The sequence below is a fragment of the Streptomyces incarnatus genome, assembly GCF_001027185.1.
Classification (GTDB): domain Bacteria; phylum Actinomycetota; class Actinomycetes; order Streptomycetales; family Streptomycetaceae; genus Streptomyces; species Streptomyces puniciscabiei.
Genome location: NZ_CP011497.1, coordinates 8,302,687 through 8,360,357, shown reverse-complemented (window position 1 = coordinate 8,360,357; position 57,671 = coordinate 8,302,687). Strand labels below are relative to the sequence as shown.

General features: G+C 72.1%; 47 protein-coding genes and 2 pseudogenes (2 of these 49 only partly in view). 19 read left to right on the top strand and 30 right to left on the bottom strand.

Features of this window, described 5'->3' with window-relative positions; translation table 11 throughout:
• Together ABB07_RS38135 and ABB07_RS38130 are read left to right on the top strand one after the other, a co-directional pair.
• On the top strand, positions 1-557 hold the 3' portion of the coding sequence (locus ABB07_RS38135) for an acyl-CoA reductase (protein ID WP_208902997.1). 1,948 nt of this gene lie to the left of the window's left edge; the window shows 557 of its 2,505 coding nt (coding positions 1,949-2,505); the start codon falls outside the window, past its left edge; the stop codon is at positions 555-557.
• 204 nt (positions 558-761) lie between these two features.
• Complete coding sequence (locus ABB07_RS38130; RefSeq protein WP_341845915.1) at positions 762-1,532, top strand: class I SAM-dependent methyltransferase; 771 nt, start codon at positions 762-764, stop codon at positions 1,530-1,532.
• A 111-nt stretch (positions 1,533-1,643) separates the two neighbouring features.
• Here the strand turns inward: ABB07_RS38130 and ABB07_RS38125 are convergent, their stop codons facing one another.
• From ABB07_RS38125 to ABB07_RS38100, 6 genes are all read right to left on the bottom strand, one after another.
• The gene (locus tag ABB07_RS38125; RefSeq protein ID WP_244189672.1) at positions 1,644-2,606 is read right to left on the bottom strand and encodes a phosphotransferase family protein; all 963 of its coding nucleotides are present in this window, start codon (positions 2,604-2,606) and stop codon (positions 1,644-1,646) included.
• Positions 2,607-2,805: 199 nt separating this feature from the next.
• Positions 2,806-3,975, bottom strand: a complete 1,170-nt coding sequence (locus ABB07_RS38120) for a pentapeptide repeat-containing protein (protein WP_425264791.1) — start codon at positions 3,973-3,975, stop codon at positions 2,806-2,808.
• 184 nt (positions 3,976-4,159) lie between these two features.
• Positions 4,160-4,993, bottom strand: coding sequence for a PIG-L family deacetylase (locus tag ABB07_RS38115; protein WP_208902996.1), 834 nt, complete (start codon positions 4,991-4,993; stop codon positions 4,160-4,162).
• 810 nt (positions 4,994-5,803) lie between these two features.
• On the bottom strand, positions 5,804-6,097 hold the full coding sequence (locus tag ABB07_RS38110; RefSeq protein ID WP_208902995.1) for a hypothetical protein: 294 nt from the start codon (positions 6,095-6,097) through the stop codon (positions 5,804-5,806).
• Positions 6,098-6,220: 123 nt separating this feature from the next.
• Complete coding sequence (locus ABB07_RS38105) at positions 6,221-7,384, bottom strand: SpoIIE family protein phosphatase (RefSeq protein ID WP_244189828.1); 1,164 nt, start codon at positions 7,382-7,384, stop codon at positions 6,221-6,223.
• Positions 7,385-8,157: 773 nt separating this feature from the next.
• A complete protein-coding gene (locus ABB07_RS38100) occupies positions 8,158-9,141 on the bottom strand; it encodes a hypothetical protein (RefSeq protein WP_244189671.1) in 984 nt (327 codons plus the stop codon).
• A 315-nt stretch (positions 9,142-9,456) separates the two neighbouring features.
• Between ABB07_RS38100 and ABB07_RS38095 the strand changes: the two genes are divergently transcribed.
• Complete coding sequence (locus tag ABB07_RS38095) at positions 9,457-10,107, top strand: papain-like cysteine protease family protein (RefSeq protein ID WP_208902994.1); 651 nt, start codon at positions 9,457-9,459, stop codon at positions 10,105-10,107.
• A gap of 4 nt (positions 10,108-10,111) precedes the next feature.
• Positions 10,112-10,957, top strand: a complete 846-nt coding sequence (locus ABB07_RS38090; protein ID WP_208902993.1) for a hypothetical protein — start codon at positions 10,112-10,114, stop codon at positions 10,955-10,957.
• A 193-nt stretch (positions 10,958-11,150) separates the two neighbouring features.
• Here ABB07_RS38090 and ABB07_RS38085 read toward each other — a convergent pair whose 3' ends face one another.
• Positions 11,151-11,756 carry a TetR/AcrR family transcriptional regulator gene (locus tag ABB07_RS38085; protein ID WP_208902992.1) on the bottom strand — a complete coding sequence of 202 codons (606 nt, stop codon included), beginning with the start codon at positions 11,754-11,756 and terminating at the stop codon, positions 11,151-11,153.
• Between the two features lie 53 nt (positions 11,757-11,809).
• Between ABB07_RS38085 and ABB07_RS38080 the strand changes: the two genes are divergently transcribed.
• Both ABB07_RS38080 and ABB07_RS38075 read left to right on the top strand, forming a co-directional pair.
• A complete protein-coding gene (locus ABB07_RS38080; protein ID WP_208902991.1) occupies positions 11,810-12,736 on the top strand; it encodes a DUF2867 domain-containing protein in 927 nt (308 codons plus the stop codon).
• 246 nt (positions 12,737-12,982) lie between these two features.
• Entirely contained in the window at positions 12,983-15,142 is a 2,160-nt protein-coding gene (locus ABB07_RS38075; protein WP_208902990.1) for an ATP-binding SpoIIE family protein phosphatase, read from the top strand.
• 175 nt (positions 15,143-15,317) lie between these two features.
• On the opposite strand, the gene ABB07_RS38070 is transcribed toward ABB07_RS38075, so the two are convergent.
• On the bottom strand, positions 15,318-16,502 hold the full coding sequence (locus ABB07_RS38070) for a beta-ketoacyl-[acyl-carrier-protein] synthase family protein (RefSeq protein ID WP_208902989.1): 1,185 nt from the start codon (positions 16,500-16,502) through the stop codon (positions 15,318-15,320).
• A gap of 350 nt (positions 16,503-16,852) precedes the next feature.
• Here ABB07_RS38070 and ABB07_RS41255 point away from each other — a divergent pair.
• Positions 16,853-17,039 (top strand): annotated as a pseudogene (locus ABB07_RS41255) (GNAT family N-acetyltransferase); the annotation flags it as partial.
• 42 nt (positions 17,040-17,081) lie between these two features.
• Here ABB07_RS41255 and ABB07_RS38065 read toward each other — a convergent pair.
• Positions 17,082-18,317, bottom strand: a complete 1,236-nt coding sequence (locus tag ABB07_RS38065) for an MFS transporter (RefSeq protein WP_208902988.1) — start codon at positions 18,315-18,317, stop codon at positions 17,082-17,084.
• A gap of 68 nt (positions 18,318-18,385) precedes the next feature.
• On the opposite strand from ABB07_RS38065, the gene ABB07_RS38060 reads away from it, so the two are divergent.
• Positions 18,386-19,426, top strand: a complete 1,041-nt coding sequence (locus ABB07_RS38060) for an ArsR/SmtB family transcription factor (RefSeq protein WP_208902987.1) — start codon at positions 18,386-18,388, stop codon at positions 19,424-19,426.
• 123 nt (positions 19,427-19,549) lie between these two features.
• Here ABB07_RS38060 and ABB07_RS38055 read toward each other — a convergent pair whose 3' ends face one another.
• Positions 19,550-20,758 carry an MFS transporter gene (locus ABB07_RS38055; RefSeq protein ID WP_244189670.1) on the bottom strand — a complete coding sequence of 403 codons (1,209 nt, stop codon included), beginning with the start codon at positions 20,756-20,758 and terminating at the stop codon, positions 19,550-19,552.
• 74 nt (positions 20,759-20,832) lie between these two features.
• Between ABB07_RS38055 and ABB07_RS38050 the strand changes: the two genes are divergently transcribed.
• Positions 20,833-21,402: a CGNR zinc finger domain-containing protein gene (locus ABB07_RS38050; RefSeq protein WP_244189669.1), complete on the top strand. Its 570-nt coding sequence runs from the start codon at positions 20,833-20,835 to the stop codon at positions 21,400-21,402.
• A 38-nt stretch (positions 21,403-21,440) separates the two neighbouring features.
• Here ABB07_RS38050 and ABB07_RS38045 read toward each other — a convergent pair whose 3' ends face one another.
• Genes ABB07_RS38045 through ABB07_RS38015 form a run of 7 tightly spaced genes read right to left on the bottom strand, consistent with a single transcriptional unit; the run spans position 21,441 to position 30,493 of the window.
• Positions 21,441-22,091, bottom strand: coding sequence for a nitroreductase family protein (locus tag ABB07_RS38045; protein ID WP_208902986.1), 651 nt, complete (start codon positions 22,089-22,091; stop codon positions 21,441-21,443).
• Complete coding sequence (locus ABB07_RS38040; protein ID WP_208902985.1) at positions 22,088-22,987, bottom strand: UbiA prenyltransferase family protein; 900 nt, start codon at positions 22,985-22,987, stop codon at positions 22,088-22,090. Before ABB07_RS38040 ends, ABB07_RS38045 begins: the two co-directional genes overlap by 4 nt.
• A gap of 35 nt (positions 22,988-23,022) precedes the next feature.
• Positions 23,023-24,006, bottom strand: coding sequence for a ScbA/BarX family gamma-butyrolactone biosynthesis protein (locus tag ABB07_RS38035; protein WP_208902984.1), 984 nt, complete (start codon positions 24,004-24,006; stop codon positions 23,023-23,025).
• A 10-nt stretch (positions 24,007-24,016) separates the two neighbouring features.
• Entirely contained in the window at positions 24,017-24,955 is a 939-nt protein-coding gene (locus ABB07_RS38030; protein ID WP_208902983.1) for a nucleoside-diphosphate kinase, read from the bottom strand.
• Positions 24,952-26,043, bottom strand: coding sequence for an SDR family oxidoreductase (locus ABB07_RS38025; RefSeq protein ID WP_208902982.1), 1,092 nt, complete (start codon positions 26,041-26,043; stop codon positions 24,952-24,954). Before ABB07_RS38025 ends, ABB07_RS38030 begins: the two co-directional genes overlap by 4 nt.
• A gap of 38 nt (positions 26,044-26,081) precedes the next feature.
• Entirely contained in the window at positions 26,082-27,734 is a 1,653-nt protein-coding gene (locus tag ABB07_RS38020; RefSeq protein ID WP_208902981.1) for a hypothetical protein, read from the bottom strand.
• The gene (locus ABB07_RS38015; protein ID WP_279617414.1) at positions 27,731-30,493 is read right to left on the bottom strand and encodes a phosphoenolpyruvate synthase; all 2,763 of its coding nucleotides are present in this window, start codon (positions 30,491-30,493) and stop codon (positions 27,731-27,733) included. The genes ABB07_RS38020 and ABB07_RS38015 overlap by 4 nt, the downstream gene beginning before the upstream one ends.
• Positions 30,494-30,855: 362 nt before the next feature.
• On the opposite strand from ABB07_RS38015, the gene ABB07_RS38010 reads away from it, so the two are divergent.
• Positions 30,856-32,601: a TIGR03767 family metallophosphoesterase gene (locus ABB07_RS38010; protein WP_208902980.1), complete on the top strand. Its 1,746-nt coding sequence runs from the start codon at positions 30,856-30,858 to the stop codon at positions 32,599-32,601.
• Positions 32,602-32,783: 182 nt separating this feature from the next.
• On the opposite strand, the gene manD is transcribed toward ABB07_RS38010, so the two are convergent.
• Together manD and ABB07_RS38000 are read right to left on the bottom strand one after the other, a co-directional pair.
• Positions 32,784-34,025 carry a D-mannonate dehydratase ManD gene (manD, locus tag ABB07_RS38005; RefSeq protein WP_208902979.1) on the bottom strand — a complete coding sequence of 414 codons (1,242 nt, stop codon included), beginning with the start codon at positions 34,023-34,025 and terminating at the stop codon, positions 32,784-32,786.
• A 119-nt stretch (positions 34,026-34,144) separates the two neighbouring features.
• A complete protein-coding gene (locus tag ABB07_RS38000; protein WP_208902978.1) occupies positions 34,145-35,581 on the bottom strand; it encodes a gluconokinase, GntK/IdnK-type in 1,437 nt (478 codons plus the stop codon).
• A gap of 323 nt (positions 35,582-35,904) precedes the next feature.
• Between ABB07_RS38000 and ABB07_RS37995 the strand changes: the two genes are divergently transcribed.
• The 4 genes from ABB07_RS37995 (at position 35,905) to ABB07_RS37980 (ending at position 41,508) form a co-directional block, all read left to right on the top strand.
• Positions 35,905-36,102 (top strand): hypothetical protein, encoded by a 198-nt coding sequence (locus ABB07_RS37995; RefSeq protein WP_208902977.1) that lies wholly within the window; start codon positions 35,905-35,907, stop codon positions 36,100-36,102.
• A 290-nt stretch (positions 36,103-36,392) separates the two neighbouring features.
• Positions 36,393-38,900: a SpoIIE family protein phosphatase gene (locus tag ABB07_RS37990; protein ID WP_244189668.1), complete on the top strand. Its 2,508-nt coding sequence runs from the start codon at positions 36,393-36,395 to the stop codon at positions 38,898-38,900.
• A gap of 246 nt (positions 38,901-39,146) precedes the next feature.
• Positions 39,147-39,632: a hypothetical protein gene (locus tag ABB07_RS37985; RefSeq protein WP_208902976.1), complete on the top strand. Its 486-nt coding sequence runs from the start codon at positions 39,147-39,149 to the stop codon at positions 39,630-39,632.
• A gap of 289 nt (positions 39,633-39,921) precedes the next feature.
• The gene (locus ABB07_RS37980) at positions 39,922-41,508 is read left to right on the top strand and encodes a S8 family serine peptidase (protein ID WP_244189667.1); all 1,587 of its coding nucleotides are present in this window, start codon (positions 39,922-39,924) and stop codon (positions 41,506-41,508) included.
• A 95-nt stretch (positions 41,509-41,603) separates the two neighbouring features.
• On the opposite strand, the pseudogene ABB07_RS37975 reads toward ABB07_RS37980, so the two are convergent.
• The 11 genes and pseudogenes from ABB07_RS37975 to ABB07_RS37925 all read right to left on the bottom strand — a co-directional run.
• Positions 41,604-42,122, bottom strand: a pseudogene (locus tag ABB07_RS37975) (nitroreductase); the annotation flags it as partial.
• Between the two features lie 87 nt (positions 42,123-42,209).
• Positions 42,210-42,494 carry a hypothetical protein gene (locus ABB07_RS37970; protein WP_208902974.1) on the bottom strand — a complete coding sequence of 95 codons (285 nt, stop codon included), beginning with the start codon at positions 42,492-42,494 and terminating at the stop codon, positions 42,210-42,212.
• Between the two features lie 50 nt (positions 42,495-42,544).
• The gene (locus ABB07_RS37965) at positions 42,545-43,651 is read right to left on the bottom strand and encodes a hypothetical protein (protein ID WP_208902973.1); all 1,107 of its coding nucleotides are present in this window, start codon (positions 43,649-43,651) and stop codon (positions 42,545-42,547) included.
• A gap of 112 nt (positions 43,652-43,763) precedes the next feature.
• Positions 43,764-44,375: a TetR/AcrR family transcriptional regulator gene (locus ABB07_RS37960; RefSeq protein WP_208902972.1), complete on the bottom strand. Its 612-nt coding sequence runs from the start codon at positions 44,373-44,375 to the stop codon at positions 43,764-43,766.
• A gap of 47 nt (positions 44,376-44,422) precedes the next feature.
• A complete protein-coding gene (locus ABB07_RS37955; RefSeq protein ID WP_208902971.1) occupies positions 44,423-45,325 on the bottom strand; it encodes a 3-hydroxybutyryl-CoA dehydrogenase in 903 nt (300 codons plus the stop codon).
• Positions 45,326-45,360: 35 nt separating this feature from the next.
• Positions 45,361-46,533 carry an acyl-CoA dehydrogenase family protein gene (locus ABB07_RS37950; protein WP_208902970.1) on the bottom strand — a complete coding sequence of 391 codons (1,173 nt, stop codon included), beginning with the start codon at positions 46,531-46,533 and terminating at the stop codon, positions 45,361-45,363.
• A 249-nt stretch (positions 46,534-46,782) separates the two neighbouring features.
• Positions 46,783-47,955 (bottom strand): acyl-CoA dehydrogenase family protein, encoded by a 1,173-nt coding sequence (locus ABB07_RS37945; protein ID WP_208902969.1) that lies wholly within the window; start codon positions 47,953-47,955, stop codon positions 46,783-46,785.
• Between the two features lie 37 nt (positions 47,956-47,992).
• On the bottom strand, positions 47,993-50,047 hold the full coding sequence (locus ABB07_RS37940) for an acetate--CoA ligase family protein (protein ID WP_208902968.1): 2,055 nt from the start codon (positions 50,045-50,047) through the stop codon (positions 47,993-47,995).
• 1 nt (position 50,048) lies between these two features.
• The gene (locus ABB07_RS37935) at positions 50,049-50,240 is read right to left on the bottom strand and encodes a ferredoxin (RefSeq protein WP_208902967.1); all 192 of its coding nucleotides are present in this window, start codon (positions 50,238-50,240) and stop codon (positions 50,049-50,051) included.
• Between the two features lie 61 nt (positions 50,241-50,301).
• Positions 50,302-51,558, bottom strand: coding sequence for an NADH-ubiquinone oxidoreductase-F iron-sulfur binding region domain-containing protein (locus ABB07_RS37930; RefSeq protein ID WP_208902966.1), 1,257 nt, complete (start codon positions 51,556-51,558; stop codon positions 50,302-50,304).
• Positions 51,555-51,980: a hypothetical protein gene (locus ABB07_RS37925; RefSeq protein ID WP_208902965.1), complete on the bottom strand. Its 426-nt coding sequence runs from the start codon at positions 51,978-51,980 to the stop codon at positions 51,555-51,557. Before ABB07_RS37925 ends, ABB07_RS37930 begins: the two co-directional genes overlap by 4 nt.
• A gap of 394 nt (positions 51,981-52,374) precedes the next feature.
• Here ABB07_RS37925 and ABB07_RS37920 point away from each other — a divergent pair, with 394 nt between their 5' ends.
• From ABB07_RS37920 to ABB07_RS37900, 5 genes are all read left to right on the top strand, one after another.
• On the top strand, positions 52,375-53,550 hold the full coding sequence (locus ABB07_RS37920; protein ID WP_208902964.1) for an aromatic ring-hydroxylating oxygenase subunit alpha: 1,176 nt from the start codon (positions 52,375-52,377) through the stop codon (positions 53,548-53,550).
• Positions 53,551-53,709: 159 nt separating this feature from the next.
• Entirely contained in the window at positions 53,710-54,834 is a 1,125-nt protein-coding gene (locus tag ABB07_RS37915; RefSeq protein WP_208902963.1) for a polyamine ABC transporter substrate-binding protein, read from the top strand.
• Between the two features lies 1 nt (position 54,835).
• On the top strand, positions 54,836-55,720 hold the full coding sequence (locus tag ABB07_RS37910) for an ABC transporter permease (protein WP_208902962.1): 885 nt from the start codon (positions 54,836-54,838) through the stop codon (positions 55,718-55,720).
• On the top strand, positions 55,717-56,598 hold the full coding sequence (locus ABB07_RS37905) for an ABC transporter permease (RefSeq protein WP_208902961.1): 882 nt from the start codon (positions 55,717-55,719) through the stop codon (positions 56,596-56,598). Before ABB07_RS37910 ends, ABB07_RS37905 begins: the two co-directional genes overlap by 4 nt.
• 3 nt (positions 56,599-56,601) lie before the next feature.
• Positions 56,602-57,671, top strand: the 5' portion of a protein-coding gene (locus tag ABB07_RS37900) for an ABC transporter ATP-binding protein (protein ID WP_208902960.1). 1 nt of this gene lie beyond the right edge of the window; the window shows 1,070 of its 1,071 coding nt (coding positions 1-1,070); the start codon lies at positions 56,602-56,604; the stop codon is cut by the window's right edge — 2 of its three bases fall inside, at positions 57,670-57,671.

Below are 57,671 nucleotides of genomic sequence, written 5' to 3'. Positions count from 1 at the left end.
CGTCCTCCGACGGCTCGGTCCACCACGTGCTCACCGACCTGCACACGCTGGAGATCCTCGATCCGAGTCAGGACCGGCCGGTGGCTCCGGGTGAACCGGGACGGCTGGTGTTCACCTCCCGGGCCCGGGCCGGTCAGCGTCTGGAGCGCTACGAGATCGGTGATCTGGGACGTGCGCTGGAGGGCACATGCGCGTGCGGCAGCACCGTGCCTCGTCTGGAACTCCTCGGCCGCTACGGCGATGTGGTGCGCGTGGGGACGTACTTCGTCAACTACCGCGGAGTCGTACGGGCGTTGGCGGAGCGGCTCGCGTATCACGGCGAGGTGCAGCTGTCGGTCACACCCGGCACCGACCGTGAGGAGCTGACGGTGCGGCTCGACGAGCAGTACGCCCCCGACCCCGACGTCACACGCGCGGCGGTCACCCACGAGGTCCCGGAGGTGGCCGCGGCGGTGGCGGAGGGCCTGCTGTCCCTCGCCGTGCAGAACGTACGGAGGGAAGCGTTCGAGCGCACCCCGGCCAGTGGCAAGCTGCGCACGGTCGTCGACCTGCGCTGAGACCGAGCGGATCCGCCCCGCGAGGATCCCCGCGGGTGGTCACGGCAGCCAGTACCCCATCCATGCCAGGGCACTCAGCGGGCGACCGCGCCGTGGTTCCGAGATGTACGGTCCGCTCCCGGCCGCCAAGATGGAGGAGTGGCACGCGAAGACAGCAGCCGGATCCCGCGAGGACCGGCCGGGCCGGGACTCTACGGGGAACGTGTGTTCCGCCCCCAGGACGAAGGGGAGGCCGAGCGGATCGACCTCGGGGCACTCGTCTACGACGCCTCGACGTTCGCACGCCTGCGGGAGCTCGGCGCCGGACCGGGGATGCGCTGCCTGGACGTGGGCGCGGGTACGGGAACAGTGGCCCGGCTCCTGTTGCGCGAGGCGGGCGTGGCCGAGGTCGTCGCGGTCGATCGGGACATCCGTTTCCTCGCCGGGGAGCGCGTCGCAGGACTGACCGCGCTGGAGGCCGATGTGACCTCTCCTGGTTTCTCCCCCGGCCTCTTCGACCTCGTCCACGCCCGGTTCGTGCTGATGCACCTGCCGTCCCCCGCCCGGATGGTCGAGCGGCTCGCGGGGCTGCTCGTACCCGGAGGCGTCCTCGTGCTGAGCGATGCGGTCGACCTGACGACCGAGAGCGCACCCCGGACGCCGTACACGACGGCCATGCGGGCGATGTGGCTCGGTCTGCGGGAGACGATCGGCACCGATGTCTCCTGGGTGCCGGGTTGTCCCTGGCTGATGGTGGCCGCGGGGCTGGAGGCAGTGGCCGCCGAGATCCATGTCCCTCCCCTGCTGCCCGGCAGCCCCATCAGCCGGTTCTGGGCCGAGACCTGGGACCGGGCGCGCGCCGCCATGGTGGGCACTGGGCTGGTGGACGACGCCGGGATCGACGAGGCGAAGCGGTGTCTCGAGTCGCCGGAGTACGCCGGGATGTCCCCCGGCATGCTGACCACCTGGGGCCGGAGGCCGGCGACACCGTCGTAACCGAGGTGCCCATACCCGCCGCCGAGCCGGCCCTGCGGCCCGGCTTGCGGGTGTCTGACCGCGTCTGCCGCCGGACGTGGCGGCTGGGCCCGCGCCCAGGGCTGCTTCGGCTCAGCCCAGCGTGTCCAGCAGGGTGGTGACATAGGCATCCAGCCGTTCCTCGACGGCTTGCGTCGTCAGCTCTGTCCTCCCTGCCTCCCGCCATGCCCGCGCCACCGCCTCCACTTCCTCCGAGCACGCCAGTCCGTCCCGTACCCGCCAGTACAGCCGCTCGCTCCCGGCCGCGGCCAGCACCCCGCCGGCCTCCTCGTACGCCTCGGCGAACCGCTGACCCCACGCCGGGCCGTGCAGCAGCGCGAGATTGGTGGAGCAGTGCGCCACATCGAGGTCGGCCGGGCCCCAGGAGGTGGCCGCCCAGTCGATGACGCCGGTGATCCGCGTACCCGCCGGCCCTGAGGGCGGCACGTCGAACAGCACATTGCCGGGCTGGAAGTCGCGGTGCAGGAATCGCCCTGCCCAGGGCGGCGCGGGCTCGCGGATCACGTCGATCGCCGCGGCCCATGCCGCCGCGTCGGCACCCTTCGGAACCACGACGGTGTCGGCGGTCGTCAACGCCACATACTCCGGGGGCCGCTCGGCGGGTCGCAGCGCGTGGACCGCCACGAGTTGACGGGCCAGCAGAGGGACGCGCGTCTCCAGCCCCTCATCGTCGAGGACCGCCCGGCCCGCCAGATGTGTCATGAGGAGCGACGGATACTCGCCATGCGCTGCGGTCGGATCAGCCGCGACCAGTGCAGGAGCCGGCACATCGGTCCCCGCCAGCGCTGCCAGGGCGCCGGCCTCCCTGTTCAGCCAGTCCTGGGCCCACTGCACGTAGAACGGGTCGACGTAGGTCCGCAGCACCAGGTCACGGGTGCCGCCGTCCCGCGTGCCGATGGTCAGCCGCCGCATCTCGGCAGTGATGCCGCCGTGCAGCGCCTCGATCCCGAGGATCCGTTCGCCCACCTCCAGATGCCGGCGCACCCAAGCCAGTGTCATCGGTCGGACGGCCGCCGCCTCATCGCGGTTGATCATCGTGCCACCTCATCATCCGGACGGCAGCACGCGCAAAAGTTCTCATCGGCACGACCGGTGCAGGCGGCGACCGCAGCCTCCGGCACGGTCGGCGTGGGGGCGAAACGACGGGCGGCGGTACGGCATGTCGCAACCGCCGCGGCCGCCGCCCGCGGCCAGGTCCTCCCGCGCGCGGCGGTCCTCGCTTCGGGGGCCTCGGTCACGGCATGGACCGCAGAGGCGGGTGCTCCGTCGTTATCCCCGGGGGCTGGAGCAGTGGTGGAGGTTCGGGGCCAGGGTCCTCGGTGACGACGACGCCGGCGGCCGCGTGGTCGAAGCCGGCCGGCCACCGAGTGTGCTCGCTGGCCAGCGCGCCGGTCAGACGTGCCTGGAGAAGATCGGCCGTGCTCAGGTCGGAGCCACGCAAGTCGGCCAGGCGCAGGTCGGTGCGGTGGAAGACGGCGCCGCCCGCGTCGGCCTTGCGTAGATTCGCCTCGCGCAGATCGGCCTCGGTGAAGTCCGCGTCGCGCAAGTCGGTCTCGACCAGCCGGGCACCCCGCAGGTCGGCCAGAACGCAGCGGGCCCGGCGCAGGATCGCCGTCCTGAGGTCGGCGTGCCGCAGGTTGACCGAGACGAGAGAGGCCTGCGTCAGATTGGCGTGGTACAGGCCCGCCGCCTCCATGCAGGACCGGTCGAAGTTGACCTCGTGCAGCCACAACCCGTCGCAGTCGGCCCGGCGCAGGTCCGTGACGCTGAGGTTGATCCAGGACTGTTCCCGGGGCTGCAGCAACAGCACGCCGAGCCCGGTCAGCGCCACCTGGGCGTCGGCGGCTCGGATCTCCAGCGGCACGACGTCGTTGATGGGCGCGTCCGCCGCTGGAGCTCCCGGTCCCGCAGGCGGCCAGGGCAGGTGTGTACGCAGGTATGCGGCCTGGATGGAGATGACGGCCTCGCGATCGCGGGCGGAATGCTCCGCGATCCGCCACAGCGCGTGGAGCCCTCCGATGCGTGTTTCCAGCTTGTCGCTGCCGAGCTGATCGACGGCCCTGCTGAACCGGTCGGTGACATAGCCCTCCTGGGTGGCGCGCAAGCCGTCCTGGCTGACGCGTAGTTGCCGCCAGGTGGCGTACGCGCCGAACAGCACGACCATGCCGCCCACGGCCTGCAGAAGGGTCGTCCGGACGTCGTTCACCGCTGTCAGCCGGTCCTGCGCGGGAACGCTCGCCCCGGCGAGATCGTGGTCGACCACCACACCCGGCAGGAGGACGAGCACGGCGCCAAGAACCGCCAGCCCTGCCGTCCCGGCCGCCAGCAGGGCCGCGACAGCACGATGCCTGCCCAGCCGGTCGCGCCACGGACGGCGACCGCGGTCCGGCTCCCCCATCTCCATGGCATGGGAGCCTAGTAGGACTTCGTTGGGCCTTCACAGGGGCCTGTTCGGGAAGCGGAGCGTTGGGCAAGCGGGCGCACGGGCAACGGCGGCCTCGGCTACGAGGCACCGCGCGCCCGACGGCCCGGTCACTGCATCGCAACCGGGCCGAGCGGAGGTCCCATGACGTCGGCGAGGGTGATGATCAGCGCAGCCCGGCGAAGAGGTCATTCTCGGGCACGGCCGCGCCGGTGGTGTCCTGGACCCGGACGAAGGTCTCCACGCCCATCAGCTCGGTGAACCTCTCCTTGCCCATCCTCAGGAAGAAGATGTTCTCGCCCTGGCTGGCGTGCGCGGCCAGCGCATCGAACTTCTGACCGCCGAAGTCGGTCGTGTCCACCCAGGTGGTGATCTCCTCGTCCGGGAGTCCGATCTCGGGCATCGCGGCGGCCTCGGCCGGATCCGGCTCCTCCCAGTCCGCTCCGAACTCGCGCATGATCTCCCCGAACCGCTGCATCATCGAGCGCGGCGCCGTCGTCCAGTACACCTTCGGAGTCATCCCGGTCATCGCCAGTGCCGCCATCGTGATGCGATTCGCCTGGATGTGGTCGGGGTGGCCGTAGAACCCGTTCTCGTCGTAGGTCACGACGACATCGGGCTGGTAGTGCCGCAGGAGTTCGGCGAGGCGGGCTGCGCCCTCCTGCACGGGCGTCTGCCAGAAGGCCCCGGGGGCGTCGTTGGCCGGCCAGCCCATCATCCCGGAGTCGGCGTACCCCAACATCTCCAGGTGGCTGACCTTCAGGACTTCGCAGCTCGCTTTGAGCTCTTGACGGCGCATCGCGGCGACGGCCGCCGGATCGTGCCCGGGCTCACCCGGCTTGACACCCCCCGGCCCGTCACCGCAACCGCCGTCGGTACACGTGACGAGCACCGTGCGAATGCCTTCCTCCGCATAGCGCGCGAGGACACCTCCCGTTCCAGTGGCCTCGTCATCGGGGTGGGCGTGCACGGCCATCAGCGTCAAGGGCCGGTCATTCATGAAACAGTCCTCCGGTCGACAAGTGCTCGGTATGAGTCTGCGGTGCCCGGGCAGGCGGTCGCCCGCAATATCGCGGTGACCGCACGTTGGGCAGACAAAACAGGGGCCCAGGAACACGTCCAAGCGGATGACTGTTGATCTCTGCCCCCCCGCCTGCACGGTGCCGGTCCCTCGGTCAGTCCAACAGTCCCGACCGGCCCGGCTGTTCCCGCCCGCGCCGGGGCGAGGCGAACGCCCGCCCTCGAAGTGCCCCTGACCGGACTCGCAACCGACCCGGCCGGACAGGCCCCGGGCCGTTTCGGCTCCGCCGAACCCGAACCCGAACTCGCCCTGCACCAGACCGAGACGCACCGCACGCCGGACCGAACTGACCGGTCCCGCTCCCCGGCCGGGGCCTGGAGCCCACAAGGGCGTGGCGGGTGCGCACCAAAGCCGATCCTGACCTCAGTTCCCGTGACTGGCCTCGATTCGCTGAGCCGGGCGGTGTCTGTCTTCGCCTCGGCGGGAGCACTTGCCGGGGTTCGACGATGACGGTGACGTGCTTGCCGGGCATTCCTCTTGCCAGGCTTCAATCGCTGGGTTACGACCATGAACCTGCCGTCCGCACTCACGGGGACCACGCCCCGCGGTCGGCCGGTGAGCACGTCGGCGATCCGGACGCGGAAGGAGCCCTTGCCAAGCTGCACGACCCGCCCGGACGATCCAAGGATTTCCTGGTGTCCTCGATACGCGCCGGAGAGCGGACCGCGTCCCGGGACATGCCAGGTGATGTCCCCGTCGATCAGTTTCCGGTCGGGCCGGCCTGCGGCGTCACTCTGTGTCGATGTGGGGCTGGATCTCGACCATGAAGGCCGCGTCCTCGGGGCCGGTGCCTTCCGCGTCCTGCCAGACGATGACACGCACGTGCCTCTGGGCGGCGCCCTGGCGGTACCACTCGGACACCAGGTCGGTGACGACGAGGGCGGCGACGTACTCGGCGTCCTCCTTCGGATCGTCGCTGGTGACGGTCCCCCGCCAACGTTCGGGTTGGTCGCCGTAGGGGCGCCAGCCCTCGGAGCCGTGCGGCTCGTCGACCCGGTACACCCAGTCCGTCTCGGTGCTCATGCAGTCGATCCTGTCACCTTCCCCGCGGTGGCCCGGCGGCTGGCCTCCCCGGCTCGGCGCTGTGCACGGCACCGGCGGCCGCCCTACCCGGAGGGTGGGGGAACGAGTCTCCTCACGTCGCGTTCAGGGGGTGTGGCCGAATCCGCTCGAGTGGATGACACGTCCGTGGCCGCGTCGGTGGCTGTCGGGCTCGCGGTGGAGCGCGACGAGAGCCGCGTCGTCGTTGAGGCGTCCGTGGGCGTGGGCGAGCAGATCACGTTGGATGTGGTGGAGCAGCGATTCAGGGCCTGCCTTGTTCCACTGCGCGACCCGGGCCTCGAAGGGGTAGAAGCGGCCGTCGGCGTCGCGGGCTTCGATGACGCCGTCCGTGTAGAGCAGGATGGTGTCGCCCGGCTCGAAGGAAGCGACATCGATGGTGTAGCTGTCCGGTCCCGTCTCCGCGATTCCCAGGGGCGGCGCGGGGTGCAGGCTGGGAACGGTCAGGCCGCTACTGGGGCTGAGCAGCAGGGGTGGGGGGTGCCCGCAGCTGATCACGCGGGTGATGTGGTCGTCGTCGGGGAGTTCCAGCAGCAAGGTGGTGGCAAAGCGTTCGCCGGCCTCTGCGGGCGGCTCGAAGTCGGCCAGGTAGCGGGTCACGCTCTGCTCCAGGGTGGCGGCCAGATCGGGGAGGGTGGCGTGCCGGTGGGCGGCTTCACGGAAGGCCCCGAGCAGGAGGGCGGCTTCCCCGATGGCGGACAGGCCCTTGCCCCGCACATCGCCGATCATGATGCGTACCCCGCCGGTGACGCGGGTGGCCGCGTACAGGTCACCGCCGATCTGTGCCTCGTCCTCGGCGGCCAGATACAGGCAGGCGATCCGGAAGGGGCCCATCCGTTCGGGCAGCGGCCACAGCAGGCCGTGCTGCGCCGCCTCCGCGACCGACCGCACCTGCGCCAGCTGGCGCTGGTGTCTCTCGCGCACCAGGCAGAAGAACACGATCAGGGCTGACAGCACCGCCAGGGCGAGGATCTGCACGAGCACGTTGCGCGAGAACAGCACGCCGAAGTGCCAGCCGATGTATGCCTGCGCCGCCACGCTCAGGAACCCGATCAGCCCGGTCAGCAGGGAACCGGCGAAGGAAGCAGTGATCGCGGGTGCGATGACCAGCAGCGGGCCGAGGTGGATGTCCCCCGGGACCAGTTGGTCCACCGCCGTGATCACCAGGATGAGCGCGATCGGGATCAGCAGCAGCGCGCGGCTCGACTGCCGCAGCTGCCGCACACCGGCCAAGCCGTGCCCGGCGTTCACATCTCCCACATTGCCACCGCCGAGCACGCCTGACGAACAGGGACCGCCGTGACCTTCAGCGTCCGGGGCGCCGGATACGCCGCCGCCTGCCGGCCGCCCCGGACATAACATTGCATGGAGGTCGTGTTCGACGTGCCGCCGTACGACGGTGGCGGAGGACGAGGCACGTATGACGGATGGAGACCGGCGGGGCAGGGACGGGCGACGGGGTCTTGTCGCCCCCACGGTTCTGGCGGGCGGCCGGCTCACCGTGCTGATCGGCGTTGCCTTCGGAGTGCTGTTCTGGTCCGTCGCCGACATACGGGAAAGCCAATCTCGCGGAACGCCATTCCGTGGCGGCGGAGAATCAGGCGAGACTGGTAGGCGCTGCCCGCGACGGGGCGAGGGCAGTGACGGCCGCTGTTCGTCGCTCTGGGTTCCGCGGTGCGCAGGCGTAGCAAGGCCTCCGCACTGCGGTCAGGCTCGTGCGGAGGCGCCGAGGGCAAAAACCAGTCCCCGGTAGTGCTGCGCGTGTCCTGAAGCGTCAGTCGTCACTGCTGCCTCGGTGTCGCACCGGCTTGCCGGGGGCCTGAACCACATCCTGTCCAAGTCACTCCGTCGACTAGACGTCCTGATCGACTTTGTGGCTTATTCGGTGTTGTGGTCTAGTCATCACTCTCCACGCGAAATGCACCATGTCAATAGGTTTTGGGTAAATTTTTCAGCGTCCCATGGGCAGGTGCACCGCGCACCGAAGGTCAGCGGCGAGTCGAAGATCGATTACGGGACAACCCTCAGTCCCACTCCCATGTGATGCCGAGGAGGCCCGGCCGTACCTGCTGCTCCACGAGGTGGACCGAGCCATGGGCGTTCAGTGTCAGGTCGGCGACCGCCTCGTACGGAGCGGTCGCCGAGGGACGGGCGAAGCGGCGGCAGTGGACGGGAAGGGCGGCGCGGTCGAAGCCGACCTGGAGGACATACTGGCCGCCGCCGTAGGTGAAGCCGCGAACGTACTCATGGCTGGGCTCGCCGGTTCCGTCCTCGAAGCGGTACCCGAGGACTGCGGTCTCCCCGGCTCTCAACCGCCCGTCGAGGAGGAGCTCGACGACGATCACCCCCGAAGGGCCGTGGCGCCGGATCCGCCCGACCCGGCAATTGCCGAGACCACGCACCCGCACCCGTTGCGTGTCGCAGCCCGGGTCGCCGTGATGGATGGCGAGGTAGCGGTCGACGCCGTCGCGGTGGGCGCGTACGACATGCTGCGAGTCGCGGGCGGCGAGCTCTCGATGGGCGCCGATGTGAACGTGCTCGTAGTGGATCACGGTGTGCAGCCCGCCGTCCGCCGGCGCGCCCAGAGCCGCCAGCAGCGATTCCACCGCGGCGGCGGGTTCGAGGAGGGTGCGATACGGGCGGGCCGGAGGATGGTCACTGGTGGCACGTGGACCTATCAGGCGGGTGAGGGCGTGCGGGGGAAGCTCCAGGATCTCCTCGAGCGCGGTGACGGCACGAAGCGACTCGGGCCGCTCGGGCCGCCGCACACCGCGCTGCCAGTAGCTGAGGCTGGTCACACCGACGCGAATGCCGCGCTGGGCGAGCCGGTGCTGCACGCGATGCAGAGCCAGCCCACGTACGGCGAGCGCGGCCCGGAGCGCGGCAGAGAACGGGCCCGTACGCAGGGCTTCGGCGAGCTCGGCCTCGGGGGTGGGGCGGCGGGACGAGCCGAGGGTCGGGGCATCGGGGCGCGGGGTGGCGCGGCGACCGGCTCTATGCGCTGCCATGGGGCCCCTCCCCTCCCCTCCCCCCCGTCATGTTTTGCGCGGTCCCGGAAGAGGGCCGCCGGCCTCCGGGCCCGGCATGGCTGGTCCCCCACCCCTCGTTCAACCGTGAACGTTCACTTCCCGTCCTGGAACGGGGCGTTACTCGCGCTGCCACCTGCTGGTACCTGCTGTGGCGTTCACAACCGTACGGGCCGAGTTCACTTCGCCGCCAGCCCTGTGGATAACTTCATTGACCGGGACCCGACAGGAGATCGATGCTGCTGTCGCAGCGTCCGGACGCGCTCCTCCACCCCCACCCTGACTGGGAGGAACGCCATGTTCCGCACCACCCGGGGCCGTAGACGGCTGGCGTCAGCGATCCTCGCGGCCGCTGCCGTCCTGACACCCGCCCTCGTGCCCACCGCCACCGCCCACGCCGCTCCGCACGCGGCTCCGCATTCCGCTCCGCACGCGGCTCCACGGGCCGCCGCTCACCCGGCCGTTCCCGCCGCCAAGCGCCTCGACATCACCATGCAGGCCCAGCAGAACAGCAACTGGTGCTGGGCGGCGAGCGGCAACACCATCGCGTCGTGGTTCGGACGTCACTACACCCAGACCCAGTTCTGCGACGCCGCTTTCAACCGGCCCCAGGGCAGCACCTGCGGCAACTGGCAGGCGGCCCTGGACGACGTGCAGAACGCCCTCGACTGGATGGGCATCAACCCCGGTACATACGTGGGCGGTTATCTGCGCTACAGCACCGTGCAGAACGAGATCAACGCCGGCCGCCCCATCGAAACACGCATCCAGTGGAGCTCCGGGGGCGGGCACATGCACGTGCTGTACGGCTACGACACCTCAGACAACCAGGTCTACTGGGGCGACCCGTGGCCCTCCAACTACCGCTACAACTGGGCGGATTACGACTACTACGTGAGCAACGACTCGTTCACGTGGACGCACTCGCTCTACCGGATCGGAGCGTGACCCCATGACCTCGATCCGCGAACCGGTCCGCGAGCCGGTCCGCAAGAGCGCGGCGATCGCGGTGCTCGCCACCGCCGTGGCCCTCGGCGCACTCGTCCCCACCACCGCCCACGCGGCACCCATCAGCGTCTTCCCCGCGCCCTTCACCGCCGCCGACACCGCTCAAGCGCGCGAGGCGGCGTCAACCCCAGCGGCCCTGCTCACCCTCTCCCGCTTCTTCGCCCGCGACGGCGCGATCGCGCGGAGTGCCACCCGCCCGCACCTGGTCGGGCCGTCGGTCACCGTCTACCTCCTCGACCCGGGGTTCGTCACGGGACGCCCGGACGCCCCTGCCGCCGATCCGCAGTTCGTCGCGAGCAAGGCGGTCTCCGCGAACGGCCAGGTCGCCTCGGTGTGGACCGCACGGACGGCGCAGGGGTGGAAGGTCGTGAACATTGCCACCGGCGGTGACGAGACCGACTACGTCAGCAAGGCGCGCGGCCTCGGAACCGTCTTCCGGGAACCGCAGATCGATGCCTGGTACGTGGTGCGCGACGGCCGTGTCCTGCCGCTCGACCCCGACGCGCGGCGCGCCGTGGGGAAGGGCGGGGTGACTCTGGCCGCCTACCAGCGCCTGGTACACACGAGATACGGCGACAAGCTGCCGGGGTCCGCCTACGACCGGGCAGGCGAGGGCGGCGGATACGGCGGTACGGCCGAGCCCCCGCACGCGTCCTCCGCACCGACGACAACCGCCGGTGCGGCCGTCACCGCGGGCCTCGCCGGCACGGCCGTCGCCGCCTTGCTCGGAGCCCGCCTGAGAGCCCGCTTCGGCGTCCGCCGCGTGCGGCGCTCGCGCCACATCAGCTGAGCCGCTTCCCGGGTCTACCCCGTACCCCTGTGCCCCAGACCCGCCCAGTCCGGGGCACAGGGCTGTCCGCAGCCGGAGGAACCACCAAGCCGCACCGGACCGTTCACGACGACGTACACCCGACCATGACCCACCGCTCCATCACCCCATGACCCCGTCACCCCACCACCCGTGATCATGTGGCGCCGCTGACCTAGGCCTCCGGCGCGGCCGTCATCAGCGTGTCGAGCACCGAGTCCAGATAGCGCCTGCCGTCCTCGCCGGCCGGCAGCGTCTTGGGCACCGCGTGGGTCAGCTGCGTGTGCCCGAGGTATGCGGTGTACGCCAGCAGGGCGCGCCGGCGTGCCTGGTCCGGGGGGAAGCCCAACTCGGCGAACAGCTGCGCCAGGTAGCCCACTCGGCGCTCCGTCACCCGGCGCAGCACGGCGGCGACCCGCGGGTGCCCGGCCGCGGCCGGCAGGGAGACCTCCAGCGGGTCGTGGGCGGCGTGTTCGGAGGCCTCGGAGAAGAGCCTGCGCAGCCGTATCGCCGGATTCGGCTCGGACGCCAGGCCGGCGATGACCGCCTCGGTGGACTTGTCTTCCCAGCGGTCCAGCGCGGCTTCGATCAGCGCCTCACGGTTGGCGAAGTGCCAGTAGAAGCTGCCCTTGGTGGTGCCCAGCCGAGCGGCGAGCGGCTCGACGGCGACCGCCGCAAGGCCGCCCTCGCCCAGGGCCGCCAGGGCCGCGTCCGCCCAGTCCTGCGCCGTCAGCCGCTTCCGCCCGCCTTCGCGGGGTACCCCGTCACGCCGTTGAACCATGACCGTACGCTACCGTATGGTCGACAACATACGGCACCGTATGGAGGGACGTTATGCGTAGGTTCCGCACGATCCGCAATGTCCACGAGCGCACCATCGAGGCCCCCGCCCAGGCCGTCGGGGCCCTACTCGACCGCCTGTCCTCCCCCCAGGACCCGATCTGGCCGGCCCCGGCCTGGCCCCCGATGCGCTTCGACCGGCCCCTGGGCGTCGGCGCGGACGGCGGCCACGGCTTCGTCCGCTACCGCGTCACCGCCCATGAGCCCGGCCGCCGCATCCGCTTCGACTTCAACCCGCCGATGAGCGGCCACCATGAGTTCGTCATCGAGCCCCTGGCCCCGGAACGCTGCCTTCTGCGGCACACCCTTCAGCTGCAACGCCGCGGCCCGATGGCAGTGAGCTGGGCTCTGGCGGTGCGCTGGATGCACGACACGGTGGTCGAGGAGGTCTTCGACAACGCCGCACGGGCCGCCACCGGCACGGCTGTCAGCCCCGTGCGCTGGTCACCGTGGGTCCGGTTGCTCCACCGGGTCACCTGGCCCAGGGCCACCGCCGGCGACCTCCCCACGGGCGCCCGTCTGGTCCGCGCCGCCTTCGCGCGGACCGACTACAGCGACGCTTGGCGGATGCCGATGCGTCCCGGGATGCCGCGGGACCCCGAGTCCTGGCGGGGTGTCCTGCGCGGAGCTCCCTTCCCGGTGGTGGGCCGCGAAGACGGCGAGGTGCTGCTGGGTGAGGACGCCGGCCACCTCGACTTCCGCGCCTCGATCCACGCCGACGACGGTCAGGTCACGCTCAGCACGGTCGTGCGGATCCACAACTGGCGCGGCAGGCTGTACTGGGCCGTGGTCGAGCGCGTCCACCCCTTCATGGCCCGCACCATGCTCCGCCGGATCCACCGGCGGCTCGCCCTGACAGCTCCCAGCGCCGCCGAGCGCGCCCAGCCGGCACCCCTGTCCGCCGCACGGCAAGGAAGGTGAGCGGACTTCCAGGGAGACCACCCGCCGCGCCGGCCGGCCCTGCCGAGGCGAAAGCGTCATGTGCGCGGCCGCCGGCCCGCTTCCATCGGCATTCCCTCACTGTGCGCGTTCATCGCACGGTCCGCTGGTGTGGGCGAAGCGACCCCCGGTGTTATTCAATGAGGTGTGCGATCAGGGACCTCTATGCCCGTCGCACGGGTCCGAGTACGGCCCCGGTGCTGCGCCGGGGATTGCTGAGAGGGCCGCATGGACTCCACACCCTCCCCCTCGTCCTCTTCGGCGTTCGACCTGGTCAGCAGCGCCCTGGGGCGCTACATTCCGCGTGGCGGAGCGGCGGCGGCCGGTTCCGCCGACGCGCAGGGCGAGCGCGCCACCCCTCGGTCCGTACCCGGCGACCCGGCAGCAGGCCGTCAGGACCAGATCCTCGGCGCGGTCAACCTGGACGCGGATCTGATCATCACCCGCTGTAATCTTGAGGCCCCCGTGTTCGCGGGTCTGAACGCCGTGCCCGGGAGTCCCTTCGTCGATCTCCTGCCGCCCGGGGACGTGCCGACGGTCACCCGGCGGTTGCGGCAGGTCCTGGAGACCGGCGAGGCGCACGTCGCCCGGATCCAGAGGCTGCGGCGCGGCGACGGGTCGGAGCTGGTGGTCTCGATGAGCATCCTGCCCGCCGCAGTACCTCAGGAGGGCCTGACCGTCTCGGTGATCGCCATGGCCAGGAGGCTGCACCTGTACGCCGCCGAGACCGCGATCGGCACCTCCCTGGACATCGGCGAGACCGCGCAGTCGCTGGCGCAGTCCCTGCTGGCGTGGGGGGACGTGGCCGCCGTCGACCTCGACTTCGCCGTGTGGACGGGCGAGGTGGTCACCGGGAAGGCGCAGGGGCGCATCCGGCTGCGGCGGGCCGCTCTGGTGCCGGACCGAGCGTGGCCCGAGGGCTACGTGACGCCGGGCGACGATCTTCCCAGCGACGCGAGTCGCCTGCTGGCGCAGGCGGTGCTGCGGGACGACGCCCCGCAGGCCATCGTCATACCCGACCGGGAGGCGGTCGAGCGGGTGCTGGACAACCCGCGCGTGAGGCGCGCCCTGGTGCCCGGCGACCGGTCGGCGGGTGTGGCGTGCATACCGCTGGTCCTGGACGGCCCGCCGCCCGTCGTACTGGGCGTGGCGGAGGTCTGGCGGCGGGCGGACTGCCCCTTCCGCGACAGCGAGCTGTTCGACCTGCAGGAACTGGTGGCCAGGACCGCCCATCACGTCGACCTGGCCCGTCTGCACCAGCGCGAGCACACCCAGGTGCTGGCGTTGCAGCGCCGGCTGCTGCCCCGGACCGGCGGCGACACCATCGAGATCGCCAGCGTCTACCAGCCCACCACGCCCGACAGCGCGGGCGTCGGCGGCGACTGGGTGAACAGTTTCCCGCTGCCGGACGGCCGTACCGCGCTGGTGGTCGGTGACGTCGTCGGGCACGGGCTGGGAGCCGCGGCGACCATGGGCCAGCTGAGCATGGAGGCGCGCGCGCTGCTGTCCGCGGGGCTCGCGCCCGACGAGGTACTGGAGCACCTGGACGAGACCGTGACGCTGCTGGACGACGCGGAGTCCGGGCTGACGGCCGGCTACAGCGCCCTGGGGTCGACCTGCTGCATCGCCCTCTACGACCCGGTCAGCCACCGTGTGGCGCTGTCCAGCGCCGGCCACCTCCCCCCGGTCCTGGTCTCCCCGGACGGGCACGCGGGTCCGCTCGTGATCCGGCCCCACCCGGGCCTGGGTGCCGAGTTCGCGCTGCGGGAGCCGTTCGACGTGCACACGTTTGGCGCACCCCCGGGCTCGCTGCTCGCCCTGTACACCGACGGGCTGGTGGAGGATCCCGCCGTGTCGATCGACGAGGGCATCGGCAGACTCGCGGAGGCCTTGTCCAGGGTGCACCCCTGGGACGCCCTGCAGCAGGCCGCACGGCACGTCGTCGCCGCGCTGGCACCCACGCCCCAGCGCGACGACGTGACTCTGCTCCTCGCGCGGATGATCGGCTACCGCAAGGGGGACACCGCGACCTGGCGGCTGCCCGCCCGCTACGACGCCCCCGCCCGGGCCCGCGGGTACGTGAGCGCGCTGCTGCGGCAATGGAGCACCAGGGACGACACCCGGGACAATGTGCTGCTGCTGGTCAGCGAGCTGGTCACGAACGCGGTGCGCTTCGCCACCGGTCCGATCACGGTACGGCTGATCAGGGCGGGTCACGGCGTGCTGTGCGAGGTGGGCGACACCGGCAGCGGCAGGCCGCGTCTGCGGCCGGGCGGCCTCCTCGACGACGGCGGCCGCGGCCTGCATGTCGTGCACAGGCTCACCACCCGGTGGGGGGTGCGGTGGACGGACACCGGGAAGGTGGTCTGGGCGGAAGTCGCGAGGTGACACGGCTGGGGGCGGGGGCGCGGCGGGCACGGCAGGCGTGTGGGAGCGCGGCAAGGGTACGGGCGTACCCGCACCCGGCGCCCCCCGGCGCTACGGAGGGTGCCCTCAGCGCCACCGGTGGTGTGACCGGCGGTGCGGACGACCCCTGTGCCGGCAGAGTGGCGCGGGCTCGCCGCTACAGCCACTCACCTTCCAGGGCAGTCGCGGTGAGGCCCGGTGCCGCCGCGTACAGGACGGCGCGACTGCCCGGCTTCTGCCCGGCGTCGTACGCCCGCCGCATGATGTCGAACACGGCGGCGCCCCCGCGGTTGCCGGTGGTGTAGCTGTCCCGGCTGTAGTCCAGCAGCCCCGCCGGCCAGGCGTCGGGCATCGTCTGCTCCATGTACTCCAGCACCCGGGTCCCGCCGGGGTGCGCCAGCAGCACGTCGGGGTGCCAGGAGCCGGGGTCGTCCTGGTAGCGGACGCGCAGCCACTCCCACATCGCGGTGACCGTCTCCTGCACGGCACGGGGCCCGCGCCGGTCCATGACGAAGTGGGTGCCGTCCGCCCGCGTCTCCAGGCGGTGCAGGTCCTGGGTGCCGGGCAGGGTGTGGTGCCAGGCGGCGTCCACCCGGAGCACCGACTCGCGCCGCGGGCGGCCCGTGACCACCATGGCGACCGCGGTGTCGGCGAACAGCAGCCGGACGATCAGGGACTCGAGGGTGTCGTCCGCGGGCTGGTAGGTCGTGCTCAGCGCCTCCGCGATCACGACCAGGACCACCCGGTCGGGGTCGGCTGCCACGAGGTCCGCGGCCAGCGCCAGGGAGCGGGTCCCCGCGATACAGGCCCACTGGGTGGCCGGCTGCAGCATCACGTCGTTGCGGAGCTGAAGCTTGTTGGCCAGGGCGATGTCCAGCCCCGGCAGCGCGGGGGTGGTGGAGTTGCTGGTGATCAGGCAGTCGACGTCCGCCGTGTCCAGCCCGGCGATCTGCAGGGCTCCCCGCGCCGCGCGCTCGCCGTAGGACTGCACGGCCTCCCAGGCCGGCGCGGTGCGCTCCTGAACGGTCTGCGGCGTGGGTATCGCCTCGAGCGCGGCGATCGCACGGTCCACGTCCTGCTCGGTGAACCCCTCGCGGGCCAGCGCCTCTTGGGCCCGCCCGGTGCCGACGGTCCGCAGGCCGCCGCCGTTGCCGGGCGCGACGGCGGTCTCCAGCGGCAGCATCCACCCGCGGGTCTCGATGCCGGTGCTGGCCGCGATGCTGTCGATCCGCGGCTCCCACGCCGCGTGCGGATGCCGGTCGCGCACCTCCGCCACGATCTGGCTGGTCTCCACGGCGTGCTCGCCATGTATCACGGCAGGAGGGCAGAGGTAAGCGGACATAAGGGGGCACCTTTCCGAGGGAACAAGCGGGAATGTCATGAGTGCTGTGGCATGAGTCACTTAGGGGCGTTAAGCCCAAGAACTTGCCGTTGCACTCCACTTCGGGAGCCAATATCCGTTTCGAGCATGGACGCCAAATGGACATTTCCGCTGTGATGCAGACAACTTAGGCGGCCTTTGGAGTGCGTGACACGGCACACACCGCTGAAACGAGGGACCTCAGAGCCCTTCCGCAAGCCCTACCTGACTCACCGTCAGCCAACTGCTCCCGGGCAGGTCAGACTGGAGGCCGCGCCTTCTCTTCCGGCCCACTCTCACGGGCCTGCGACTGATTGCCCGCCGTGATTGGACAGAGCGCGGTGCCTGAGGTGCCCGGACGGCGCCCTGGCCGCTTCGTGATCGATCTCGGCGGGGCGTTGATCGGCGTGGTCACCCTCGATCGGCGCGACGCACAGCGCCCGTGTCACATCCGTTCCGGCTGCCGGGGAGGCGTTCGCCGACGCGCTTCCCCGCGAGCCGGTGGCGCCCTGTGTGCGGGTGGACGGTATGGGACGTGGGCACACGTGTCCCACGTGCGCCTCACCCGGTGTGTGGCCGGTCCGTGGCGGTCGGTTCAGGCAGGCCGCCCAGTCGCGTCTCGGGGTCGGCGGATCGTCGTCCCTCGTGCCTCCCCAGCAGTGCCAGGGTCAGGGTCACGGTGACCGAGGTCACAGCCATCAGCGTCATCGCCGTGGCCGGCGAGGCCAGTTGGGCCAGCGTGCCCGCGAGGGCGGCACCGGCTCCCTGCAGGGCGGCCATGCCGGTGGCGTGCAGGCCGAGGGCCTGGCCGGCCAGGTCGTCGGGGGTGAGGGCCATCAGGCGCTCCTGCAGGACCAGGCTCGCGGCGAAGCCGACGGAGGCGACGGTGGCGGCCACGGCAGACAGCGCCACTCCCGGCCGCAGAACGAAGAACAGGTAGGGAACCGCCAGCAGCAGGCGCAGCGGGGTCGCGAGACGGGGGCGCACCCCGGGCGGCACCAGGCGGCCCACGGCCAAGTCGCCCGCGAACATGCCCAGCGCCCCGCACGCGTACAGCGTCCCGGCGGCTTCGGGGGCGTAGGAGACGTAGAGCGAATCGCTGCCGACGATCAGGCCGTTGGGGATCCACAGGCCCAGGTACGTCAGTCGGCGGGGGCGTGCGGACCACAGAAGGGCGTTGGTGCGCCAGGTCGCCGCGAGGGACGGCCGGCCGGAGGAACGCGCCGGCCGGGCGGTGAGGCCGAGGCGGGTGACGAGCGCCGACATCAGGTGCAGCGCCGCCGCGAGGAGCAGGCAGGTGCGCGGGGAGAGCAGCGCCAGCAGTGCGCCGCCCGTCGCGAAGCCGGCCACCTGGACCAGGCCCCAGAGCATGTTGTACACAGAACGGCCCAGCACATAGCCGTCCTTGGGAAGGATCTCGGTCAGCAGCCCCCCGCGCACTCCCCCGCCCAGCGACGCGACCAGGCCCTGCCCCAGGACAACGGCGAAGACCCCCCAGACCGGCAGGCCGGGCAGTGCCGGCACCACCGTCCCGGCCGCGAAGGCGAGGGCGAGGCAGGACAGGATCGCGCGCGGGGGCAGCCGGTCGGCGGCCGAGAGCAGGAACGCGGCCCCCAGCAACTGCGCCAGCTGCGGCCCGAACATGCTCACCGCCGACAGAAACGGGGAGCCGGTGGCCCGGTACACCAGCGTGCCCAGGGCCAGGCCGCCGATCGTCTGGGCCGCCGCGAACGCGGCGAAGGAGAGGAGGAACGAGGCGAACTCCGGGGCGCGGAACACAGAGCGGTAACTGCGCATGCGTCGAAGTCTCGGAGCAGTACGGGGGCCGTGTTTATTGTTTCGGCGACGGGCGAAAGGTCGTAGGCATGGGCCTGTGGCAGATCGACACCGACACCCTCGCCCGCAGCCGGTTCGTGCTCTCGCCGTTCGCCGAGACCTTCGCGAGCCTGAAACTGCTGCACTCGGGAACCGGCGCACATCCGGGTGACGACGCCTGGCTGCGCGCGCACCTGCCCGGCTACCGCGCGCGCCTCGCGGCCGACCCGGTGACCGCGCGGCTCGTACCGGCGGCGCTCGGCAGGTCCTGGATCGCCGACTTCTTCTGCCCCACCTCGTGCGCCGGGGAGAGCTTCGAGGAGACCGTGACCCGGGTGCGGGCGGCCGGTGCCGGGGAGGCACGGGCCAACCTCCGCGTGTCGCTCCGGGGCCCGCTCCCCGCCGTCCTGGAGCGGGACGACCTGCCCGAGCGGGCGGCCGCGCTCCTGACCTACGTCTGGGAGGAGACCGTACGGCCGTACTGGCAGCGCCGGCGGCGCATCCTGGAGGCCGACATGGTCGCGCGGACCGCGCGGGTCAACCAGGGCGGCTGGGCGGCGGTGCTGGACTCCCTGCAGCCCGGGACGACCCAGTGGCTCGGGGACAGCCGCTTCCGGGTCAACCTGAACGCGTATCCGCCGCGGGAGGTCGCCGCCGGGGCCGAGCTGCTGTTCATGCCGGTGACGGCGAGGACCGGGTGGGTGTCGTGGGAGGGACGGGAGCGGTACGCCGTCGTCTACCCGTGTCTCGGGACGCTCGCCGAGGACAGCGACCGGCGCCCCGTCCCGGCGGGGCTGGGTGCGCTCATAGGGACCGCGCGGGCCGGACTGCTGGCGCTGCTCGACACTCCCCTGAGTACGACGCAGCTGGTCGCGGTGACCGGCCAGGCGCTGGGGTCGGTGGGAGGGCATCTGCGGGTGCTGCTGGACGCGGGGCTGGTGGAGCGGCGGCGGGCCGGGCGGTCGGTGCTGTACGTCCGGACGGCGGCCGGTGAGGTCCTGATGGAGGCGTCGGGGGCCGGAGCGGGCGACCAAGAGCCGGAGCGTGGGGATCCACTAGCCGGCCGCCGGCCCCGCGGCCGCCCAGCCTGAGGCGAACCGTCCTGCGAGGGGCCGTCGTCGCCTCCAACTCCTCAGCTGCAACGAGCAGTTGCGCGCCACGCACGGGGTCCGAGGTCCCGCCGGCGCCGGTCGGGCCGAGAGTCGGACGGGCTTCTACGCAGCGTCCGGGATCCGGCGGAGCGTCTTCGGGAGGTTGCGGAGGCGGGGTGTCTCAGGTGTCACGCGGAGGTGCAGGGCGGCGAGCAGCAGGCAGAGCGCGGCCATGGTGGACCACAGAGTGGTCGTCCCGGCGTGGGCGAGCAGTTGGGTGCCGAGGACGGGTGCGAGCGTCGCGGCCACGCCCCAGCTGGTGCCGAAGACGGCGAGGTATCGGCCGCTTCCGCCGGGCGGCGCGAGGTCGGTGACGAGCGCGTAGGCGCGGCCCATCACCAGCAGGTCGCCGAGGCTGCCCACGGCGGCCGAGACGAGCAGTGCCGGCAGGGTGTGGGCGAGGGCGTAGCCGGTCAGCCCCGCCGCCAGGAGGAGATGGGCGAGGGCGAGCGCGACGGGCGTCGTGAGCCGGCTCACCCAGGACAGCCGGACCAGAGGCTGGGCGAGCACGGTGGTGGCCGCGGCGGCGGTGAACAGCAGCCCGGCGTCGGCGGCGGGCAGGCCCCGCCTGGTGAGCGCGAGCGGCAGGGTCATCACGGTCTGCTGGTTGATCAGGGCGTAGGCGGTTCCGGTGGCCAGGACGCTCAGCAGGGCCGGGTCCCGCAGCGGTCGTACGGCGATGTCGTGCTGGATCGTTCCGCGCGGTGCCGGACGGTCGTGGGGCAGGGCCAGCCGGATCAGCAGCGCGCACGCCAGGCAGGTCGCGGCGTCGGCGACGAAGAGCCGGCGCAGGTCCCCACGCCCGAGCAGGGCGGCGAGCAGTCCTGCGCCCATGCCGCCCGCCGCGAGCGCGGCGCTGAACAGGCTGAAGGCACGCACCCGTTGCCGTTCCGGCACCGATTCGCCGATGATCGCCTGGCTCGGCGGCTCGTACAGCTCGAAGGCGAGCCCGAGGAGCACCGCCCCGATGACCGCCCAGGTGAGCGAGGTCGAGGCCGCGATCGCCAGCTGTGCCACGGCGCATCCGCAGAGCCCGAGCACGACGGTCGTGCGCCGGCCGATCCGGTCGGCCAGCCATCCGCCGGCCAGCCGCGAGGGGATCGTCGCGAGCCCGAAGGCGGCGCCGACCAGCCCGGCGGTGGTCAGGCTCGCGCCGTGGCCGGCGCGGATCAGCGCGGTGAGAAAGGGCAGTGAGAAGGCTCCGAGCCGGTTGACGACCCGGGCGAGCAGCAGCAGGCGGACGGTGCGGGGCAGTGGTTCGGAGCGCGGCACAGCACCCTCCCGTCACTGGTCAATCGTCTATTGTCGGTGACGGACACCGTAGACAGCGAAAGGTAACTGGTCAAGTGTTGTTCGACAGTCACATGCGCCGTCTGCTCGATGCCTCGGTGGCGCTCGTCAACGCGCTGACCGACGGTGAGGCGCGCGGCCGTCACTACCGCGCGCCGGCGGGCGCCGAGCGGGTCGCGGCGGTCCGCTCGGCCCTCTCCGCCGGGCCGGACCTGGGTCTCGGCGAGGCCGACCGGCTGGCCGCCACTGCCCGCACCCTGCGCAGCGTGTTCGAGGCCGCGGCCGCCGACCGCCTCGACGACGCGGCGCTCGCCCTGAACGCACTGCTGCGTGAGACCGGCGCCCGCCCCCAGCTCGACCGGGCTGCCGGGGAGCCGTGGCAGGTCCATTTCCACGGCGCCGACGACTCGTACGCCGTCGGTTGGAGCGCCGGCTGTGCCACCGGCCTCGCCATGGCCCTCGGCAGCGACTACGCCGGCCGCCTCGGGGTCTGCGCCGCCCCGCGCTGCGACCGGGTCTACGTGGACACCTCCCGCAACGCCGGGCGCCAGTTCTGCTCGACGGCCTGTCAGAACCGGGTCAAGGCAGCGGCGTTCCGTGCACGGCGCGCGAGCGGCCAGGCCTGAGCCTCGGTCCGTCAACTTCGCGAACCGGGCAGAGGACGTCACCGTCCTGCGGCGTCCCAGCCGTCGTGGTGCAGGACCTGCTCCAGCGGCAGCCGTGGGCCCGGACGGAAGGTGTGGCGCAGCGGGTAGGCGGTCGGCAGCAGGGCGCCCTGGCGGACGGTGGGGGGAAAACCGAGCAGGTCGGCGACCTCGTGTTCGCGGTCCAGATGGACCGCCGTCCAGGCGGTGACCAGACCGCGGTCGCGGGCGGCCAGAGCATAGCTCCAGGCGGCGGGCAGCAACGACGCCCACAGGCCCGCCTGGTTGCCCTCCGGCAGCCGCCCCTCGGGCAGTTCGAGACAGGGGATCACCAGGACGGGCACCTGGTGCAGACGGTCGGCCAGTGCCCGGGCGGCGGTCAGCACGGAGCGTGTCGACGCGGGCAGCCGGGCCGGCCGCTTCAGCGCGGCGGCGTTGCGGTCGTAGAAGGCGGCCCGGTACACCTCGGCTACGCCCGCGCGGATCCGGGCGTCGGTCAGCAGGATCCAGCGCCAGTTCTGCCGGTTGTTGCCGTTGGGGGCCTGCAGGGCGATGCGCAGGCAGCCCTTGACGAGTTCCGGGTCCACCGGGCGGTCCAGGTCCAGGCCGCGCCGCACGCACCGCGTCGTGGTCAGCAACTCCTCGCAGGACAGGGACGGTTCACCGGTCACGGCCCGAGCACCGCCCGGACGGTCAGCACAAGGTACGTGACCGCGACGAAGCCCGTCGCGGCCGGCACCGGCCAGGCGCCGCGGCCCGAGGACACGAACCGCCAGGTGCCCCATGCGGGCAGCACCGCCGCCAGGCAGGGCAGCAGTCCGAGGGGACCATCCGGGGCGAACAGCAGTACCTCGCAGCCGACCGCGCCCGCCGCGAGGGCGGCGGTGACCGTCGCGCTGCCGCGCGGGCCGAGGTCCACCGAGTACAGACGGGCACCGGGCGGCGCCTCCCAGGCGGTCTTCCGGGCGAACTCGACGTGCAGGAGGACGAAGGCGCACAGGGCGAGCAGGACCGCGCCGCGCCAGCCCGCGGTGAGCTCCCCGGCGGCGGCGAGCGACCCGTAGACGTAGACGCCGAGGAGCACCTGCACCGGGTAGGTGACCGCGAGGTTGAGCAGCTGCCGGTCGCGTACCGCGGGTGACCGCCGCTCCAGCGCGGCGAGGAACGTCCCGTAGCCGAGTGCCACGAGGATCAGCAGGACCGCCGTGGCCGAGAGGACGGCGTTCAGGCCCGTCACCGCCACCGCGATCGCCGCCATCGCGGCGCGCAGCTCGGCCCCGGTGACCGCACCGGTGACCAGCGGCCGGTCGGGGTGGTGCACCCGGTCGTGCGCGAGGTCCTTCTGCTCGTCGAGCATCCGCAGGAACAGCAGCGCCAGTACGACGCTCAGCACCCGCACCCAGGTGGCACCGGACGGCCGCCAGGGGGTGCCGGTCGCGGCCACCGCCGTACCCTCCAGGGCGAGGACCCACAGCAGACCGTAGGCGGCGTAGAGGTGCGGCGGGAACCTGCTCAGCACGAAGCGGCCCAGCCGGGCGGGAACCCGCGCGGCGCTGATGGTGGTCACCGCCGGGGCTGCCCCGGTTCCCGCGCGTACCCGGCTCATACCGCTCCCCGATCCGCCGCGGCGGCACCCGCCAGGCCTGCCGGGTCGAGGTCCGGGTCGGCGAGCCTGACCCGCGCCTCGGCAGCCACGGCACCGGGCTGGCGCAGGGTGCACTCGATGTCGGCACCGGACCGGACCGGGGCGGCCCGGCACTCGAGCGGCAGGTCCATCTCGGCGAAACAACGGAACCGGGCGGCCAGGCCGAGCGGAAGGGCCGTGGGCGTGCGGACGGCGCCGGCCGCCACGGCCGCGGTCAGGGCGAGTTGACGGAAAGCCTCCAGTTCCAGCATGCCGGGCACATGGTCGACCCAGTGGTCGTAGAGGGTGGGGTGCTCGGTGTCGGCGGTCAGCCGCGCCGTGCGGCCGCCGTCGCCCGTGGTGCGCGGCGGGGAGATCACCGTGTTGGCCGGGTCGCGCCGCCCGACGAGGGCCGCGGCGACGCGTGGTCCGGGCAGGGCGACGGGCCCGTCGGGCAGGCCGAGCGCGCCGCGCTGTCCGGCCCGCAGCCGGGTCCAGTCCTCCGGGCACATCCAGGAGTAGCCGATGCGGGCCAGCAAAGCCACCTGGGGGCCAATGGTCAGGGCGAAGCCCAGCCGCAGGCCGGTCACCCCGGTACGGACCCGGAACCGGTGCTCGACACGCGTGGTGATGACGGCCTCGGTGGGACCGTGCCCCAGGGCGAGGGCCGACGGGTGCGGCACCTCGAACTCGACCGTCCGCAGCAGGAACTTGTACCCCAAAGGCACGTCGAAACAGCGGTGGGCCACCACGAAGATGCCCTGCCGGCACGCCTCCAGCAACAGCAGCGGATCGTGCCGGTCACGGGGGCCGAGGGTGTCGTGGTAGAAGGCGTGGCGGCGAGGGAACTGCGCGGCCAGCAGCAGTTCGTCCTCGCCGTGGTGCGCCATGTCGGTCAGGAAGACCTCGGCGACCGCGGCGCGGTGCACCAGCTCCTTGGGAAGTGTCCGGGTGAACTGCATGGGCCGCTCCTCAGGTCAGGGTGGCGCGGACGGCCCGCAGGTGGCGGCGCCAGGCGTCGGCGTCGGCTCCGTCGAGCACCGGGGCACGGCCGGGCTGCCGCATGGGCAGCACCTTCGAGCCGACGATGACGGTGTCCCACGGATCGAGTTCGATCCCGTGCCGCCACGCGGTCTCGAGCAACTGCCGCGCGTCCGCGTCGGTGCCGCAGTGCGGTGACATGACGTCCCGCAGCCGTTCGACGGCGGGGTCGAAGTCGAGGTCCCGGGGCTTGGTCGCGGCGTAGAGCCGGCCGGTCAGCCTGAGGGCGTCGGCAAGGCGGTCCTCGCCGGCGAGGGCGGAGCGGAACAGGCGCTCACGTGCGCTGTCGTCGAAGTGGACGGCGAGCTCCCGCAGGACGTCCGCGGGTTCGTCAGGGGTGTGCACCAGGTTCAGCAGGTAGCTGTAGCGGCCGAGGAGATGGCGTAGGTGGCCGGGCTGCCGGGCGTCGGGGTCCGTGGGGCCCTTGAGCCGGGTCAGTTCGACCGATGCGGGGACGTCCAGGTCGTGGACGGCCCGGACCAGCAGCACGAGGGCGTCGGCGTCCTCGAGGAACAGGGCTGCGAGCCTCCTGCGGTGAGGGGTGGCGAGGTTCCACTGGAAGTACCACAAAGAGCGGATCATGGTGCGGGTCAGCCGGGTGACCGCCGCTCCGGCGATCCTGAAGCCCCGCCCGGCCAGCCAGTACACCGCCGCGTCCAGCCTGCGGGCCACCACGGCGTCCGGTTTGAGCAGCAGCAGCGCGTGCCGGTGGGCGAAGTCCGGGACGTCGTCGGTGAGGGCGGCGAGCTGGTCGTAGCTCTCCTGGTAGTAGGTGTCGGCGCCGTACAGCCGCTGTTTGGCGGGGTCGCAGGTGAGCAACGGGGAGACGGGTATGCCCCGCGGGGGCTCGGCGAGGTGTGCGGCGGTCATCGATGGGTGCTCCCGTCGGGTCGGGCGGCGTCCGGCCCCCGGTGCGGGGCCGGGCCGAGATAGCCGGTCGTGAGGCAGTGGTCGAGGAGGCGGCGCAGGTACGGCCGTCCGCCGGTCGGCGCCGGCCGGTGGCTGAAGACCGTCGCCTGGGCGTCGTCGAAGTGGACGCGCCGCCGGAAGTAGGTCTCGTACAGGGAGATGACGCGGTGGTAGTAGGGGCGTTCGCGCTCGGGCAGGTCCGCGGCACGGAACGCGGACGGCGGGACGAACCGCGGCACGTGGAAGGAGGGGTACTCGGCCAGGACGTCGGAGAAGTCCCGCAGGGTCAGCTCGTGCCCGACGGCGTGCAGCGTGCGGCCCTCGGCCTCGGGGAAGCGGGTGGCGGCCTCGGTCACCAGGTCGGCGACCCGGTCGACGGGGGCCAGGTCGAGGACGGCGTCGTAGCGGCCCGGCACGGTGCGCAGCAGGCCCCGGGTGAGGACCCGCAGCACGGGGTAGATGGTCTTGAAGTCGCGGACTTGGCCGGTGCGGGCGGCACCGGTGACGATGCTCGGGCGCACCACACTCACCGGCAGGCCCTCGGTCGCTGCCGTGCGGACCAGGTTCTCGGCGCCGAGTTTGCTCTTCTCGTAGCCGTTTCCGAGGCGTTGACCCAGGTCGGTTTCGTCCTCGCGCGCGGTGCCGTCGCGTTCCCCGCACACGTAGGCGGTGCTGACGTGCACGAGCGGCGTACGGTCGGTGAGGGCCAGGTCCAGGACGTGCCGGGTGCCCGCCACGTTGACGCGGTCGTAGCGTTCGTCGGCCAGTCCGAAGTCGGTGACGGCGGCGCAGTGCACGATCCGGTCGGCGCCGGCGGCGAGCCGCCGGTCGGCGTCGGTCAGCCCGAGGCCGGGGCGGGTGATGTCGCCGGTGATCCGGGTCAGCGTGCCCGGGCCGGCGGTGAGCTCCCTTCCGTGGTTGCGGACGATGCGGGGGGTGCGGTGCAGCAGCGCCAGCACGGTGTGTCCCGCGGCGGTGAGCCGGGCGGTCACCTCCGCGCCCACGAGGCCGCCGGCTCCGGTCACCAGCACCGTCATCGGGCCGGGCATGGGCGGCTCCTTCGGGCGGAACGTCGGATGCGGCGCGGTCACAGGGCCTGGTGGGGCTGGGCGCCGTTGCTTGCCAGGAGGTCGCGGGCCTCTTCGATGGGCAGGTCCGCGTCGAGGTGGGCGCCGATGCGCAGCCAGTCGTGGCCGAGCCGCAGGGTGGCCGCCCAGGTCGCCGCCGAGTCGAAGGAGGCCGGGAACGTGCCGGCGCCCACCGCGGTACGGATCAGGGCGGTGCAGGCCCGGATCTCCGTGAGCAGTCTGTCGCCCTCTTCCGCCGACTCGACGGTCCGCCGCAGCAGTTCGCCGGCGCGTGCCCCGATCGGCCGGGTGGCGGGCGGCAGCAGGTCGAGGCGGCGTACCAGACCGGCGTCGGCGGGCAGCGGATGGACGCCGTGGGCGCTGAGCAGTCCGCGCAGCGCGGCGTGCACGGCGCGGCGCGCGGTGAGTTCGGCGACCCGCCACTGGCCCATGCGCAGGGCGCCGGTCAGATCCTCGACGGCGTTCTCCACGACGACGTTGGACCACACCAGGGCCATGGCCGCGGCCGCGAACCGGTCGGCGGGCAACGGCAGGAGGTCGACGGCGCGGGAGCCGGTCACGGCCGCGCCGTGCAGCGACAGCAGCGGCTGTGCGGGGGAGGGCGGTGGGGTGACGGGGCCGGCCGGAGCGGCGAGCGGCAGCGCGGGGGTGACGGTGCCGCCGCCCTTCCAGGCGAGGCGGATCAGCCCGTAGCGCAGGAAGGCGGCAAGCAGCGCGCCGGGTTCGGAGACGCCGGTGTCCGCGGCGGTGTCCAGCACCCGGGGCAGCGGCCGGCCCAGGACGAGGGAGCGCCAGACGGACCCGGCGTCGTCGCCGAGTGCGAACACCTCGCGGCCACCGCGGACGACGTGCACCCGTTCGCCGGTCTGCCAGGTGGTCACCCGGGCCACGCGTTCGACGGTGAGCCGCTCGGGCCGCCAGGACACTCCGGTGAGTCCGAGTTGCCTGGCGAAGGCGAGGCAGGCGGTCAGGTGGTCGTGGGCGGCGCCGGCGTCACCGGACGCGGGGGTGGTGGCGTCCAGTTCCCAGTAGCGGTCGCGTACGTCCGCGCGGCCGGTCCGGGCGAGCTGCAGGGACAGCCACTTGGGTTCGAGGTAGGTCTCCCCCACCCCGGCGGCCCAGGACTTGACGGCCTGGATGAGTCCGGCGCGGGTCCATTCGGCCGCCTCGTCGCCCTCGCCGAGGCACAGCAGCGCCATCGCGTGGCGCAGGGACTGACGGGCCCGGTGCGCCCACCAGCCGGCGGCGATCCGGCGGAACTCTTCGACGGGCAGCATCGCCTTCACCTCCTCGACCAGGGCGTGGCCGCGCAGCGGGTGGCTGTGCAGCAGCCGCTGGCAGCGGTTGAGGAGGTCCTCGGAGAGCCGGCCGGGCCGCTTGGCGTGCTGCTGCACCTCGCGGAACTGGGCTGCGATCTGCCGCACGGAGCGGGTGCGTATCTCCACTCGCCGGCCGTCCACGAACAGCAGGGACGGCATGATCGGCGGGTCGTCCTGGCCGCGGTCGATGAGGAGGAAGTCGATGTCCGAGGAAGAGTTGCCGAATCCTTCCGCGACGGAGCCTTCGAGGGTCACGGCGCACTCGGTGGCGCGGGGCAGTTCGGCGAGGGACTTGTCGAGCAGGTCCTGGAGTTGCTCCTCGGTGAGGATCACGGGTGGGTCTCCGTTCCAGAGCTGTCCGGGGCGGCGGGCGTGCCGTCGTCGGGCGGATCGGCGAGTACGGTGACCGTCCCGGCGGCACCGTCGACGCGCAGCCGGGTGCCGGTGCGGATCTCGGTGGTGGCGTCCCTGACCTGGACCACGGTCGGAATGCCCAGCTCACGTGCCACGACGGCGACATGGGTGAGCGGGCTGCCCCGCTCGATGACGAGCGCGGCCGCCGAAATCAGCGCGCCGACCCAGCCCGGGTCGGTCCGATAGGTGACGAGGATGCCGCCGCCGATGTCGCGCGGGCTGTCGGTGACGACGGCGCGTCCCTCGGCGACGCCGGGGCAGCAGGGGGTGCCGTGCAGCTCACGGGCGCCGCTGCGGGCGGCCGGACGGCTGCTCCAGCCGGCCCGCTCCAGGTTCCCCGACCAGTACGGGGCGCCGTGGGTGACGAAACGGGACGGGGCGCGCAGCGCGGTGCCGGCGGCCAGGCGCCTGCGGCGCAGGGCGGCCAGCTCGCGCAGTTCCGTGTGGACGATCGCGCCCTCGTAGGCGCCCGCGATCTCCTCCAGACGGAGCATGAACACGTCGTCCCAGGCGTCGATGGCTCCGGCGCGTGCCAGGTCGCGGCCCAGGGCGCGCAGCATGCGCTTGGCCGCTCCGAAGGCACGGGTGCGGCAGAACCTGAGGCGTTCCCGGTCGGCCAGCGCCGTCCGGGCCTTGCCCCGCACCCGCTCGTACAGCAGACGGCGCGGGCCGCGCAGGTGCTCGTCGAGGTAGGCCTGGGCCTCGTCGGGACGGGCGTCCGCCGCGCCGCGCCGGTCCGGGGCACCGCCGTCCGCGTTGTCGGACAGGGCGTCCCGCAGCAGGGTGACCAGTCCGGCCGGGTTCTCGTGCAGGTCGGGGACCTCCAGCTTCAGTTCGTCGGGGCTGCGGTAGCCGTAGTCGGCGAGATAGGCGTCGACGGCGGCCAGGAACCGGGTGTGCCCGGCCGCGCGCAGTGCCGGGAGGCACTCGGAGTCGGAGGTGTGCTCCAAGACGTGCAGGACCTCGGCGTCGGCGCGGGCCCGGGCGGCCAGCTCGCGCAGGGCGCGCACCGGTTCGGCGGATTCCACGGTGCCGCCGGGGGCGGCCGCGGCCCACGTGAACCATTCCGGTGCGTCGGGCAGCCAGCGGCGGGTGAGCAGGGCCAGCAGGCCCATGGAGAGCAGAATGGTGGCGTCCAGGGCCTGCATCGGGCCCCATTTCTCGATGAGTTCGCGCTGCAGGCGGCGGAAACGGCGGTAGGTCTCGTCACCGGGCAGGGCGTCGTAGTCGACGTTGTTGAAGATCGCGTATGCCCGGTGGAAATCGCGGTGGAATCGCTCCACGGACCGATGGATGGTCAGGTACCTCCTGGCGAATTCCACCGTGCGGGCCAGGCGCGACAAGCGGCCACGCAGGCCGGCCCGGGGAGTGAACGGATGGAGGGTGTCGGCGAGTTCGTCGGAAATGCTCTCAGTGACGCCGAGGGATTTCTCCAGGACCCGCCGGCCCAGTGGGTACAGCGGGGCCAGGCGCACCATGCGGTACCAGTGGAAGAGGTTGTAGTAGACGCGTCCGTGGACGTAGCCCAGCAGGTGCGGGGTCCACTCGCGCACCTCGCGCAGTTGCTCGCCGCGGACACCCAGGGCGCGGGCGTAGCTGTCGTACACCTTGGCGTAGGTGTCGGCGGCGAAGCTGTAGGTAAGCGGGGAGACGACGCCGCTGAAGCTCTCGATGATGTTGGAGTTGTCCCAGATGCGCCGCTCGCCCCGGGGTGCGGGGCTGGTGACCGGGCGGCTCTGCAGGATCCACAGGGTGCCTTCGGCGATGGCCCACTCGATGTCCTGAGGGGCACCGTGGTGTGCGCTGATGCGGGTTCCGGTCTCGTGCAGCCGGGCCAGGTCGGCGGCGTTGAGGGCGGGCTCGGCGCGCTCCTCGTCGGGGACGGGTGACACCTCGCAGCCGGGTCCGGCTCCGGCGTCGTAGCGCTCCCGCTTGTCACCGATCAGGGTGCTGAGCGGTTCGCCGGTGGCGGCGTCCAGGAAGACCGTGTCCGCGTCGACGGCGCCCGAGACCAGCCCCTCCCCCAGGCCGGGTACGGCGCTCACCACATGCCGGTCGGTGCGGCCGGTCGCCGGGTCGGCGGTGAGGAGTACGCCGCTGCGCTCGGCCGGCACCATGCGCTGCACGACGACGGCGACGCCCCCGGTGCCGGGGGGCAGCCGGCGCTGGGCGCGATAGCGCAGGGATCGTTCCGAGAAGGCGGAGGCCCAGCAGCGGCGGACATGGGCGATGACCTCGTCGGTGCCGCGGATGTTGAGGAAGCTGTCGAACTGGCCCGCGAAGGAGTGCCGCGTGCCGTCCTCCTCGGCCCCGGACGAGCGGACGGCCACCGCGCCGCCACCGGCCTGCTGATAGGCACGCCGGACGGCGTCGGCGACGGACGCACCGAGCGGCGCGCCCTGGATGAGACGGGCGATCTCCTCGGCGACCTGCCCGGGCCTCGACTCCCAGCCGTCGGTGAGGAGCCGTGCCAGGTGCTCGTCCAGACCGTTGCCGCGACAGAATTCCGCGAAGACATTCGTACCGAGGACGGACCACGTCGGCACGTGAAAGCCGGACGTGGTGAGGGTGTGGAGGTTCTTCCCTTTTCCGCCGGCCCATTGGGTGATCAGCGATGGGTCACTGGACGGGGTGAGGACCTGCAGGGACAGGTTTCCGGAAGTCGTACTGAGCGACAACTCGTTGCCCTTTCAAGGGTGTTCCAGGGTGTTGCTCAACCGGTGCCAGTCGGCTTCGCCCGAATGTTCCACAGTGAGAAAGGTCAATTCATCCGGCGGGTTCATCAGGGGGCACTTTTCGGTCGTCGTAGTGCTTTCAAATTCCGGAGCCGAACGGAGCCGAACGGAGCCGGACCGAGCCGGACCGGGCCGAGCCGGACCGCCGTGCGGTGCCGGGGGCCGTGCGCGCCATGCGTTCGCTCTGTTTTCTCCAAGTTTTCCGCCGCGCCCTGGACACGGCCGTACCCATCAGTAGGGTTGCCGCGGCGGGGCCGCCCGACCGGCGGGCCCGCAGCCAAGTGACCTTCGTACAAGGGGGATTCATGAGCGGGACGAGCCGTCGTCGGTTCCTGTCGAGAGCGTCCGCCGCTGCCGCGGGAGCGGCCCTCTGGCCGGTGCTGACGCCGGGAAGCGCCAGGGCGCTGGACCGGGCCCTCGCGGCGACCGCGGCACGTGCGGTGCGTACTGCCGGGACCACCTTGGAGCAGGCGGCGGCACCGCTCGATTCAGGTGCGTACAAGCGGCTCACGGCGGGGCCGGGCTGGCCGCTGGCGGTGCGTGCGGAGCTGGCCGGCGCGGGTGCCGGCCGGGACGACCGGCGCACCGGGCTCGCCTCCTTCGTGCAGTTCACGGACCTGCACCTGACGGACACCGAGTCACCGGTGCGGTTCGAGTACCTGGCGCGCCTCAACGACAGCGCGCACCGGCCGCAGGAGGCGCTGACCGTGCGGGGCGCCTCGTCGCTGGTCGAACGGGTCAACCAGGTGCGCCAGGGTCCGTACACCGGGCTGCCGTTCGGTTTCGTCATGGCCACCGGTGACAACACCGACAATCACGAACGGATCGAACTCGACTGGTATCTGACCGTCATGAGCGGCGGCCGGATCACTCCGAACAGCGGTGACCCCCGTCGCTACGAGGGTGTGCAGAACTCCGGCAGCGCGCAGTACTGGAACCCGGAGTCCGCTCTCCAGGACGCCTACAAGGCCAAGGGCCTGCCCGAGATCCCCGGTTTCCTGAGCGGCGCCATCCGCCCCTTCGACGCACCGGGCCTGAGCGTCCCGTGGTACACCACGGTCGGCAACCACGACGACAGCATCGAGGGCAGCCTGCCCGACCTGGGGCTGCTGAACGACCTCTACACCGGCTCGCGCAAGCTGGAGGGCTGCGACGACGCCACTGCGGCGCAACTGGCGGACGCGGTGCTCCACGACCCCGCCCAGGCCGTGCTCCTGCTGAGCAAGCTGCTCGCCAACGGTGGTGCCATCCGTACGGTCACGCCGGACGAGCGGCGCCATCCGTTCACACCGGCCGAGTTCGCCCGGGCCCACCTGAACCCCGCGTACACCGGCGCCGGTCCCGCCGGACACGGTTTCAGCGCCGACTCGGCCGACAGCGGGCGGCTCTACTACACCTTCGACCTCGCCGACGGCGTCCTCGGCATCAGTCTCGACACCACCAACCGGGCCGGCTTCGCCGACGGTTCCCTCGGCACCGCACAGCTGAACTGGCTGGAATCGGTCCTCAAGGCGCACAGCGGCCACTGGTACGACGCCGACGGCCACGTGGTGCGCGGTGGTTCCGACAGCCGTCTCGCCGTCGTCTTCAGCCACCACACCAGTGGCACCATGGGCAACCTGCTGCCCGACCCGTACCACCCCTTCGAGGGCCGGCACAGCGGGGCCGAGCTCGTCGCCCTGCTCCAGCGCTTCCCGAACGTCGTGGCCTGGGTCAACGGACACACCCACACCAACCAGATCCTCGCGCACGGCCACGCCGTGCCCGAGCGCGCCTTCTGGGAGATCAACACCGCCTCCCACGTGGACTACCCGCACCACGCCCGGATCATCGAGATCGCTGACAACCAGGACGGCACCCTGTCCGTCTTCACCACGCTCATCGAGTCCGCCGCGCCGTACCGGACCGACTTCACCGACACCTCCGACCCCGGCCTGGCCGCGCTGTACCGCGAACTCGCCTACAACGACCCCTACGCCACCCCCGCCACCCGCATCGGCACGCCCGCCGACCACAACACCGAACTCCTGCTGGCCAAACCGTCGGCGTAGCCCCGGTACGACCGGAAAACGCCGACGGGCCGCATGGCAGCCTCGGCATCGGGGCGCCCGTCCTGATCGACGCCGCCCGGCTTGCGCGCGAGGTCCGATACGGGCGCGGTCACGTACCCGGCATAGGCACGGCCGGCCGCACCTGGGTCAGGGGCGGCGGCCGATAGCCGGACCGCCGGGCTTCACCAGTCGTGCACTGTCCCGTCGAGGAGCGTGTTGACGGGCAAGTAGGCCTGCTCGTAAGGGAAGTGACGCGCCGCTTCGACGTCGAGGTCGACACCGAGGCCCGGTGCGTCGGACGGATGCAGCAGTCCTTGCTCGAAGCGGTAGGAGGTTCGGAAGACCTCGAGGGTCCGCTCGGAGTGCCGCATGTATTCCTGGATCCCGAAGTTGTGCACGGCCAGGTCCAGGTGGAGGGCGGCGGCCATGCCCACCGGGGAGATGTCGGTGGGGCCGTGCATCCCGGACCTGACTCCGTAGACGGCCGCGAGGTCGAGCAGCTTCTTCATCGCGGTGACGCCGCCGGTGTGGGTCACCGCGGAGCGCACGTAGTCGATGAGCCGTTCGCTCAGCAGCATGGTGTAGTCGTACACGGAGTTGAAGACCTCGCCGATCGCCAGCGGTGTCGTCGTGTGCTGCCTGATCCAGCGCAGGGCCGCCTGGTCCTCCGCGGGCGTGGCGTCCTCCAGCCAGAACAGGTCGTACGGCTCCAGTGCCTTGCCCAGCCGGGCGGCCTCGATCGGCGTCATCCGGTGATGACCGTCATGCAGCAACGGCAGCTCGGGACCGAACTCCGCCCGTACGGCCTCGAAGACGGAGGGCAGGTGCCGTAGGTACGCGCGCGTGTCCCAGGTCTCCACGGTGGGCCGGGGCCGGTCGCCGGTGGTGCGGCGCGCGGGCTCGTAGTCGTACCGCTCTCCGCCGCCGGCGCTCGAGGCGGCCACGCCGTACACCGAGTCGAAGCCGGGTATCCCGGTCTGTATGCGGATGGCGCGGTAGCCCAGCTCCCGGTGCGCCCGTATGGAGTCGAGGAGTTCGGGCACGTCGCGGCCGGAGGCGTGTCCGTAGGCGAGGGCGCCGGCGCGGGAAGCGCCGCCGAGGAGCTGGTAGAGGGGCATCCCGGCGTACCTGGCCTTGATGTCCCACAGCGCGGTGTCCACGGCCGCGATGGCCGCCATGGTCACGGGGCCGCGCCGCCAGTACGCACCCCGGTAGAGGTACTGCCAGGTGTCCTCGATGCGGGAGGCGTCCCTCCCGAGGAGCAAGGGCACGACATGACTGTCCAGGTAGGACTGGACGGCCAGCTCGCGGCCGTTGAGCGTGGCGTCGCCGAGACCGACGACGCCGTCCTCGGTGGTGATGCGCAGGGTGACGAAGTTCCGTCCCGGGCTGGTGACGATGACCTCGGCGGACACGATCTTCATGGTGGGTCCCCCCTCTTTCGTCTCTTGGTCGGTTCGGTCGTTCTGTTTCCTTCGTTCAGGTACGCCTTGGTTCGCGTACGCCTTCGCTCGCGTACGCCTTCGTTCAGGTACTTCTTCGTTCAGGTACGCCGGGCCAGTTCGGTCTGGATCTCGGCGACGATGCGTTCGGCCGGCAGGGTCGCGTCGATGGTCATCCCGGCCTCGTCGTCCTCCAGTGGTTCCAGGTCCTCGAACTGCGAGGCCACCAGGGAGGCGGGCATGTAGTGCGATCTTCTGTGTGCCACACGGGAGTTGGCTTCGTCCTGGTCGAGCGTCAGGTGTACGAAGAAGGCGTCGGGCCGGGACACCCGGAGCAGCTCGCGGTAGATGCGTCTGAGGGCGGAGCAGGTGATCACCAGCCCCTCCTCCGCGCCCGCCACTCGCATCCGGCCCGCGATGGCGGCCAGCCACGGACTGCGGGTGCGGTCGTCGAGAGGGGTGTGGTTCGCCATCGACTCCACATTGCGGCGGGGATGGAAGTCGTCCCCCTCCTCGAACGGCACTCGGAGCGAGTCCGCCAAGTACCGGCCCACCGTGGTCTTGCCGCAGCCGGCGACCCCCATGACGACGACGGGGGCGCGCCGGGCGTGGAACAGGGCGGCCATGGCGTCCTGGAAGCCTGCTCGATGAGCGGAGGGCAGACCGCTCACGTTGAACTGGTCCAGGCCCGTCCGCAGTCGGTCGCGCACGCCGGGGTCGCGCAGTCGCCCGCTCCTGATCTCGGCGAGGAGACCCTCCGCGAAGGCCTCCGCGGCCGTGGCCAGCCCCTGGTCGACGGCGTAGGCCAGCCCCATGTGCAGCCACATGGCGATCGGCTCCGGCCTCGTGGGATACCGCTGGACGGTGTCGGTGCCGACGACGGCCCGCGTCGGCGTGACCACCGCTTCCTGGTGCGTGCCCGCCCAGTCCCTGTCGATGCGGTGGTTCAGCGCCATGACGACCGGGTGGGACAGCCGCACGAAGAGTTCGTTGCGGGAGCCGGCGAGGAGGGTTCGGTGGAAGGCCGCGTCCACGTCACGGAAGCGCTGCCGGATCGCCGTGCCGTCCCGGGGCTGAGCGAAGTCCGGATCCTCGCTCAGGGTGAGCAGGGTGCGGGCGTGGCTGGTGAGGTCGTGGCAGATCTCGGCGGACCGGCTGAGTGCGGCCAGCCTGGCCGCCCGGGGCTCGATCACTTCCCGCAACTCGGTGAGTGAGCGCATCTGGCTGTCGGGTGCCACCTCCAGACGCCAGGCGATCACGTCGGCGTCCAGCAGGTCCCACTGTTCCAGCGCCTGGACGGTGGCCCCGATCCGCGGCTGCAGATTGACCAGGCCTTTCTGGTGCAGCATCTGCAGGGCCTCTCGGGCCATGGGCCGGGTGATCCCGAACTCCTGCACCACGGCGTCCACGGTGAGGTGGTGATCGCGGGGCTTGCCGCCTTCCACGATCTGGCAGCCCAACTGCTCCACCACCTTCGCGGTGGATCCCCGTAACGCGTCCTCGGAACCTTCGGGTAGGTCGACCTCGGGACCAGTCATGGCGGGAATGCTAAATCACAGCGGCAGGTTGGTCAGCTGTCAGAGCATCAGCAGAAGGAGCGCGGAGGCTCTTGGGGCGCACGCCGGGGCACACTGCTCGCTACGACCGCCCCCGCGCGAACCCTATGGCGACCGATGCCACATCAGAATCCTTTTCTGATCTAGCTCAAGTGAGTAGCGTGGTCGCTCATTCGAAGCGTTCCGGTGATACCGAGGACCGGCCAGGCGAATGAGCAATACGCCGTCACCAGGCCCGCCTTCGGCGCACGGCAGCTGATGCAGGGCTGCCTCGTCCCGTTCTGACGCAGCCGCAGGAGAGCCGCATGCCTGAACAGACCTCGCCCACGCCGCCGCCGGACCGGTTGTCACTGCGCTGGGCGCTCATCCTGTTAGCCGCGGTGGTGGCGGGACTGCTGGCAGGCCTCTTGACGTACGCGCAGTCCCACAACTGGCCGGCCTCACTCCTGGCGGCGCTCGGAGCGAGTGGTGGGGCCCTCGTGAGTCTTCCGCTGCTGCTCTGATACGCCTGCTGCTCTGATACGACGGCGACGGCTGCCCGGCGAACGGCGAGGCCGGGGCGGTCCCGGGCCGCAGGGCCGACCCGCGCGACCGGCCTCTCAGCATCCGCCCGGCTCGTCCCGACGACCCTGCCGGGCCCGGTGCCTGCGGCGCCGAGGACGTCGAGTCGGGCCGAGGACGGCGTGGACCCGCAGGACCTCGCCGCCCTCGCGGCGGGGGTCCTGCTGCCGCTCGGCACGGCGACCGCGTGCCTTGCCCTCCGCCCGCTGCCGGAGGATCGTGGTGGTAGCCGGTGATCGGCGCAGAACAGCGGAACCAGGCGTGCACGACGATGAAGCCCGACGAACGACCCGGCCGGCTCGCTGAGCGGCCGGCGGGCCTCCCCTTCGACCCACTCGACCGCGACACACCCGAAGCGATCGTGGTCACGGACTCGGTCGGGCGAGTGACGCACCTGAGCGCCGGTGCGTCGGCGCTGTGGGGGCGCACCCCCGAGGAGGTGATCGGCAGGCCGCTGGCCGATCTGCTGACCGCCGACGAAACGGCGGTGAGGCACCGCGACGGCAGGGCTCTGGACACCCGGCTGCGTCTGTTCCCCCTGGGTTCGGACGAGCGGCCCGCCGGGTTCGTCCTGGTGGCCGGAGGCAGGCCGGACAGCGGCGGGACGGACGCGAACGCGGCCCTGGTGAAGTGGGCGTTCGACCAGCACCCCACCGCCTTCGTGATCTACGACCACGAGGCCCGCATCCAGCGGCTGAACACCGCGATGTCCCGGATCATGGGCTACCGCGAGGACGAGATGCGCGGGCGTTTCCTCGCCGAGATCGTGCCGGGATCGGTGTACGAGGAGATCGAGCGGCGCATCCGCCGCGTGCTGAAGACCGGGCGGCCGGAATACACGGAGCCTTTCGTCAGGACCCCGGGCGAGGCGAAGGCGCACGCCTGGTTCATGGACATCTTCCCGCTCAAGAACGCGGCCGGCCGGGTGTGCGGGGTGGCCGTGTCGGCATCCGACTTCTCGCAGCAGTACGACTCCCGGGAGCGGCTGGCGCTGCTGAGCGAGGCCCGGACCCGTATCGGTACGAGCCTGGACGTGGCGGGCACCGCTCAGGAACTGGCCGAGGTCGTCGTGCCGCGCTTCGCCGACGTCGTCAGCGTCGACCTGCTGGAACCGGTCTTCCTGGGCGGCCTGCCCGGACCACTCCCGTCCGGCCCTGTCCCACTGCGCCGGGCGGCATATCGAACGGCATTCCAACCCGGCCGGAACACCCCGGCCCGGGACGATCCCGCCCAGGACACCCACGCCCGGAACACCCCCGCCCGGCATGCTCCAGCCCGGGACGCTCCCGCCCCGGGGGCGGTCCAGCGCCATCCGCGCTCTTCGCCCCTCGTGCGGTGCCTGGTCGAAGGCCGGGCGGTGCGGCAGGCCGTCACCGACGACGAGATCGTCCGCTGGCTCGGCGACGATCCCGCACAGGCGGAGCAGATCCGCGCGTGCGGCATACGCTCACTGATCGCCGTGCCGATCCACGCCCACGGCTACACCCTCGGAGCGGTTCTGTTCGGGAGACGCGCGACCTCCCTGGAACCCTTCGGCCCCGAATGTCTGGCCATCACAGAGGACCTGGTCGCCCGGGCGGCCGTCTGCCTGGACAACGCCCGCCGGTTCACCCGGGACCGTGGCATCGCGCTGGCCCTGCAGCGGAGCCTGCTGCCGCGGGGACCGACCGTGCACCCGGCCGTGGAGACGGCGGTGCGCTACCTTCCCGCGGGCGGCGAGGTCCAGGCGGGCGGCGACTGGTTCGACGTGATCCCGCTGCCCGGGGCGCGGGTCGGCCTGGCCATCGGTGACGTCGTCGGCCACGGCGTGCACGCCTCCGCCACCATGGGCCGCCTTCGTACGGCGGTGCGCACCCTCGCCGACATCGACATGCCGCCCGACGAGCTCCTGACCCATCTCGACGACATCGTGACCCACGCGGAGGGCGAGCAGGGCGCGGACGACACCCTCGGTGACATCCCCGGCGACATCGGCGCCACGTGCGTGTACGCCGTCTACGACCCGGTGTCCGGCACCTGCTCCCTGGCCCGGGCCGGCCACCCGGCCCCCCTGCTCGTCCGCCCGGACGGTTCCGCGGGTGTCGTCGACCTGCCCGCCGGCCCTCCGCTCGGCCTGGGCAGTCTGCCCTTCGAGGCGACGGAGCTCACCCTGCCCGAAGGAAGCCTGCTCGCCCTGTTCACCGACGGTCTCGTCACGGGCGGCGGCCGCGACATCGACGACGGCGTCACCGCGCTGCGCCGCGCTCTCGCCGAGCCCGCCTCCTCGCTCGAGGCGCTGGCCGACTCCGTCCTGGAGACCCTGTGCCCCGGTCCACGCGACGACGACATCGCCCTGCTCCTCGCCCGCACGCGGGTCCTCGACCGAGACCATGTCGCCGGCTGGGACCTGCCCGCCGACCCCGCCGTCGTGTCCGAGGCACGCAAACGGGTCCGGGACCTGCTGCCCACCTGGGAGCTGGAGGCGGAAACCTTCGTCACGGAACTGGTGGTCAGCGAACTCGTCACCAACGCCATCCGGTACGCCACCGGCCCGATCCACCTCCAGCTGGTCAAGGAGCGTTCCCTGATCTGCGAGGTGTCCGACGCCAGCAGCACCGCCCCTCATCTGCGCCGGGCCCGGCTGAGCGACGAGGGCGGCCGCGGACTGTTCATGGTCGCCGAACTCACCCGGCGCTGGGGCACCCGCTACACCCGCACGGGCAAGACCATCTGGGCCGAACAGTCGATCGGCGGGGTGTGAGCCGACCGGTCGCACGAGCCTCGTCCGAGAACCGCTGTCCGGTTGCCGGCGTCCGAGCCATGCCATTCTGCCGCGCCACCGACGACTCACCACTCCCCGGATCCAATCGGGGGGTTCCACTCCGGAGGCGGCTCTACCGATTGCGGTCGTGACCTCGTCAACTTAGCTTCAACACGTCGGTTTTATTCCGATAAGGCCAACATCATTCCTTATGTTGACCTTTCCACGGCATCGAACGGAGCATTCATGTCGGTGATGACCGGTACCCAGCCCCAGCAGCAGTTCGGCCAGCAGATCGGCGCCCCGCAGGGCCAGCTCGCACAGGTGGTCCAGCAGGCGATCCAGCAGGCCTGCCAGCAGGCGAGCCAGCAGATCGCGCAGCGCATGCAGCAGACGCTGCAGCAGATCCAGCAGGTCCAGCAGCAGCTGCAGCAGCAGGGCATGGCCCACCAGGCGCACCCCTACCTCGCGCTCGCGCTGCACCACACGCTGCAGCAGGGCGTCCGCAGCGCAGTCGAGCAGTCCGTGCAGCAGGCGCTGCCGACGGCGATCGTGACGCTCCTCCAGCAGAGCCAGCAGAGCCAGCAGGGGGCCCAGGGCATGCAGGGCATGCAGGGCATGCAGCAGTGGGGCGGCGGGTACGGCCCGCAGTCGTTCGGGCAGCAGCTCCCGCAGTACCAGCAGCCCGGCTTCGGCTTCGGCCAGATGGGTCAGCCCTTCGGCATCGGCTGACACGCGGCGGCGCGCGGTGCGGTGTGCCCGGAACTGGTCCCCGGGCACACCGCACCCCTGTGGAAGCGCGCGCCGCCCGGCACCGGATCAGGAGCAAGAGGACGACACAGCCGTTGTGAAGGTGGACGTGATGGTCAAGGAAAGGCCCGGGAACAAGCCCCGAAACAACCGCGAGAGCGCATCAGAGGGCTCGGGGGCCGGTGGGCCGGGCCCCGAGGGCAGGGAAGCGGAACCACGCGGGACGGGCGCGCCGTCACCGATCACGGTGCAACCGCGCCGGGCCCGGTACTTGGTCACGCCGCTGCCGCAGCACCTTCTCCCCTCGGGAGTCGCCGCGCTGGGCATGGACGCGGTGTGCGAGCAGCTGGAGCGCATGCCCGAGGTCACGGTCGTCCGCAGGCTGCGGCCGTCGGAGAAGCTGCGGTCTGCCGGGCTGTACCCGTCGTGCCCGGAACTGGCCGTCGTCGAGGCAGCCGAGGAACAGGTGCCGGCCATGCGGTCGCTGCACGTGCACATCGAACCGGATCTTCCGCTGACCGGGACCGGACCCGCGTCCGTGGGCACGGCGGCGCTTCCGCTGCGCGACCCGGGGCTGGTGACCTCCCTGGAGCGATCCACCGACATCGCGCTGCGCGTCTGCGGCCCGGACGGCGAACCGCTGGCCGGCGCGGGAGTGTTCCTGATCGGTGCGACCTGGCCGGCGCAGGGCGTCACCGGTGCCGATGGAACAGTCACCCTCACGCTCACGACGGACACGGCGGAGTCCGTCCAGTCCCTGTACGTGCGGCCCACGGGCGGCTACACGGACCGCTGGATCCATCGACCCGACCTGTCGGCGACCCAGGAGAACCTCGTCACCCTCACCCCGCTCGCCAAGGTGTACCCGGAACTGGAGCAGCGGCAGCACTACGGCTGGGGCCAGCAGGCCATGCGCGTGGACCGGCTGCCCCCCACCTTCCGCGCGTTCGGCATCAGGATCGCGGCCATCGGATCGGGTGTCAGCGCCGGACACCCCGATCTGCGGCAACGGGTGCGCTCCGGGGTCGACATCGTCCGCGGCACGGACGAGGGCTGGGCCCACGACACGCTGGGCAGCGGCACCCACGCCGCCGGCATCATCGCCGGAGCGGACACCGGCAAGGGCGTCATCGGCATCGCCGTCGACGCCGAGATCGAGGTCTGCCAGGTGCTGCCCGACGGGCACTTCAGTGACCTGATCGCCGCCCTGGACCACTGCATCGAGACCGAGGCCGACATCGCCCACATCGCCGTGGCGACCCCCTACCCCTCGGCACTGGTCTCCCGCAAACTCGTCGACGCGGCCGCGGCGGGCATCGCCTGCGTGGCCCCGGCCGGGGACACCGGCGGGCCGGTCTCGTTCCCTGCCTCGCTGCCCACCGTGTTCGCCGTGGGCGCCCTCGGCGTCTTCGGCTCGTACCCGCCGGACACGTCCCAAGCCACCCACTGCGGAACGCAGTTGACACCGGAAGGGCTCTTCGCCGCACCGTTCAGCTGCCACGGCCCAGGAGTCGACGCGGCCGCCCCCGGAGTGGCGGTCCTGTCCTGCGCCCCGCAGGGCGGGTACACGGTCCTCGACGGCACCGGCACGGCCTCTGCCCACGTCGCCGGCCTGGCCGCGCTCGTCCTCGCTCACCACGAGGACTTCCATGGCCAGTTGCTGCCGCGCGGAGCGGGCAGGGTGCAGCACCTCTTCGAGATCATCGCGGCCAGCTGTCGCCAACTGGCCGCCCCCGGCACACTGGAGGCGGCCCGCGTCGGCCGCGGCCTGCCCGATGCCCTCGTCGCCCTCGGACTCGCCCCCGGAACACAGCTCGCCCCTGCCCTGCCACCGTACGCCGCCGCCATGGCCCGGTAGGTCTCTACCGCGACAAGCCCCCGTACCGGCACCCGCCTTCGAGAGCGGGTGCCGATCGGCTTTCCCCGGGCCGGCGGGCGAGTTGTACTCCGCGGTGACCACCGAGAGCGCCGGCATCCACGGCTGTGCAGCCCTTCCGCGCGCAGCAACAGCATGACCGTCTGCAGGTACATCCCCGCGTCCCCCCACTGTCCGGGCCCCATCGCCCGGTCGAGGTAGCAGAACAGTACGACCGGCGCTCCGAACGCCTCCGCATTCAAGACGGCGATCTTCCTGGGCCGGTCCGGGTCGTCACGCTCGATTCCCAGCGCTTCGTACCGCTGGGCCGCCGCGGCGGAGAAGCGGTCCAGATACGGCGAGGCGAGTCCGGACGGGTACATCGGATACTCCCGCTCGTCACCCGGGTCTCCTGCCCATGCCCTTGCCCTCGCGCGCCTCTTCAGTTCGGCCAGGGGCTCGCCTGTCACGACGTACACATGCCACGGCTGGAGGTTCCCGCTCGACGGCGCCCGCGTCGCCGCCGTCAGCACTCGTTCGAGCATCTCTTTGGACACCGGCTCGTCGCTGAACGCCCGCACGGCCCGGCGACTCTCCACGGCTTCGTACACATCCACGTCTTGTCGTCCTCTCGCTCTCCCTCAGTACAACCATCTCCGCAGCGCCGGGGGCGGCATGCCCGCCGTTGAGGAGGCTGCCCGCGATCACGAACGCGACGCCGGCGCCACGGGCTTCGATGCCGCGGGGGTGCGGGAGGCGCCGTCGGCACCGCGTGGATGGCCGGCCTCGCCAGTTGTCTGCGCGAAGCCGGGGTCGATCTGGCTGCGGCGGACCTGATCGGCCAGCACGGCATCGGCCGCGTGGTCCGGGCGGTGTTCGGCGTAGGTGACCGCTGGCGCGCCGAACGGCGAGGCAGGAAGCAGCCGTTCGTCCTGATTCGCCCGGATGACGCTCTCGGTGCTGCCGGCAGACGGCCGGACAGAGCCCACACGCATAAGCCCAACTCTCCTTCCTGCTGCGGCAGATCCGCTTCAGCTGTTCAGAAGAGGCAGGTCAGCATGTGCCGCGAGAGCTTTCCGAGGATCTCGCCCAGCCATGGGCTGCGGACGGCCGGCAGCCGGACCAGGGTGTGGTGGAACGTTGCCGCATCGGCCCGGAACAGGCGATTAGGGCGCGGCGCGGGCGGGTCGTCGCGGAGGACACCGGCGGGCATGGTGCCCGACGCCGGGACGGACGGGTGCGGCTCGGGGGAGGCCAGCCACAGCCACACTCCGAACGGCAGCGGTACCGGGTACGCCGAGGCGGCCGGGCCGGCCGGAGTCCAGGTCTCCCCGGTCTGCGGGTGGGTCGGTACGAGGAGTATGCCGGCGTCCGCGTCGGGAGCGGGCAGCGCCGGTCCGGCCAGGACGGCGCGCCGTGCCGGTGGACCGGCGGGCAGCACGGCGTCGAGGGCGCGTTGGAACACGTCCTCGGCCAGACCGTCCGGGACGGTCACGGGCCGGCCCTCCGAGGCCGCCAGCAGGTGCGCGAGCGCCCGGCCGGCTGCCGCCTCCCACTGCGGACTCCAGGACCACCAGTAGCTCGTTCCGAACCGCGACCCCCAGGTGGCGATCGGCTCGACCGGAGGCGTGCTCTTCCGCTGCGCCATCAGCTCCTCCCAGGACAGCGGTGCGGTGTCGGCACCGCCGACGGGCAGACGGTGTACGGCGTCCGGGGCGAGCCACACCGCCTGCCAGAGCGAGCAGTCGTCGATCCGGCTCGCCACGGGCAGGCCGCAGGTCTCGCAGACCATGTTGGGTCCGTCGGCGCCGTCGAGGCCGCAGCAGGCACTGCCGCGTTTCTCCGGGATCAGCAGGGTGCCGCGGGTGTCCCCGGGGGCGATGACGATCGCGCCGGGCGGGCCGTAGGACAGGGCGTGGACCGGCGCGTGGACGCCGCGGGCCGTCGCCTCCTCCGGGTCGATCTCCTCCCACCTGCGCCACGGCGGTCCCCAGGGCTCCGGGTCCACGGCGAACGTGCCCGACTCCATGAGCACCGGGAGCTGAATACCGTTGCCGTACTTCTGATGGGCGTGGGCCGGCAGCGCGACCTGGGACAGCGGGGTGGTCAGCCTGGCGCCGCACCCCGCGCACACGAAAACGAACAAACGTCCTCCGCCTGGGAAACAGGGACATCGTCGCAGTTCCGCGGCCGTCGGCCAACGGGATTTCCGTCCGCCGGGCTGCAGCGCGCCGCATGCGGTCGGGCCCGGACGGGAGTCATTCCGTCGGCAGCGAGGCCGGCAGGCCCAGCGCGGTGGACACCTGGCGCCAGATGGCGGTGAGGGCCGTGTCCAGGGTGACCGTGGGGTCGCTCAGCATCAGCCGGATGCCGTAGCCGTCGCTGAGCGACAGCACCAGCGTGCTCAGTTCGTCCACGTCGGTCGGCGTGAACTCACCGGAGGCGATGCCGCGCCGTACCGCTCCGGCCACCCAGGCGTGCAGCTGCGCGTACAGGTCCACGGCGAAGGCACGGGTGGTCTCGTCGCGCAGGGCCCGGGCCCACAGTTCCTGCCACAGCCGCCAGTCCTGCCGCAGTTCGGGGTCGGTCGGCAGCAGGCTGCGCAGGATCCGGGCCAGGACGACCGCGGCCGGCGCCGTTTCCGCGTCGCGTTCGACGTCGACGGCGGTGTGGGCGAAGGAGTGGGTCATCGCCTCGGTGAACAGCTTCTCGCGCGTGTCGAAGTGGTAGTGCAGCAGCGCGGTCGACACGCCGGCGCGCTCCGCGACCATGCGCATGCGGATCTTCTCGAAGCCGATCTCGGCGATGACCTCGCACGCCGCGGTCAGGATGCGCTCGCGCGTGTCTGCCGTGCGCACCTTGGTGGACACCCTGCCGCTCCCCTCGTCCGGTGGTCGTAGGCCGTGGCCATTTTCCCTCACCGCGGTCCCTCCGGTGCCACCGCCTCGCGACCCGGCTGTTCGTCGTACGTGTGGAAGCCGCGTCCGGCCTTCCGGCCCAGCAGTCCGGCCTCCACCATCCGGGACAGCAGCGGGGGCGGTGCGTACTGCGGCTCGCGGAACTCGGCGTACAGCGACTCGGCGATGGCCCGCGTGGTGTCCAGGCCGATGAGGTCCGTCAGGGCCAGTGGACCCAGGGGGTGCGCGCAGCCGAGGACCATGCCGCGGTCGATGTCCTCGACGCTCGCGCTGCCCGACTCCACCATGCGGATGGCGGTCAGCAGGTAGGGGACGAGCAGCGCGTTGACGACGAAGCCGGCCCGGTCCCGGGTGCGTACGGCCTCCTTGCCGAGCGTGCCCGTCACGAAGGTCTCGGCGCGGGTCACCGTGTCGGCCGAGGTGAGCAGGGACGGTACGAGTTCCACCAGTCGCAGGACCGGTACGGGGTTGAAGAAGTGCACGCCGACGACGTGTTCCGGGCGGCCGGTCGCGGCGGCGAGACGGATGACCGGGATGGCGGAGGTGTTCGTGGCGAGGATGGTGTGGTCGCCGGTGACCACGGTGTCGAGGCGGGTGAAGACATCGGCTTTGAGGCGTTCGTCCTCGGCCACGGCCTCGATCACCAGGTCACGGTCGTGCAGCGCCTCGATCTGGTCGACCACGGTGATCAAGTCGGCGGCGGCCTCCCGCCGTTCGGTGGTGAGCCTGCCGTGCGCGGTGGCCCGGTCGAGCGAGCGGGTGACGCGCAGGCGGCCCGCGCGGGCCGCCTTTGCGTCGCGTTCCACCACGGTGACCGGCAGGCCGGCCCGCGCACAGACCTCGGCGATACCCGCGCCCATCAGTCCGCAGCCGACGACTCCGACGCGTTCGATGCCGGTCATCCAAAGTTCCCTTCGGTCCGTGTCGGCCGTTGTGGTCAGGCGGTGGGCAGGTCCAGGACCCCCGGGCCCCGCTTGATCAGCTCGCCTGCGATGATCAGCCGCTGGATCTCCGAGGTGCCCTCCCAGATCCGGTCGACGCGCAGTTCCCGGTAGAGCCGTTCGACGGCGTACGTACGGTCGTAGCCCCGGCCGCCGTGGATCTGCAGGCACCGGTCGATCACCCGTCCTGAGGCCTCGCTCGCCGCCAGCTTGGCGATGGCCGCCTTGGCGTGCAGCGTCTTGCGGGCCTCGACCGGGGCCTGGTCGACCTCCCAGGCGACCTGGTGGGTGTAGGCGCGGTTGACGGCGATGTCCACGGCGCAGTCCGCGAGCATGCCCTGGATCAGCTGGTACGAGCCGATCGGCGCCCCGAACTGCTCCCGCTCCACCGCCCAGTCACGGGCCAGTTCCAGGGCGCGCTCGGCCGCGCCGGTGGTGCGTGCGGCGATCATCAGGCGTTCCTCGGTGAACCACGAGCGCGTGATGTCGTATCCCTCGCCGACACCGCCGAGCACGGCGTCCTCGCCGACCTGGACGTCGGTGAAGGTGAACTCGGGGTGCTCGTAGACGAAGGTGTGCATGAAACGGGGCACGCGGGTCATCTCGATGCCGGGGGTGTCCTTGTCGACGAGGAACAGTGTCGGCGCGCGCTCCGGACCCGCCGCGGCGAGCACGATCATGAAGTCGGCGTGGTCGCCGACCGTCACGAACCACTTCTCGCCGTTGAGCACCCAGCCCTGGTCGTTCCTCGTCGCCGTGGTGGCGAGGTTCTGCGGGTCGGAGCCGGCGCCCGGTTCGGTGACGGCGTAGCAGTCGCGCCGCTCACCCCTGATCACCGGGACGAGGAAGCGTTCGCGCTGCTCCGGAGTGCAGAAGCGCAGGGCGTTCGCGGGCCGCCACACCATGTCCCACAGGGCGCCGGTGAGCCGTCCCAGCTCCTCCTGGACGGTGACCTGCTCGGCGATGGTGAGTCCGGCGCCGCCCCACTCGGCCGGCATGTTGACGGCCTGGAGCCCGGCGTCGAGGACCGCGTCGCGGATCTTGGCGTGGGCGTCGGCGGGCAGGCCGTTGTTCTCCTCGCACGGGATCTCGTAGGCGGCGATGACGTCGGTGAGGGCGCGGGCCGCGGCCTTGAGCTGTGCCTGGCGCGGGGTGAGACGGAAGTCCATGGAGGTCCTCGCTGTGCGGTGGTGAAGGGGCGGGTTTCAGTGCGTGGCGGATTTCAGTGCGTGCCGGGGTCGGGGCGTGGCGGGGTCGGTACGTGGCGGGTCGGTGCGTGCCGGGTTTCGGCGGGTGGCCGGTGTCCGTGCGTGCCGGGGTCGGTACGTGGCGGGTCGGTGCGTGCCGGGTTTCGGCGGGTGGCCGGTGTCCGTGCGTGCCGGGGTCGGTGCGTGGCGGGTTTCGGCGCGTGGCCGGTGTCAGTGCGTGGGCAGGGCCAGGGTCCGGGTGCCGCGCTTGATCAGCTCGTTGGCGATGATCAGCCGCTGGATCTCGGACGTGCCCTCCCAGATCCGGTCGACACGCAGCTCCCGGTACATGCGCTCGACGGGGTGGGTGCGGTCGTAGCCCCGGCCGCCGAAGATCTGCAGGCAGCGGTCGGCGACCCGGCCGGCGGCCTCGCTGGCGGCGAGCTTGGCGGTGGCGGCCTTGGCGTGCAGCGTCTTGCGGTCGGTGTCCGGCTGGTCGGCCTCCCAGGCGACCTGGTGGGTGTAGGCGCGGTTGACCGCGATGTCCACCGCGCAGTCCGCGAGCATGCCCTGGATCAGCTGGTACGAGGCGATGGGTGCCCCGAACTGCTCCCGCTCCACCGCCCAGTCGCGCGCGAGCTGCAGGGCGCGCTCGGCGGCGCCGACGGTACGCGCGGCGATCATCAGGCGTTCGTCGGTGAACCATTCCTTGGTCAGCTCATAGCCCTTGCCGACGCCGCCCAGCACGTCCTCGTCGGCCACGAAGACGTCGGTGAAGGTGAACTCGGGATGCCCGTTGACCGCGGAGTGCATGAAGCGCGGGACACGCGTCATCTCCACGCCGGGCGCGGCCTTGTCGACGAAGAAGAGGGTGGGCAGCCGCTCGGGGCCGGCGTCCGCCTGCACCAGCAGGAAGTCGGCGATGTCGCCGCAGGTGACGAACCACTTCTCCCCGTTGAGCAGCCAGCCGCCGTCGGTGCGGGTGGCCGTGGAGGTGCCGGAGGAGGGGTCCGATCCGGCGCCCGGCTCGGTGACCGCGAACGCGTCGAACCTCTCGCCCCGGATCACGGGCAGCAGGTACTTCTCGCGCTGCCGCTCGTCGCCGTACGCGAGGACGTTGGCCGGCCGCCAGGGGATGTCCCAGAGGCAGTTGGTGACCTTGCCGAACTCCTCCTCCACGATGACCTGGTCGAGGAGGGAGAGGCCGGCTCCGCCCCACTCGGCGGGCATGTTGATGGCGTAGACGCCGGCGTCCATGGCGGCCCGGGTGAGCTCGGTGACGAGCTGCTGCGGCAGCGGGCCGCCGGCCTGCTCGGACTGGTCCTCGTGGCGCATCAGCAGGCGTGCGTAGTCGGCGGCGCGGCGCTTCAGGTCGGCTTGTTCTGGGGTGTAGCGCATGTCCATGGGGGCCTCTTCGGTCGAGTCGCAAAGGGAAGTCGGGTCAGGCGAGTACGGCGCGGGAGTCGAGGGCGAGGACTCCATGGGGGCGCACGAGCAGGGGGTTGACCTCGAGCTCGGCGATCTCCGGGTGGGCGGCGGCGAAGGAGGTGATCGTCTCCACGGCAGCGGCGGCCGCGGTGATGTCGACGGCGGGTCTGCCGCGCGTCCCGTCGAGCAGGGCGGCGGTGCGCAGTCCGCGCAGCAGCCGCAGGGCGCGGTCGGCGGGTACCGGGGCCAGGGCGAAGGCGATGTCGCGCAGGGCCTCGGCCAGCACTCCGCCCAGCCCCACCATGGCGACCGGGCCGAAGCGCGGGTCCCGGTTGACGCCGACGATCAGCTCGACACCGTCGGTCGTGTCCGCCATGGCCTCGACGGAGTAGGAGGGGGCGCCGAGCCGGGCGTGCATCTCGCGGAAGGCGGCGAGCAGTTCGTCCGGTCCGGCCAGGCCCAGCGCGACACCGCCCGCGTCGGTCTTGTGCAGCAGGTGGAGGGCCTTGAGGACGTAGGGGCCGCCGAACTCCCCGGTCGCCGCGAGCAGTTCCGTCTCGTCGTGGATCTCCCGGGCGGCGGGGAAGGCCACTCCGGCCGCTTCGAGGGCGCGGCGGGTCTGCAGATAGCCGCTTTCGGGCAGGGGGGCGGCGGGACGGGGCAGGGGCGGAACACCGGTGCGCGGTGCGCCGGGTGCGCTGGCGGCGAGGGCGCGAGCGGCGTCCTCGGTGCCGGCGAAGACCGGGACGCCGGCGGCGACGAGGGTGCGGCAGCTGGGCGAATCGGGATACATCGACTGCACCACGAGGGGCTTGGCGGTGGCCCGGTGCCGGGCCGCGATGAGGCGCGCGGCCTCCTGCTCCCCGGCCGCCAGCGCCGTACCCCCTCCCCCGAGCCCGCCCTCGGCGGCCGCGTAGCCGCCGAAGTAGCCGGTCATCAGGACGGCGTCGACCTCCTCGGCCGCCAGCAGCGCGGCGACGGTCTCCGCGTACGAGCCCGGGTCCTGTTCGCCCATACCCGCGAGGTCCACCGGGTTGCTGACGGCCGACTGCTCCCACAGGGCCGTACGCAGGCGTGCGCGGGTCGGCTCGTGGAGTTCGGGGACGGTCAGCCCGGCCGTCTCGGCGGCGTCGGCGGCGACGACGCCGTGGCCGCCGCCGTCCGTGAGCACGGCGACACGGTGGCCGTCCGCCCTGCGTCCACCCGTCAACGCGGCCAGTACGACGGCGAGTTCACGCGGGGTGGCGACGAGTTCCACACCGGCGTCCCGGCAGGCGGCGGCCACCACGTCGGCCGAGGTGGTCAGGGCGCCGGTGTGCGACTGGGCGCTGCGCGCGGAGGCGTCGCCGCGTCCGCCGGTGAGGAGCGCCACGGGTTTCCCGGCCGCTGCGGCCGCCTCGGCGAAGGCGCGTCCGTCGGCGAAGTCCTCCGCGTAGACCGCGATGGCCCGGGTGCCCTCGTGCCGGGCGCAGTCGGCGAGCAGGTCGACGAGCGTGACGTCGGCCTGGTTTCCCAGGGAGACGAAGCGGGAGAAGCCGAGCGCGTGCGGCCGGAAGCGGAGCTGGAGCTCCAGAGCCAGGTTGCCGCTCTGGCTGAGGAGGGCGACCCCGCCCGGGGTGAAGGTGTCGGAGGTCAGGAAGAGGTCCGTGGTGTTGTCGGCGAGCCCGAGGCAGTTGGGCCCGACCAGTACGGCACCGGCGGCGCGTACGCGTTCGGCGACGGCCTGCTGGCGGGTGCGCCCCGCCTCGCCGGTCTCCGCGAAGCCCGCGGTGATCGCGACGATCGCCCGGGCCCCGCACCGCAGGGCCTCGTCGACGGCGTCCTCGAAGGCGGCCGCGGGCACGGAGACCACCGCCAGGTCGACCACGTCGCCGATCGCGCTCAGGGTGGGGGCCGCGGTCTTGCCGAGCACCGTGCCACCGCGGCGGTTGACCAGGTGGACGGGCCGGCGGCCGTTGGCCCGCAGCGCCTGGGCGGCGATCGCGTGGCCGTACTTGGCCGGGTCGTCGCTGGCTCCCACGACGGCGACGGAGACGGGGTCGAAGAGTGCGGTGAGGTCGCGTCCCACGTCACTTCACCAGCTTCAGGGCGGAGTTGGGGCAGGCGGCGACGGCGGCCTCGGCGGCGTCCTCACTGCCGGGCGGCACGTCGTGGACCCGCACCTGCGCGTAACCCCAGTCATCGATGTCGATCAGTTCCGGGGCGGGTTCCTGGCAGAGGCCGTAGCCCTGGCAGCGGGTGGAGTCCAGCAGGAGTTTCATGGTGCGGTCCTTTCGGTGCGCCGGGGTCCGGCGGCTCGACGGGGTGGGGCGGGGTTTCGGGTCAGGGCACCGGCACCGTGAACCGGCGGCCGTCCTCCGGCTGCTCGCCGTGGCAGGCGTGGCAGCCGGCGTCGCGGTGGGCGTCGATCCGGTCGGGGAAGTGGGCGAGGAGGGTGGCGACGACGCGGGCGGCGGCATCGAGCAGCCCGCAGGCCCCTCGGCCGGGCAGTTGCGCCGACCAGCGGCGCAGCCGGCCGGTCGGGTCGTGGTCCGCACCGCCGCGTGCGGCGGCGGCGAGGGTCCGGGCCAGCGCGCCGGTGCCCGAGACGCACACCCCGCACTGGCGGGCGCTCTGGGCGGCGAGGTAGGCGGCGGCCTCGACGGCCACGGCGACCGGGCAGTCCTCGGGGTGCGGAAAGTGCAGCGCCGCGCAGCCGAGCGCGCCGCCGACCGCCTTCAGCCGGTCGTGGTCGAGCCGGAGGTCCGTCCAGCCCGTGCCGTACAGCCCGCCGAACAGGCCGCCGAGGAGGACCGCCGGGGCCCTGCCGTGTCCGGTCAGGTCGGCGAGGACCTTCAGGTGTGTGCCGGCGGGCACCTCGGCCAGCGCGGCTCCGGAACCGGCCGGTCCCGAGAGGGTCACCAGGTGGGCACCGGCGACGGCGGCCGCCGCGTCGGGGCACGCGTGGATGAGCGCGATCCGTGCCAGTGTCTCCACGTTGGCGACCAGGGTGGGGGCGCCGCCGACTCCCGCCTCGAAGGGGCGCGGTGGCTTCGCCATGGGCAGGGCCGGGCCGCCGTCGATGCGCCGTACGACGGCCGTCTCCTCCCCCGCCACGTAGGTGTGCTCGGTGCGTACGACGTCGACGGGCGGGTCGGTGGGGCGTTCGGCGAGGGCCCGCAGGACGGCCTGCTCGGCGAGGGCGTCCGCGAGGTAGACGACGCCGCGGGCGGCACCGGTCATGGCCGCCGTCAGGCGCAGGCCGTCCAGGACCAGATGCGGCCGGTGGCGCAGCAGCCACCGGTCCTTGACGGAGCCGGGCTCGCCCTCCTCGCCGTTGGCGACGACGACGGGCCTGCCGGGGGCGTCGCGGACGGCCCGCAGTTTCACGGCGGTGGGGAAGCCGGCGCCCCCGCGGCCGCGCAGTGCGACGGCGGCGATCCTCTCGGGCAGCCGGTCGCGCGGGGTCAGCGGGGTGTACCCGCCTGCGGCGAGGTAGCGGGCGAGGTCCTCGACCCCGTGGCACGGCTCGGCACCGAACACCGGCGAGACGAGCAGGCCGGGCTGTCCGCCGGGGAGGAGGGAGAAGACGCCGGTCATACGGTGCTCCTGGGCTCGGAGTGGCCGGGCAGGGCGGGACGGCGGTGCCGCAGGCGTGCCAACGCCCCTTCCAGGGCCTGTCGTTGGGCGGCGGTGCGCGTGTAGGCGGCGCCGGGCAGGCCGATCAGCATGCGGTGGTGGTCGAGAACGACCTCGCCGGCCAGCAGCGCCGCCCCGGGGTCGGCGGCCGGTGATGCCGCCGCGGCCTCGACGACCAGGTCGGTGACTTCGCTCAGGTAGCGCAGCCAGCCCCGCTGGGTGCCGCGCAGGACCAGCCGCTCGACCCGGCGTCGTTCGGCGGTGACCAGGGCCGCCGGCGGCCGGCCTGTCGCCGGGGCGCGCAGGGCGGCCACCGCGGCGGGCAGTTCCTGTTCCGGCTCGGGCGTGAGACCGAGCCAGACCAGACTTCGGCGAGCGCTCATGCGTGCCTCCGGGGTCGCGCCGGTTCCGGACGGCCGGAAACGGGTGCGCGGCGATGGCGTGGACGGGAGGTGCTCCGGCGCCGGACGAGTCGGGGCGGGGAGCGTGTGCGGGGGGTGCAGGTCCTCGGGGCGTGCACGGTGGACCAGCGGGGTCCGGACCGGTGCGAGGCGCGCGGCCGGGCCGTTTGCCCTGGCCATCCGCCTGCCACGAGACTAACTAACTAATTAGTCAGCCCACAAGTCTTGACTTGCCGATCCGCCGGACCCACTCTGACTAACCAATTAGTCAGCCGGAAGCCCGGCAGGCCGGCGCCGCCGTGCGCTGCCGCCCGCCGTCCTTCCGGGGCCCAGCCTCACCGCCCATCGCCGCCCCCGCGGCGCGGAGGAGGACCTGATGAACCCCTCGACCACGCGGGACGCCGCCGTGCCTGCCGCCCCACCGGGGCCGCAGGCCGAGCATCCCGGGGAAGCGCTCCCCGCCCGCTACTACACGGATCCGGCCATCGCCGAGAGCGAGACCGACCGCATCTTCGCCAAGTCCTGGCAGCTCGTCTGCCACGAATCCGACCTCCCCGGCCCCGGCGCGCGGCTCACCGCGACCGCGGCCGGCCGGGAGGTGCTGGTCGTCCGGACCGAGGACGGCGGCCTCGCCGCCCACCTCAACGTCTGCCGGCACCGCGGCACCCGCCTGGTCGCCGCCCCGGAACCGGCGGGCAAGGCGATCCGCTGCCCCTACCACGGCTGGACCTACAAGCTCGACGGACGCCTCGTGGGCGCGCCGGAGGCACGCCGCATCCCCTGCCTGGACAAGCCCCGGCTCGGCCTGCACCCGGTGAACGTGGAGTCCTTCCTGGGCTTCGTCTTCGTCAACCTCGACATGGAGGCGACCCCGCTCGCCGAGACCTGTGCCGGGCTCGCCCGGGCCGTCGGCCGCTACGCCGGGCCCGGCCTCGTGCCCGTCGGCAGGCACCGCATCCACGACCTGGTGCGCTGCGAGCAGCAGAACGCCAACTGGAAGGTGATCGTCGACAACTATCTGGAGGGCTACCACGTCCCCGTCGCCCATCCCGCGCTCATGCGGCTGCTGGACTACCAGGCGTACACGGCGGACGTTCAGGAGAACTACGTCCTGTTCGAGTCACGGCTGCGCGACAAGCCCTCCTCGAACTGGACCGAGCGGCTCTACCAGCGGCTGGCGACCCCCATGCCGGGACTCACCGAGGCCGACCGGCGCGTGTGGCGGTACGCCGTGATCTATCCCAACACGCTGATCGACTTCTACCCTGACCACGTGCTCGCGTGGACCGCCCTGCCCACCGCCCAGGACCGGGCGGCGATCCCCGGCGCCTTCTATACCAAGCACGGGGAGAGCGTCCGCACCAGGCTGGCCCGCCGGCTGAACATCCACATCGGCTGGGTCACCAACGACGAGGACGCCGAGCTGGTGGAGCGCGTGCAGGCGGGGCTGAGCACGCCCGGTTTCGAGCCGGGTCCGCTCTCGGAGCGCGAGGCCGCCGTCGGCTGGTTCGCCCGCCGGGTCCGCGGCGACCTGGAGGGGGGACAGCGGTGACACCGTACGCCACGACCCTCAGGACGTACTTACCCCTCCCCCGCTGACGCATCCTCGCACCTCCCCAGACCGGTCTTCCCCACGGAGTCAGGGCCCGTGGTGAGCCGACCAGCCGGTCCAGCCCTGGAGTTGTGCCGTTGCTCGACGGAGAGGACATCCATGTCCCCCGAGGTACTTCCACCGAACCGACGCGCCGTGCTGCGGGCGGTCGCCTGCGGCCTGCTCGGCGCCGCGGCCGGCGGCTGCGGGTTCATGCCCGCGAAGTCGCCCAGCGCCCAGCAGCTCGCCCCGGTCAAGGCGCGCGTCGACGGCGATCTCGTCTACTTCAACTGGGCCGACTACGTCGACCCGTCCGTGTTCAAGGGCTTCGAGAAGGAGTACGGCGTCACGGTCGTGCAGTCGAACTTCGACTCGATGGAAGGCATGGTCGCCAAGCTCAACGCGGGCAACCGCTACGACATCATCTTCCCGAGCGCCAAATGGGCCCAGCGCCTGGTGCGCGGAGGCCGGCTGCGCCGTATCGACCACACCCAACTCCCCCACGCCCAGGCCATATTCGGCACGTACACCTACTTCGCGGACCCGTGGTACGACCCCGGCTCCGCGCACACCGTCCCCTTCACCGCGTACAAGACCGGCATCGGCTGGCGCCGCGACAGGGTCGGCGAACTGACCGGCTCCTGGCGGGACCTGTGGAGCGACGAGGTCAGGGGCAAGGTCTTCCTGCTGGACGACCGCGACGAGGTCCTCGGCATGGGCGCCCTCGAACTCGGCCTGGGCGTCAGCACCGGCGACCCGCATGACCTCGGCCGCATCACCTCCCTGCTGGGCACGCTGCGCCCCCGGCTGCGCGGCTTCTCCAGCGACAGCTACAACAACCTCCTCAACGGCAACGCGCTGATGACCCAGGCCTGGAGCGGCGACATGGCCGCCATGCTCAACCAGGCCAAGGACCCCTCCGTGTTCGGCTTCGAGGCCCCGAAGGAGGGCACGCCGATCAACTCCGACTGCTACGCCATCCCGTGGAACGCCCCGCACCCCGGCACCGCGATGCTGTTCATCGACTACATGCTGCGGCCGGAGAACGTGAAGAAGAACATCGAGTACATCGGCTACCCGATGCCGGTGCCCGGCACCGAGAAGACGTACGCCGAGCTGGTCAAGCCGTTCCCCGAGTGCCTCGTCACCGAGGAGGACCTGAGGGCGGATCTGTTCTTCCGCAACGGCGGCCGCGCGGCGGAGGACGCCCGCGACACCGCCTGGACCCATGTGAAGGCGGGCTGACATGGCACTCCTCCCGCGCCGCAGGGGCTCCGACGCCACCGGCGCCCGCATGTGGACCTGGCTCATGCTGCCCGGCACGCTGTGGATGACCGGGTTCCTGATCGCCTCGCTGGTCCTGGTCGGCGTCCTCGCCGTGGGCACCACCGACGAGCTCGGCAACCCGCGCTTCGGCTTCGACCTGTCCGCCGTACGCGCCCTCGCCGACCCCGCCTACACCGAGGTCCTCGCCCGTTCCCTCGGCTACGCCGTACTGACCTGCCTGATCTGCCTGATCGTCGCCTACCCGGTGGCGTACACCATCGCCCTGCACGGCGGACGCTACAAGCACGCGCTGATCGCCGCGATCGTGGTGCCGTTCTTCGCCAACTACCTCGTCCGCATGTACGGCTGGTCGGTGGTCCTCTCCGACGACGGCCCCGTGCTGCGGGCCCTGCGCGCGGTGGGACTCGCCGACGGCGGCACGAAGATCCTCAACACCGGCGCCGGTGTGGTCGCGGGACTCGTCTACGGCTTCGTCGTCTTCATGATCATCCCCCTGTACGCGGCCCTGGAACGGCTCGACGTCTCCCTCATCGAGGCCGGCCGCGACCTGTACGGCGGCCCGGTCCGCACCTTCTTCTACGTCACCCTGCCCGCCACCCGGCAGGGCGCGGCGGCCGGGCTCGTCCTGGTCTTCCTGCCCGCCATGGGCGACTTCGTCAGCGCACAGCTCATGGGAGGCCCGGACCAGATCATGATCGGCAACCTCATCCAGGACAAGTTCTTCCAGGGCCAGAACTGGCCACTGGGCTCCGCGCTCACCATGCTGCTGATGCTGGTGCTGCTGATCGGGATGTTCGGCTACCTGCGCCGCACCCGCAAGGACGAGGCGGAGGCCCGCCGATGACCCTGCTGCGCCTGCCCTCCGCCACCGCCCCCGACCGGCCGGCCGCCCGGACCCGCACACGACGCGGCCGCGCCGACCGCAAGCCCCGGTTCCTCGTCGCCGTCACCGCGCTCTTCTTCGCCCTGCTCTACCTGCCCATCGCCGTCGTCGCCCTGTTCTCCTTCAACACCAAGAAGTCCCTGACCGTCTTCGGCGGGTTCAGCCTGCGCTGGTACCGCGCCTTCGCCCACGACGACGTCCTGCTCTCCTCGCTGAGCACCAGCCTGCGGATCTCCCTGGTGGCGATGGCCGGTTCGGTCGTCCTCGGGGCGGCGCTCGCCCTCGGCCTGGTGCGCTGCCGCACCCGGCTCGGCTCACTGTCCGGACTGATCATGCTGGTGCCGCTCATCACGCCGGAAATCGTCACCGGCGTCGCCTCGATGCTGCTCTTCAAGGGCCTGGGCGTGGCCCTGTCCACATCGACGGTGATGCTCGCCGAGATCACGTTCTCCATCTCCTACGTCACCGTCATCCTCCGCTCCCGGGTCGCCGCGCTGAACCCGGAGGTGGAGGAGGCCGCCATGGACCTCGGCGCCACCCGCTGGCAGGCGGTGCGCCTGGTGACCCTGCCCGCCCTGCTGCCCGCCGTCCTGGCCAGCGCCGTACTGATCTTCGCGCTCGTCTTCGACGACTTCGTCCTCGCCTACTTCACCACCGGTGTGGACCCGCAGCCGCTGTCGGTGCGGATCTACTCGGCGATCCGCTTCGGGGTGCAGCCCACCATCAACGCCGTCGGCACGCTGATGCTCGCGGGCTCCATCGTCCTGATCGCCCTGGCCCTTTTCATCCCGCGCCTCTTCGGCCGCCGCGGCGGCCTCGACATCCTCTCCGGAGAGTGACCCATGGACGCGACCCCCGCCGTCCGCCTCGACGGCGTCTCCAAGCAGTTCGCGGACTCCTACGCCGTCCACCGGCTCGACCTCGACATCGAGGCCGGCCACTTCTTCTCCCTGCTGGGCCCCTCCGGCTGCGGCAAGACCACCACGCTGCGCATGATCGGCGGGTTCAGCGACCCCAGCGAGGGCTCGGTGCTGCTCGCCGGCGAGGACGTGACCGCACTGCCGCCGAACCGGCGCAACGTCAACACGGTCTTCCAGAGCTACGCGCTCTTCGACCACCTGAGCGTCGCCGACAACGTCGCCTTCGGCCTCAGGCGCAAGGGCGCCGGCAAGGCGGAGATACGGCAGCGCGTCGGCGAGATGCTGGAGCTGGTCCAGCTCACCGGGCTCGCCGACCGCAAGCCCCGTACGCTCTCCGGCGGTCAGCGCCAGCGCGTCGCCCTGGCCCGCGCGCTGGTCAACCGACCGGCCGTGCTGCTCCTCGACGAGCCGCTGGCGGCCCTGGACCTGAAGCTGCGCCGGCAGATGCAGGTGGAGCTGAAGCAGATCCAGCGCGAGGTCGGCATCACCTTCGTCTTCGTCACCCACGACCAGGACGAGGCGCTGACCATGTCCGACCGGATCGCCGTGATGAACGAGGGCCGCATCGAGCAGTGCGGCACCCCCGAGGACGTCTACGAGCACCCCGCCGGCCGGTTCGTGGCCTCCTTCATGGGCACGTCCAACCTGATGACCGGCACCTACCGGGGTGGCGAAGTCGCCCTGGACCAGGGCCCCGCGCTGCCGGTGGGCCGCCGCGGCGGCATCGCGGACGGCACCGCCGTCAGCGTGTCCGTGCGCCCCGAGAAGATCTGGCTGTCGGACTTCGAACCGGGCATGTCGGTGCTGTCCGGGGTGATCCGCGAGACGGTCTACAGCGGCCCGACGACCACCTATCTGATCGAACTCGCCCCGGGCGTCACGCTGTCCGTGCTGGAGCAGAACACGGCCCGCGCCCGCATGGAGGACCGCTGGAGCGGCGGCGAGACCGTGGAGTTCGGCTGGCGGCCCGAACACTGCCTGGTCCTGGCCTG

Coding starts and splice junctions, on each gene's coding strand:
- ABB07_RS38025 (WP_208902982.1), bottom strand. CDS start 26,043: ATGCCCGGCCCGATGACGGTGCTGGTGACCGGAGCCGGCGGCCTCGTG.
- ABB07_RS37945 (WP_208902969.1), bottom strand. CDS start 47,955: ATGGACATGCGCTACACCCCAGAACAAGCCGACCTGAAGCGCCGCGCC.
- ABB07_RS38010 (WP_208902980.1), top strand. CDS start 30,856: ATGAGCGGGACGAGCCGTCGTCGGTTCCTGTCGAGAGCGTCCGCCGCT.
- ABB07_RS38125 (WP_244189672.1), bottom strand. CDS start 2,606: ATGATCAACCGCGATGAGGCGGCGGCCGTCCGACCGATGACACTGGCT.
- ABB07_RS38115 (WP_208902996.1), bottom strand. CDS start 4,993: ATGAATGACCGGCCCTTGACGCTGATGGCCGTGCACGCCCACCCCGAT.
- ABB07_RS38075 (WP_208902990.1), top strand. CDS start 12,983: ATGGACTCCACACCCTCCCCCTCGTCCTCTTCGGCGTTCGACCTGGTC.
- ABB07_RS37985 (WP_208902976.1), top strand. CDS start 39,147: ATGTCGGTGATGACCGGTACCCAGCCCCAGCAGCAGTTCGGCCAGCAG.
- ABB07_RS37905 (WP_208902961.1), top strand. CDS start 55,717: ATGACCCTGCTGCGCCTGCCCTCCGCCACCGCCCCCGACCGGCCGGCC.
- ABB07_RS38035 (WP_208902984.1), bottom strand. CDS start 24,006: ATGCAGTTCACCCGGACACTTCCCAAGGAGCTGGTGCACCGCGCCGCG.
- ABB07_RS37925 (WP_208902965.1), bottom strand. CDS start 51,980: ATGAGCGCTCGCCGAAGTCTGGTCTGGCTCGGTCTCACGCCCGAGCCG.
- ABB07_RS38085 (WP_208902992.1), bottom strand. CDS start 11,756: ATGGTTCAACGGCGTGACGGGGTACCCCGCGAAGGCGGGCGGAAGCGG.
- ABB07_RS38120 (WP_425264791.1), bottom strand. CDS start 3,975: ATGGAGATGGGGGAGCCGGACCGCGGTCGCCGTCCGTGGCGCGACCGG.
- ABB07_RS37935 (WP_208902967.1), bottom strand. CDS start 50,240: ATGAAACTCCTGCTGGACTCCACCCGCTGCCAGGGCTACGGCCTCTGC.
- ABB07_RS38080 (WP_208902991.1), top strand. CDS start 11,810: ATGCGTAGGTTCCGCACGATCCGCAATGTCCACGAGCGCACCATCGAG.
- ABB07_RS37915 (WP_208902963.1), top strand. CDS start 53,710: ATGTCCCCCGAGGTACTTCCACCGAACCGACGCGCCGTGCTGCGGGCG.
- ABB07_RS38060 (WP_208902987.1), top strand. CDS start 18,386: ATGGGCCTGTGGCAGATCGACACCGACACCCTCGCCCGCAGCCGGTTC.
- ABB07_RS38095 (WP_208902994.1), top strand. CDS start 9,457: ATGTTCCGCACCACCCGGGGCCGTAGACGGCTGGCGTCAGCGATCCTC.
- ABB07_RS37910 (WP_208902962.1), top strand. CDS start 54,836: ATGGCACTCCTCCCGCGCCGCAGGGGCTCCGACGCCACCGGCGCCCGC.
- manD (WP_208902979.1), bottom strand. CDS start 34,025: ATGAAGATCGTGTCCGCCGAGGTCATCGTCACCAGCCCGGGACGGAAC.
- ABB07_RS38030 (WP_208902983.1), bottom strand. CDS start 24,955: ATGACCGCCGCACACCTCGCCGAGCCCCCGCGGGGCATACCCGTCTCC.
- ABB07_RS37920 (WP_208902964.1), top strand. CDS start 52,375: ATGAACCCCTCGACCACGCGGGACGCCGCCGTGCCTGCCGCCCCACCG.
- ABB07_RS38070 (WP_208902989.1), bottom strand. CDS start 16,502: ATGTCCGCTTACCTCTGCCCTCCTGCCGTGATACATGGCGAGCACGCC.
- ABB07_RS37930 (WP_208902966.1), bottom strand. CDS start 51,558: ATGACCGGCGTCTTCTCCCTCCTCCCCGGCGGACAGCCCGGCCTGCTC.
- ABB07_RS38065 (WP_208902988.1), bottom strand. CDS start 18,317: ATGCGCAGTTACCGCTCTGTGTTCCGCGCCCCGGAGTTCGCCTCGTTC.
- ABB07_RS38000 (WP_208902978.1), bottom strand. CDS start 35,581: ATGACTGGTCCCGAGGTCGACCTACCCGAAGGTTCCGAGGACGCGTTA.
- ABB07_RS38110 (WP_208902995.1), bottom strand. CDS start 6,097: ATGAGCACCGAGACGGACTGGGTGTACCGGGTCGACGAGCCGCACGGC.
- ABB07_RS37995 (WP_208902977.1), top strand. CDS start 35,905: ATGCCTGAACAGACCTCGCCCACGCCGCCGCCGGACCGGTTGTCACTG.
- ABB07_RS37950 (WP_208902970.1), bottom strand. CDS start 46,533: ATGGACTTCCGTCTCACCCCGCGCCAGGCACAGCTCAAGGCCGCGGCC.
- ABB07_RS37955 (WP_208902971.1), bottom strand. CDS start 45,325: ATGACCGGCATCGAACGCGTCGGAGTCGTCGGCTGCGGACTGATGGGC.
- ABB07_RS38100 (WP_244189671.1), bottom strand. CDS start 9,141: ATGGCAGCGCATAGAGCCGGTCGCCGCGCCACCCCGCGCCCCGATGCC.
- ABB07_RS38090 (WP_208902993.1), top strand. CDS start 10,112: ATGACCTCGATCCGCGAACCGGTCCGCGAGCCGGTCCGCAAGAGCGCG.